The following is a 46,337-nucleotide window of genomic DNA, read 5'->3' as shown; positions in this document are numbered from 1 at the left end:
AAACTCTCCAAAAAGTGTTTGACTTGCTCATTTGTTTATCTGCATATGACAAACATCTGCCAGATAAGATTTAAAACAAAACGTTGACGTTTTTATTGATTTTGTTCAGTTTTCAATGTTCAATTTGTCATTTGCGACTTTAATATCTTAACATTTATAAAATACACTGTCAATTGTTTTTTATAAATGTTTTTTCAATTCGTTGTTCTATGTTGCTGACAACGTTTATAAATATACCATCGTACTTTTCTATATGCAAGTACTTTTTTTCATTTTCTCATTTTTTTTCAAAAACATAAAAACCCCGGCTAATTGGCCGGGGTTACTCATTTAATCTTTATGTCTCATAAGCGGGAATAACAGCACATCACGAATAGACGGAGAATTTGTCAAAAGCATAACGAGACGGTCAATCCCAATACCTAGTCCTCCTGTCGGTGGCATGCCATATTCTAGCGCTTCAATAAAGTCATCATCCATTTCATGCGCTTCATCATTTCCTTGCTCACGCTCTTTTAACTGCGATTCAAAACGTTCACGTTGGTCGATCGGATCATTTAATTCGGTGAAAGCATTGGCATGCTCACGCCCTACAATGAACAGTTCAAAGCGGTCTGTAAAACGTGGATCTTCTGGATTTTTCTTTGCCAAAGGTGATATTTCAACCGGATGACCATAAACAAAGGTAGGTTGAATAAGCTCTTCTTCCACTTTTTGCTCAAAAAATTCATTGATAATATGACCGAATTGCATCGTTTCTTTATATTCAATACCATGTTCTTTTGCAAGCTGACGTGCTTCTTCATCGCTCATTTCACGCCAAAAGTCTACACCTGTGTATTCTTTTACAGCATCGACCATATGAAGTCGTCGCCATTCAGGTTTCAACTCTACTGTATAATCACCATATTCAATTGTTGTTGTACCAATGACATCTTCAGCTACGTGAGCAATGACATTCTCAGTTAACCGCATAATGTCGGTAAAGTCTGCATATGCCTCGTACAATTCAATCATTGTAAATTCCGGATTATGGCGTGTTGATACACCTTCATTACGGAAAACACGACCTATTTCATATACTTTCTCCATCCCACCAACTATTAGACGTTTCAAATGAAGTTCAATGGCGATTCTCATATACAATTCCATGTCTAGTGCATTATGATGTGTGACGAATGGACGGGCGGCTGCACCACCAGCAATAGAATGCATCATCGGTGTTTCCACTTCCAAATAGCCATTATTATCAAGGTAACGACGCATCGATTGGATAATGCGACTGCGGGCGATAAAGGTTTGCTGACTTTCCGGGTTTGTCATTAAGTCCAAATAACGCTGACGGTAACGCTGTTCAATATCTTTTAGTCCATGATGTTTATCTGGAAGAGGTCTGAGTGATTTCGTTAAATACACGTATTCTGTTGCTTTCACAGATAGTTCGCCTACGTTTGTTTTAAATACTTTCCCTTTGATACCGACAATGTCTCCAAGGTCGGTCATTGTAAAGAGATCATACGCTTCTTCTCCAACCGTATCTTTACGAACATAAATTTGAATTTGACCATTCAAATCCTGAACGTGGGCAAATCCCGCTTTCCCTTTCCCGCGTTTTGTCATGATACGTCCAGCAATGACAACTTCCGCTCCTTTTTCTTCCAAATCTTCTTTTGAAATTGAATCAAACTGCGCTGTAATTGCCTCTGATGTATGGGTACGCTCAAAACGGCCTCCAAACGGATCAAGTCCTTTATCTTTTAAAGACTGCAATTTTTCTCTTCTGACCAACAACTGGTCGTTTAATTCTTCACTCATTTTCCCTTTCACTCCTATATTCAATTAAACCGCCTGAATCGACGCTTCCTTTTCTTCCACTTTGTTTACAAATGCTGTTAATAATGTGACGAGATCACTTCTCGTTTCACATATATTGATCTCTTTACGTACCTGTCCGTTTCCACGTATGCCTTTCAAATACCATGCGGCATGTTTGCGCATTTCACGTACAGCAACGTTTTCATTTTTCAAGTCAATTAAACGATCTAAATGAAGAAGACATACATCGATTTTTTCACGTGCTTTCGGTTCATCTGCAAGCAGACCTGTTTCAAGGTATTGCACCGTTCGATAAATCATCCACGGATTTCCAAGTGCAGCGCGGCCGATCATCACCGCATCACATCCTGTTTCATCAAGCATACGTTTTGCATCTTGTGGTGTTTCCACATCGCCATTTCCGATCAATGGGATATTAATTGAGTTTTTCACTTCTTTGATGATGTCCCAGTTCGAATGACCTTCGTACATTTGCACACGTGTACGACCATGAAGCGCCACCGCCTGACCTCCTGCACGCTCAACAGCACGGGCGTTCTCAACCGCATAAATGTGGTCTTCATCCCAACCCATACGCATTTTAACCGTTACAGGCTTGTCAACTGCATCGACAACAGCGGATACCATTTCATAAATTTTATTCGGATCAAGAAGCCATTTTGCTCCTGCATCACACTTCGTAATTTTCGGCACCGGACAACCCATGTTAATATCAATAATGTCTGCATTTGTATTTTTATCAACAAAACTTGCCGCTTGTACGAGCGATTCTCTTTCACCGCCAAAAATTTGAAGGCTAAGTGGTTTTTCGCGCTCATCGATATAAAGCATATTCATCGTTTTCTCATTTTGAAGTACAATTCCTTTATCACTGACCATTTCCGCGCATACCATTCCGGCACCGAATTCTTTTACTGTCAAACGGAAAGCAGAGTTACATACGCCGGCCATTGGGGCGAGCACTACCCTGTTCTTCAGTTCAACCGGTCCAATTTTCAACATAAATAATCACCTTTCTGTTTTCATAAGGACGAAAAAGCATCCGCCGTTTTCCAGATATTTACACCTTCTTTTCCCTGAACATAATGTAAATATTGTTCCAGCGGCATACTTATATCAGGAATTTGGATCGTTGCATCTATTTCTACCAGCGGAATAAGGACGAAAGCACGCTCTTTCATCCGCGGGTGAGGAATAATAAGGTTCTCTGATTTAATATTGTCGTGATTATACAACAAAATGTCAAGGTCTATTGTCCGCGGTCCCCATCTTAAATCCCGCTTTCGGCCAAGCTCATTTTCAATCTCCATACAGACGCCGAGCACCTCAACCGCCGACAATGACGTTCTCGCTTTCAATACGATGTTTAAAAAGGGCGGCTGATCGATAAAACCTACTGGGTCTGTTTCATATATAGACGAGACTACTTCAATGTGCATCTTTTCTTTTTGACAGAGAAGCTTCACGGCTTCCTTCAAGAAGAGTTCACGATCGCCCATATTCGTTCCGAGAGATAAATAGACGAAATGATTCATTATTCACGACCTCTCGTAATTTCAATCGCGACGTAATCATAATGTCCCGCAATCGGAGGATCTGGTTTAATCACTTTTACTGTACATGACTGCACAGTAATAAACTTTTCTAAAAGATCGCTGGCTATTTTTTCAGCCAGCGTTTCCACAAGCTTCACTGGACTGCCTTCCATAACTGCTTTACACGCCTCATAAATCTCCCCATAATTGACTGAATTTGCGAGATCATCTGTTTCGCCTGCTTTTTTAAGCGAAACATCAAGTGTCACATCTGCCCGAAAACGCTGTCCGAGTTTATTTTCTTCAGGAAAAACACCGTGATAGCCGTAAAATTCCATACCTGTCACATAGATTTTATCCATTGTGATGCCCCCTTTCCGACTAGCGCATCCATCATTTTCATCATGCGCGCGATTGGCAATACATCATGAACTCGAACAATATGACACCCTTTTTGAATACCAAAACAGCAAGTTGCACCTGTCCCTTCCATCCGCTCCTCTACTGGTACATTCAACACATAATCAATCATTCGTTTACGTGATGTACCGAGCAACACCGGAAATCCAAGCGCCGCAACACGATCAAGGTTTTGCATCATCTCTATATTTTGCTCCATCGTTTTCGCAAAACCAATGCCAGGGTCAAGGATAATGTGATCATCCGGCACACCAGCTTTTTTCGCAATTGTAATACTTTCATACAGATCATGTAAACAATCCCTCATAAAATCCCCATAATTCATTTCTTCTCGGTTGTGCATTAAAATAATGGGTACTCCTTTTTCAGCAGCGACTGCTGCCATATCCGGATCTCTTTTTGCACCCCAAATATCATTTAAGATTGATGCGCCAGCCTCAACTGCTTTTTCAGCTGTTTTTGCTTTAAACGTATCAATAGAAATTGGAACGTCCACTGAACAATCGATCGCTTCAATAATCGGCTGTACGCGGCTGATTTCATCTTCGGTAGATACCGGTTTATAGCCCGGGCGAGTTGATTCACCACCGATGTCTATAATATGTGCTCCGTCCTTTACCATTTGAAGAGCGTGGTGAACGGCGGCATCATGCTCGTTAAACTGACCGCCATCTGAAAAAGAATCAGGCGTCGCATTTAAAATGCCCATCACGTACGTTTGCTGTTCAAAATCGAGTGTATATTTTCCCGCTTTCATCCTGTACATCTCTCCATTTTCTTTCATTATTCTTTTTATTTTAACATAAAAAAAAAACAGACTGTGCGAATACAGTCTGTTGTTGGTTTAACTTAATCAAATTGGTAAAGCGGTGTGCTAAGGTAGCGTTCGCCGTTTGATGGGAGAATTGCTAATACTTTTTTGCCTTTGCCAAGTTTTTTTGCAACTTGAACAGCAGCAGCAATCGCTGCGCCTGAAGAGATCCCTCCAAGGATGCCTTCTTCCCGTGCAACAAGGCGCGCTGTTTCAAATGCTGTGTCATTGTCAATTTGGATAACTTCATCGTAAACTTTCGTATCAAGAATAGCTGGAATAAAGCCAGCACCGATTCCTTGGATTTTATGAGGACCCGGTTTACCGCCTGAAAGAACCGGTGAATCTGTCGGCTCCACTGCATAAACTTTTGCATTTGGCCATTTTTCTTTAATGACTTGTCCTGCACCTGTAATTGTTCCACCCGTACCGATACCGGATACGAAACCGTCGAGCTGATCAAACTGCTCAGCAATCTCTTTCCCTGTTGTTAGACGGTGAATTTCAGGGTTTGCTTCGTTTTCAAACTGCTGAGGCAAGAAATAGCCATTTGCATCAGCGAGTTCTGTCGCTTTGCGGATCGCTCCGCCCATTCCCTCTGGTCCCGGTGTTAATACAAGCTCTGCACCGTAAGCGCGAAGCAAGTTGCGGCGCTCCATACTCATTGTTTCAGGCATAACAAGGATTGCTTTGTATCCTTTTGCCGCTGCGATCATCGCAAGGCCAATTCCTGTGTTGCCGCTTGTAGGTTCAATTAATGTGCCACCTGGCTGTAAGTTGCCTTTTTTCTCCGCTGCTTCAATCATCGCAAGTGCGATCCGGTCTTTCACACTGCTCCCCGGGTTCATGTATTCAAGTTTCACGTACACTTCTGCACTGTTTTCACCTACTACATTGTTTAATCTTACAACTGGTGTTTGACCGACTAAATCGGCTACTGAATTCGCTACACGTACCATTAATTACTTACCTCCATTTAAATGCCGAGTATTTTTATTGGTTATATAGAATTTATCAACTTTTGATTGAAATGTCAACCATTTTGATATAAGTTCGCGGTTACATAGATAAAAACCTGCCAATTTTAGTTTTATAAAGATCAGGCTTCTTCTTTTAATTGTTCAAGTTCTTCTTTTGAAAATATATATCGTTCGTTACAAAAATGACATTGTGTTTCAGCACCGCCATCTTCTTCAATCATTTCTTGAATTTCCCCTTGACCAAGGCTAACAATTGCATTGCCAAATCGCTCTTTTGAACATGTACATTCAAATTGAACCGGCATTGTTTCCAAAAACTTCACGTTCTCTTCACCGAAAATGTACGTTAAAATCTGCTCCGGCACTAATCCTTTTTCAATGAGCTTAGATATAGGCTCCATATTGGTAATGCGTTCTTCTAAAATGGCAATTGTCGCATCATCTGTATTTGGCATGAGCTGAATAATGAAACCGCCCGCAGCTAGTATCGAGTTATCCGGGTTAACGAGCACACCTACACCAACCGATGATGGTACTTGTTCAGATACGGCAAAATAATATGTAAAGTCCTCCCCTAGCTCACCCGAGACAATAGGTGTTTGACCACTGAAGTTTTCACGAAGGCCAAGATCTTTTACAACTGTCAGCATGCCATCTGTCCCAACAGCACGACGTACATCAAGTTTGCCATTCTCGTTCAAATCAAAGTGAGTTTGCGGATAGGTAATGTAGCCTCGCACATTCCCATTCGCATCGCTATCAACCAGAATTGGACCCGCTGCGCCGCCGCCTTCAATTTTCAATGTGATTTTTTCGTTCCCTTTCATCATTGCACCCATCATAACACCTGCCGTCATGGAACGGCCGAGTGCTGCAGAGGCTGTTGGCCATGAACCGTGTCTTCTTTGTGCTTCCCCAATTGTTTTCGTTGTATCTACTGCATAGGCACGGACCTGTCCGTCAAAAGCCAATGCTTTTATTAAATAGTCACTCAATCTAATCTTCCTTTCATACATTTCTTTTATAAATTAACAAAAGACCTTTTAATGTTAATTCCAGATCGACGACATCAATCTCATCACACTCTTTAGCAATGAGTCCCGCCAGACCTCCCGTTGCAATAACCGTCGGATCGACATTACTTTGGCTCTTCATTCTTCTGACTATACCTTCTACTTGGCCAACATATCCATATAAAATACCAGCCTGCATCGCAGAAACCGTGTTTTTACCGACAATATTATCCGGCCGTGCAATTTCAATACGCGGAAGCTTTGATGCACGCGTATAAAGAGCTTCTGTTGAAATACCTATTCCAGGTGCAATTGCACCGCCCATATAATTGGATTTCTCATCTATATAGCAGTATGTGGACGCTGTCCCAAAATCGACAATAATAAGCGGAGAACCGTATTCATGAATGCCTGCTACTGCATTCACAATTCGATCTGCTCCAACTTCACGTGGATTTTCATATTTAATATTTAAACCAGTTTTCACACCAGGGCCGACAACAAGCGGATGAACGTGAAAATACTTTTTACACATGCGTTCAAGTGCCGCCATAATCGGTGGTACAACAGATGAAATGATCACACCATGAATTTGTTCAAATTGCAAACCGTCATGATGAAATAAGTTTTTAATTATCATACCGTATTCATCTTCTGTTTTATTACGGTTCGTTTCAATACGCCAGTGATACTTTAATGTTTCTCCTTCGTATACACCAAGCACTGTATTTGTATTCCCTACATCCAGTACAAATATCAACGTTCTCACCACACCTGTTCATCTATTTTTTCGTGTTTTATCATATCATACTATTCAAAATGAAAACAAAAGACGCCCGAAAAGAATACTTTCCGGGCGTCTGTCTGTTATGCTTTTGGTTCTTCATCGTTTAAAGGCATTTTAAGATCGTCTCGTACTTCCGGTACATCCACAACGTTTTCCGGCAAATTCGTCGTTTCCGTTGCTGGTGTTCCTTCTGTCGCGTCTGTCTTTTCAAGCACTACTGTATTGTCTTTTAACTTTTCTTCACCGTCAGAATTGTAGTTTCGTTCCGGCAATGTCCCATGATCAGACAAGTGTTTAATTTGTGCTGCATCAAGCGTTTCGATTTCAAGTAGAGTATTTGCAATGAGTTCGAGCTTATCGCGGTTTTCTGTCAAAATCTGTTTCGCACGCGCATAGCACTCTTTAATAATCGTTTGAATTTCCACATCAATTTCGTACGCAATGCGGTCTGAGTAATTTTGTTCGCTATTAAAATCGCGACCTAAAAATACTTGTCCTTGTGATTGGCCAAATTGAAGCGGTCCTAGTTTGTCACTCATTCCGAATTCCGTGACCATGCGGCGGGCTATACCCGTTGCACGTTGGAAATCATTATGAGCGCCTGTTGATACTTCACCAAAAATAATATCTTCTGCTACACGGCCGCCAAGAAGACCGGTAATTTTATCAAGAAGTTCCGGCTTTGTCATGAAATAACGATCTTCTCTCGGGAGCATGACAGCATATCCCCCAGCCTGTCCACGTGGAACAATTGTCACTTTATGAACCATGTCTGCTTCATCTAGCACAAGACCGATGACGGTATGACCCGATTCATGGAACGCGACAATTTTTCGTTCTTTTTTGGAAATGACACGGCTCTTTTTGGCTGGTCCAGCAATGACACGATCTGTTGCTTCATCTACATCAGACATATCGATTTTTTTCTTATCTGTACGGGCAGCCACAAGCGCAGCTTCGTTTAGTAAGTTCTCAAGATCCGCACCAGAGAAACCAGGTGTACGCTGTGCAATCGCACGCAAGTCAACAGATTCATGAAGCGGCTTGTTTCGCGCATGCACACGAAGGACTGCTTCACGGCCTTTTAAATCCGGACGATCAACCGTAATTTGACGGTCAAAACGCCCCGGACGAAGAAGTGCCGGGTCAAGAATATCAGCACGGTTTGTCGCCGCAATCATAATAATTCCCTCGTTCCCACTAAATCCATCCATTTCAACAAGCAACTGGTTGAGCGTTTGCTCACGTTCGTCATGACCACCGCCGAGTCCAGCACCACGCTGGCGTCCAACCGCATCAATCTCATCGATAAAAATGATACACGGTGCGTTTTTCTTCGCATTCTCAAACAAATCACGAACGCGGGAAGCACCAACGCCGACGAACATTTCAACGAAGTCCGAACCACTGATTGAGAAGAATGGCACTCCCGCTTCACCAGCTACCGCTTTCGCAAGCAACGTTTTACCTGTACCAGGAGGTCCTACAAGCAACACTCCTTTTGGTATACGGGCACCGAGCTCAGTAAACTTGCGCGGATCTTTCAAAAATTCAACAACTTCAACAAGTTCTTGTTTTTCCTCATCTGCGCCCGCTACATCGTCAAAGCGAACTTTTTTCTTTTCATCGTTGTAAAGGCGCGCTTTACTTTTGCCGAAGTTCATCACACGGCCGCCACCGCCGCCCTGCGCCTGGTTCAACAAGAAGAAGAAGAAAATAAAAATAATGAGGAATGGGATGATCGTTGTGAAAAACTGTACCCATCCACTTGTTTCTTTTGCTGGAAGAATATTCACTTCCGCATTTTGAGATGCGTCATTTATTTGATTCAGCATCGTATCATTACCCGTTACATATGTAACGAACATTTCATTTTCCTTAGCACCTTTTAACGCTCCGCGTATTTCATATACCCCACGCTCCGGCTGCATAGTAAAGGTTTCAACATCATCTTGCTTCAGATACGTCAAAAATTCATTATATGTGACATTATTCGTTGGTGCGTTATTGTTATTGAAATAGCTAACAACACCAATGATGACAAGAAAAACGAGTAAATAAAATATGGTGTAGCGAAAAATTCTGTTCATCCCTTACCTCCTCCCAAAAAAGCTGACTATATGCAATATTATCATATAGAAAGTTAGAGTTACAACTATTTGAACCTTCTTTTAGCCTGTTTAATCCGCTTACTTATTCACCTTTAGCCGCCATATAAATAATCGGTTTTAAGACACCGATATATGGAAGATTACGATAGCGCTCTGCATAATCTAGACCATAGCCAACTACGAATTCGTTAGGAACAGTAAATCCTATCATATCCGCCTTGATTTTTGCTTTCCGGCCAGTTGGTTTATCTAGAAGAGTAACAATTTTCACCGATTTTGCTTTCCGATAATGAAATAACTCTGTCAGATAGCTTAACGTCAGACCGCTATCAATAATATCTTCAATAATTAACACATCGCGCCCTTCTACAGATGTATCTAAATCCTTAACAATTTTCACTTCACCAGATGACACCGTTGATTCCCCGTAACTTGAGACATCCATAAAATCAACTTCAAGATGCGTATCCACACGTTTAATAAGGTCAGACATAAAGGGCATAGCACCTTTTAATACGCATACAAACAATGGATAACTGTTTGTATACTCTTTTGTCAACTGTGCGCCAAGCTGTTTTACTTTCGCCTGTATTTCTTCTTCCGAAATAAGCACTTTCTCAATATCGTTACTTAACAATAGATGTTCCTCCCAAAAATCGATTCATTCCTCTCCATAAATTAACAGAAACGGCCCGGATTGCTCATGAATGGATTTGCGGACACCCGGTACCCAGAGCAGTGTTCCATCTGCATCCGTCACAACCGGAAGAGCATCCCGGTATGCTAAAGGGATCTTTTCGTCAATAAATAAACGGGCTAGCTTTTTCGAACCACTCATTCCTTTTAACTGAATTTTGTCGCCTTTTTGGCGCGTTCGAATGCAGATTGGCCATCGTATGTGATCCGAATCCAATTTAAAACATGCTAATTCAGCTGAACATTCCCCTTCTGTTTGAACTATAAATGTACCTCCAGATGGCCACTGTACCACGTCCCCTGGATAAAGAAAAAGCGGTTCATTCTTTTTTTCAGACTCCCCCGTTTCAAATGAAAATAAACAATCGTCTCCAATTTTCTGAACAGTAAGACTAGATGGAAGGTTTAATTTCCCCGATGGAGCAGATGATTGAAGCAGTTGTAAAGTGTGCTGAATATGTAGAAATGAAAACGCTGTTTTTCCATGATAGAGATAGTTTAATATTAGATGAATTGCCCTTCTTTGTAAAGGCATAGGCACTGTTTTGAACGGATCAGTTTTTAGAGATACATGCCGATGTTTCCACATTGTCATATTCTCGATTTCTTGCCAGGCAAGTGCTGTTAAATATTCTTCATCTTCTCTCCTCTCTTCGCTGAAACGTTGCACATGAAAGGGTGCTTTCTTATTTTCTTTTTTAATGAACGGCAGTAAGTCATGCCGGAACCGGTTGCGTGTGTAATCGTTTTTTTCATTACTTGGGTCATCACGGTATTGAATGTTATTGGATACGCAATAAGTAAGAATGTTTTCTTTTGTTACCGTCAGAAAGGGACGGATAATAGATCCCCCTGCAAATGATCGTTCAGATGGGATGCCTGTATATGTGTGGGATCCTCTGGTCAACTGCATAAAAACCGTTTCGATTTGATCATCCGCATGATGAGCTGTCGCCAGTTTAGCCGCGCCGTATTCTTTCATCACTTGCTCAAAAAAAGAATAGCGGACATTCCTGGCAGCTTCTTGAATACCTGCTCCTGTTTTAATTGACTCAGCGCTTGCATCTACCTGCCCCGCTTTAAACAAAATATTTCGTTCCTGACAAAATGACTCTACAAACAGCAGATCTTCATATGATTCGTTTCCACGTAGCATATGGTCCACATGAATAGCACTAATCGAAATAGACATTTCCTTTTGATTCTCATAGAGAAAATGAAGCAGCGCCATTGAATCGGATCCACCTGAAACAGCAGCGACTATATGGTCCCCTGGCTGAATGAGTTTATGTGTATGAATAAATGTTTTTACCTGTTTTTCAAAAGACTGCATAACTTCCGCTCCGCTTCTCATCGTTTCTTTTAGTGTAACAAAAACACCATGAGGATGAATGTAAAAAAAACCAATACTACAGGCCATTTTTTTGATTTACTCTTCTTTCTTCTTGTTCTCAGCTTCATCGTTTTTTTACCTGATAAACAAATAAGCAGCTCTTTTTTCATCGTCTTCGCACAGTTATAATGACCACTAATCGCCTGCTGCAATATAGGCGCAGCCAGTTGAAGTACCGGTGATGATTCAATAATAGCTATTAAGCGTTCAATTTGTCCGTCAGCCTCTTGCACTTCTTTTTTATGCACCAGTGTAATCGTCAAAACAGAAGCAGCGAATAGATCATACGCAGGTTCCGCTTCTCTCGTCCCTGAATGCCAAGAAGCCCGGTCGTAAAGAGTCGTATACTCTTTTACAGAACGCCCTTGTTTTGTGATCCCCCCCATATCCACAGCTCGGATCATATGGGTAGGACCAGAAACAATTAAGTTTTCTGGCTTTAAATCACCCATAATTTTGCCTGAATTATGAAGCGGCTCCAAAAAATCAAGTAATCGAAGCAGCAGAATAAAACTCCATTCTTCTTTTTTATTTCTCATAAATGTATGCAGCATTAGCCCGTCAATATACTCCATAATGTAAAATGGATAAATGACACCGTTTTTTTCAACATCGTCTGCTTCAATAAAAAAAGGGCCGGGAGATGCACCCCTGACCCGTTCAAGTGATTTCAGTGTATTCGTTTCAGAGGCAACAGCCGCAGAATCGGCAAATTTTAACGCAGCCTGTCCAATCGTACCTGTTACAAGGTAGACGATTCCATTCTCCCCGCGGCCGATTTCTCTCTCTACCCGCCATTTATGTCCAGTCCATTTGCCTATTAACAACTCTCCCGACATTGCTTCATATCGATTTTTCATCGTACCTCTCCATATCAAGAAATGAAGTAAGGGCCTGTCTGATCGCTGGACCGGTCGGTGTAATACCGCCAGACGCAAGCTGAGGAAATGATTCAGCTAATTTTTTTGCATTGTCTGTCCAGCCAATCCGCTCTTCCGCTGCACTATATTTCCCAGGGAATGTCCACAATGAAAAAGAAGAATGACCGCTTCTCGATTGCATACTAACCGACAAATCATAAAGCGCTTCTTTAACAGCTGGCAGTTTCAGCTTCATGCTAGCACTCATATCTGTCAATACAAGCAACTTTAATTCTGCTTCTTCACTAATGTCTTCCACCTTTTCTGCAATTTTGCCTCTTTTTTCAGGCGGCAGCGACTCAACTCGTGTATCTTCATTTAAAATATCACGCAGTTCCTGATTAATAATGTTATATATTGTACCTGTCATGGCCTGACGCGTCACGTTCACAACGGTTTCTGATAATGATCTAGCTTTGACAATCCGGCTTTCTCCACCACCAGATCTCGCAATAGATTCAATCTCCTCTAGTCCTTCCGCACTTTTGCTGTCATCGACAATCCCAATGACATTGACGGTAATGCCTTGCCGCAAAGCAAACGCAGCCATCGCACCCGGATCTTCTCCTGTGTTTGAGCAACCATCCGTTAATAAAAGAAGCTGTCTGATCGTCCCCATCTTCATGATCGTCTCCGCCTTTCACCTTTTTCTTCATATTCGACGGAAATGAAGAAAATTATACAGCCCGACGTTTCATCGACCGTTTTTTCTTTTTCTCAGACGGTGCAATATCATAAATTGGAATTGCCGCCCACTCTGGTAAATTATGTTCCACGCGTGCGACACATAGCGTCATATCATCTTTTATTTGCCCAGCTTGTGTACGAATGACTTCATCCATTAATAAATCAGCAAACTGCTGAGGATCATTCGTCTCAATGGATTTAATTTTTCGTTTCATCCAGATATCAGCGTTTTCAATAAAATCAGGCCCTTCGAACACTCCATCACTCATCATGATCAGCAAATCTCCCGACTTCAGTTGTTCATGAACAGTATCTACTTCAAACTGTTGTAAAATACCTATTGGCAAATTACCGGCTTCAACCTTTATTATTTGATCACCCCGTTTAATAAAGCTCGGCGATGAACCAACTTTCAAAAAGACCGTCTGTGCATCCTGCAAATCAATAATAGCCAAGTCTAGCGTTGAAAACACTTCGTCATTCGTCCGCAACGACAAAATAGAGTTAATCGATTTCACTGCTACTGTTTCTTCAATGCCGGACTGTAATATCCGTTTCAATAAGCTGATCGTAGCGCTGCTTTCATCGTGTGCTCTATCTCCATTCCCCATCCCGTCACTGATCGCAAGCGCAAATTTCCCTGTCCCTATTTCAATCGCTGAAAATGAATCCCCGGATACAAGTCCGCCTCCTTTTGCAGCATGTGCTAGCCCTGTCACAATGCGAAATGCTTTCGCTGATCGGAATACACTTCTCATTCCAGAACCATCCTCCTGCTCGCGAACAACAATGATATATTCATCGAGTAATTCCGATAAAATAGGTGCAATAATTTTTTCGCTTTCTCCATGTCCTTTTGAATACGGAATTGTCATTTCGATATCGATTGCTCCTTTTTGAACACTGAATACATCGATATCAGTAATTTTCATTCCGAATGATTCAATTGCAGACGTTATTTTTTCCTCCTGTGTACAATGCGCTGCTTCTTCACGCTGCATTTCACCCGCAAAATCACGCATCACTTTTGATACTCCTCCCAACTGATCCGCAACGATTTTCCGGCTATCTCGCATTTGCTGTTTTAACTCTTTATTCGCACGGTAATACGTCAGTTGTGAACGAATCTCTTCTTCTACACGAACTGGTCGGAAACAGCGGCTTTCCAATTCTTTTACAAGCGGAGGTGATAAACTTTCTTTTTCAGTATCTACTTCTTGAAGCACGTTTTTCATCAATTCATATGTTTCATCAAATTGATACACCCAACACTGCTCTTTTTTGAAACAAGTTTGGCATGTTTTTTCCGTAACTCCACTTAAAAACAAATCAAATTCTCTATCTTCACCCTCTAAAGATTGAGTGGGTTGTGAGAAACTATCAGCCAGGGCATCAAATAAATCCGAAAACTGTTCCATTCGATCTGAAGTCACATCCCGTACTTTTCGTAAATATCGCTGCTGTTCTATCGAGTGCTCTGTCGTTCCCGGAATTAATTTAGACACATGGTCTGTCCATGCTTTCGGTGTCATAAATAAAAGCAATGCAGCCGCAGCCGATTCATATAAAGTCGTCATATTCATGATATCGCCCTCACCGTAAAAGCCGGCCAGTACGGTGGCTGCTATTAAGCCTGCCACTGCGCCGCCCCGTTTCCATTCTTTGAATAATCCTCCCAGCAGTCCAGCAAACGCTAGAATGCTCATTTCATGAAAATCGCTAACACCTGCTAAACTTAAAATCAATCCGCTTACAACACCAGCAGCCGAGCCAAATGCAGCACCTGATAAAAACGAAATAGCGGTTACGAGATAACGAGCCGCTATATGATCTGCCTCAAGTCCGCCAATGGACCAACCGACCATTCCTGTCGCGGCCGAGGCGAAGACAATAAGCAACCCAATCCATTCTTCCGTTTTTAGTGTACGAATTCGCCCTGATAAGGATAAAAACGGCAAGCATTGCATAAAGATAAGTGTCAGCACAAAAGCAAGTGATGCTTCCACAGCAGCGAGCACAAGATCGTATGCGGGTACAAACTCCGGACCGTTCACTGTATATGCGAAAATACTTTTCACTGCAAGAATTGTAAAGAAAACAAAAAACGGAACAGGCGCTGTTTCCCCTTTATGAAGCGTCCTGAATAATCGGTGTAAAAGTAAAAAACTAAACAACACGGCAAAGGTGCTTGCTGCATTCAGTGGTGAAACTGTAAATGCTCCTGCGAGAACAGCGACACACACACGCGGTGCCATCTCTTTTTTCATAACAAATACTGCTGCAAAAAAAGAAAGCGCAAAAGGCGACAATTGTGAAAGTAATAAAGCCCGTCCAAATAAAAAGCCTGCCGGAAATAGTATCCAGCCTCGATCAAGTAATAAAAAGGCGGCCTTTCCTGCATATCCGTTGCCCCACTCCCGGCCCAGAACTGCTTTCCCCATCATCCCATACTCCGCTCTTTGCAATACAGCCCACTCTCCTTTTTACTCATTTCCTTAAATTGAAGTATAAAAGAAAGCGCCTTCAAATTTTGTCAAACGAAGGAATCATTGCCAATAAATCGTTCGACAAATTAACTAAGATAAAGTGAAACTTCATTCAGTGGGGGTCTTCATCCCCCACTGAATGAAACAGGAACTCAAGTAAAGAGCACCGCGTCCTGCGGCAATACTTGAGTGACCGGCTTCAGCCGGTCCGAACCAATCGGGCTTTTACGGACAGTCGATCCCCCGCCTATACCCTTCTTTTCTTTTCAAAGTCTTGAAGCGAGGGACTTACTGCCCGTTAATGCGGGGTAAAAGAAAAAATTAGTATTGACATTTCATTCCCGCGCCGTTATTATTGATTCTGTGCTATAAAAGAAAGCACATTTTTGGCGGTGTAGCTCAGCTGGCTAGAGCGTACGGTTCATACCCGTGAGGTCGGGGGTTCGATCCCCTTCGCCGCTATTTTGAACTGCATAGTTTGCCTATTTAAGGTTGACAGACATAAGATGTACTGACTGCATGGCCTTCTTCAACCATGCAGTCAAAATCCCTTATGCCTCAAGCCCTTGGCATACGTAGTTAGACATTTCAATACTCTTTCTTATTATCAAGGCCCCTTGGTCAAGCGGTTAAGACACCGCCCTTTCACGGCGGTAACACGGGTTCGAATCCCGTAGGGGTCATACTAACAAAATCAGCAAGCTTAACTTGCTGATTTTTTTTGTTCCCGACATTCTTCCACTATCATCTTCTTGCATCAGCATATTCCCTACCAACATCCCTTCATTACTATTTTTTATTTTTTGAAAAAATCGTATCCGAGCCCTGGATTTTCACTTAACATAATCATTGGCCCTTGAAATGGAGACATTTGGGTATCATTACTTTCCAGCCATAGTGGAGCATCCAAGTCAATTTTCAAAATATTAGGATGAGCACAGGCCAAGTGAGCCGCAGCTAAAACACCCGGCCCGCTTTCCATCATGCTGCCGATCATACATGGAATCCGTCCCGCTTCTGCAATACTGGCAATTTGCAGTGCTCGCACAATACCACCTGCTTTCATCAACTTAATGTTTAACCAGTCAACCGCCTTTATTTGCACTAATTTCAATGCCTGTTCAGGAGAAAAAATACTTTCATCTGCCATAATCGGTGTATGCACATGATCGCTCACATATTTTAACGAATCAATATCGTCTGCTAAAACAGGTTGTTCGATTATACTAATGTTTAATCGTGCGTCTTCCCACCCTTTAATAATGTTAACAGCTTCTTTTTTATTCCATCCTTGATTGGCATCTACTCTAATTTGGATAGATGGCCCTACCGCTTCACGTATTGCTTTAATTCGTTCAAAATCTTTCTGTCCATCCAGTCCCACTTTTATTTTTAACGATTTAAACCCTTGCTCAACACTCTCCACTGCATCGCGGACCATCGTATTCACCTGATTAATGCTGATTGTCATATCATTTTCAAGTATATTTGTTTTCCCTCCCAGCAGTTGATAGAGCGGGAGACGCAAAAACTTTGAATAGGCATCAAACAAAGCAATCTCAATGCCTGCTTTTGCGCTCGTGTTTCCTATACATGTCTTCTGGATCGTTCGTGAAAGACTAAATATGTTTAAAATGCTCTGATCGATCACCACGGGAGCCAGTGTATTTTTGATCGTTGATTTTATACTTTCAATGGACTCGCCTGTTATAACAGCGGAAGGTGAAGCCGTTCCAATTCCCTCTGTTCCATCCTTTAATTTAAGACGAACGACTGCCACTTCAATGGAAACAACCTTCCTTAATGCTGTTATAAATGGTTTTTTTAGCTTTAACCGTTTTATTTCCACCTCAACATGACTTATTTTCAAACTAATTCTCCTTTCTTGACATTCTATTCGTGCGTATTTTAAATAAATAAAAAGAATCCAGCTGCAAGAGAATATCAATTCTCACCTAGCTGGATTCTTTCCTACATAGAAAACGATCTCGAGTATCGGTATTCGAGACCGCTTAATAAAATACGTGCAATTATATTGTATCAACAGGGAGCAGCGTTAACCGCGTCTTCCGCCTCTTCCACCTCGGCGTGAGTCTGTTTGACGCTTTAATGTTGTCATACGTTCTTCGCTGTCTTTCAAGAAACGGGCCACTTTCGATTCAAAGTTCTCGACAGGCGGCTGTCCTCCACCTCGTGGTCCCCCTTTTTGACGGAAATCACCCTGGCGTTGTGGACGCGGACGATATTGCGTTTGCGGTGGTGGATTATCCTTCGCTTTGCGAATCGACAAGCCAATTTTACCGTCTTTCTCAACATTCAATACTTTTACTTCCACTTCATCGCCGACAGTCAAGTGATCATTAATATCTTTGACATAATTATCCGCCACTTCACTAATATGAACGAGACCCGTCGAACCTTCCGGCAATTGTACAAACGCACCAAACTTTGTAATGCCGGTCACTTTACCCTGTAACTTGCTGCCCACTTCGATTGACATAAAAAAATTGTTCCTCCTTAAAATTGTTCGAGCTTTATTTATTATTATAGTACGTAAAAAAAGCGTGTCAATAAGACACTGCCTTCTTTATTCTTCCTCTCTCTGCTCTTTTTGATCCGTTTCTGGAATATTAAAGATAATTTCCCCTTTGTCAGACCAAAAATATTCTTTCCGCGCAAGTTCCGCAATATACTCATCATCCTTCAATCGTTCAAGCTCTTCTTCCGAATGTTTTTGCTGCTGTTCCAGCTTGATCAGCTGCTGCTCCGCTTTCACCAGCTTTTCCCCACTCGTCTCAAGACTGGCAGATTGGGATATGATTGCTGATAACATGGTACCAAGAATAATAAGCCCTACCACCCCAAAAGCTGCTAATCGGCGCATGAGTTTTCGTTTATGCTGCATTTTAAAAATTGCTTTTTTTTCCTGAGACAATATAAAGGCATTTTTCAATAATAATACTTTTTCTTTGTTCAGTCCGCGCATTGCAGTTCCTCCACCATTTATTTTTTTGAACGGCCTATTGCCGAAAATGGTCGTAATAATAATGTCTTTATCATCCATAATAATAGAGAATGGATCATTCTGGCAAGGAAAACCACAGTTTTCATAATGATAAGGACCGGATTGATGAAAAAAATGTGTATAATTGTTTTAATAATATTTCTTATGAGCCGACACAGAAAAAAAACAGCATGCATCAAAGGAAGAAAAAAGCGCCTTACGGACAGAAAATAGAGCAGAACGCCAACAAATAGAAACAAAAAGAACGGAAGCCTTACTTGTCCGTCATTTACATAATATAAAGAGATAAACAATCCGATCGCATAAATACTCCAAAATAGACCATCACTTAATATAAGCAGAACAGTCTTTTTTTTATTCTTACATCTGATCCGCCGGTAAACATCAAGCAGCATACCGAAGCATATGCCCATCACAGCCATCAAGAGTGCTGTTTCAATTTGTGTACCGAGATTCATTTTGACCGTTTAAAAAATGATTTCCCCGCACTTCCATCTACATATAGAAAGGCCGTGATCCGCCCTTCAATCGCTGCCTTTTTATTGACGGTATCAAAATGTTTCATTCTCAGCCCGCTGCCGCGTACTTTCAGCTTGCCCATTACCGTCTGCAGTAAAAATTCTGAACTATCGAAGCGCTCCACTTGCTGAACACCTGTTAATTCTACTGTTTTCCGCCCTGTTATATTCACTGTGTGTTCCTGCTTTATTTCCATATTGGTCATCTCCTTTTTATAATCTCTATCTGAGATAATATGCGAAAGGCTTGAAGATTATGAAAAAAGCATCCACTCTTTTTAGAGTGAATGCTTTCCCGCTTACTCAGACAGTTGTTCTTCTTTTAACACATCGTACATACCTGCTGCTTCTTCCTTTTTCGTTGTATCCAGCAATTTCTCAACACGGACCGTCATAATGCGGCGGCCCAGACGAATTGCCAGTTCATCGCCAACTTTTACATTAGAGCTTGCTTTTCCTGCTACGCCGTTAATGGAAATACGCCCTTGATCTGCTACTTCTTTTGCGAGTGTGCGACGTTTAATAATACGTGATACCTTTAAAAATTTGTCCAGTCTCATCTATCTCTCTCCTCTTTTTTTGCTTCATCCCAAAATGAATCGAGCTCATCTAGTGTAAAGTCTGTAAATGGGCGGCCGCTTTCTATTACACGGTCTTCTATATAGCTGAAGCGGCGCCGAAATTTGATGTTTATCCCTGCGAGTGCTTCTTCTGGATGAATGTCATAAAAACGCGCAACATTAATGAATGAAAAGAGGACATCACCGAATTCTTCACGAAGATGAGCCGCGTCACCCGTCTCTGTTTCAACGAGAAATTCGGTCCATTCTTCTTTCACTTTTTCGATTGCTCCAGATGCCTCGCTCCAATCAAATCCGACTTTCGCTGCTTCTTTTTGAATGTCGTATGCTTCGAGTAATGCCGGCAGACCTTTTGGGATTCCATCGAGCAAACGAGCCCGCTTATACCCTTTCTCAGCTGCTTTGATTTCCTGCCAATTCGCTTTCACATCATCTGCGGTTTCAGCCCGCTTATCCCCAAACACATGCGGGTGACGTCGAATCATTTTGGAAGAAGTCGATTCAATTATATCTTCAATGGTAAACATGCCTTCATCCTCGCCAATTTGCGCATGAAGGAGCACTTGCAACAAAACGTCACCAAGTTCGCCTATCATTGCATCATCGTCTTTGTCATCAATCGCTTCAAATAATTCATATGCTTCTTCTATTAAATATTTTTTTAACGATGAATGCGTCTGTTTCAAATCCCATGGACAGCCCCCATCTGGTGCGCGTAAACGGGCGATGATCTCTCTTAGCACAGAAAACTCTCGATATGTATCTTCTTCTTTTTGAACAGGCGGCACGTACACACTCGTTAAATTATTAACCTCCATATTGCGATCAAGCTCGTAAAGGGGCATCTTTTTTAGCACTTCCTGTTCGCTGCCCGCTGCCGTTATCACTGTCACTTCATGGTCATCCGGATATTTTTCCATCAATGTCAATTTCACATCAGATGCTACAAATGAATCGTACACTTGGGCAATGATCACGTGACCAAAAATATGAATATCGTCGCGATTCAATGCAGTACCATCAAGCAGTTGAAAGCCATCAGCCGGATCGATTTCAATGCTGGCAAAAAGCGCATCTAGAAAGCTTTGTCCGCCTGCAATCACCACATCTACTTCACCTGACCGTTTTCGCTCAAGCAATAGTTGTACAGTCTTCTCTGCTGCCATTGGATGTCCGGGTACGGCATATAAAACAGGCTCGTCTTTCGATGCTTCAAGCAACAGCTCGACAATTTCCTCATATACATCTTCAAACCGGTCATGACGTTCATAAACCGTATCAAAACTTTTAAACTGTACACCTTCTTGCTGCAATACGGAAACGACTGGATGATCCATCGTTCGAAGCCAGACCGTATTTGATTTTTTTAAAAGCCTATACACACCAAGGGGCATTTGATCAAGATCAGCAGCTCCGAGTCCTACAATCGTTATCTTTTTCTTCATTACACGTCACATCCTCTTATTGCGCTTCGCCTTCCAGTCAATGATTTTTGATCCGAAAGGCAGCAGCCGCAGTTCATCTTCATTCAATACGTTCCATTTTACCATGAAAGCAAAAAACAGACAGGCTCCAAGCATTGCCCCGCTGACCGCTGTCACCCCGCTTACAAGACGCCCCGCTCCCTCCGGCAAAAGAAAATAAATACATATGTATACAATAACCGCCATGAAAAATGAAATCATCATGGTTTTAAGTATAAATACACCGGTAAATAACGGCCGCTTTTCATGTTTTCTCAACACGACAGTTAAAAATAATACACCCGCAAGCAGTGCACCTGTTGTGGCGAACGAAGCACCGTATAACCCATATATCGGAATAAAAAGCGCATTTGCTGTCCATTTAAAAGCAAGTGTGATCACAGCACTAGCTGCCGGAACCCAGTCCTGTCCCTGTCCCTGGAAAATAGCATTCATCGTCGACATGATGGAATAAAAAAAAATCGATATCCCGAATACTGCCAGTACGCCAGAACCTTCAGTCGTTTCAAACAACATTTTATTCAGCGGAATCATTACTGCGGCTAAACCACTTGATGCTGCAAGGCCGAGTGCAAAGCTAATCCGGAGTGCTGTCTGGCTGTACACTAAAGCAGCGTGGACCTCTTTTTCTTTTATCGCTTTTGTAATAAGCGGAACGACTGTTAACGAAATTGACACTGCCGCAACGACACCGAGCTGAAGTAAAGGCTGGCCCCGATCATATATACCCTTCCCTTCTTTCGCCATATCAGCTGGAATTCCTGATAAAACAAGCCCATTATAAATTTGAAACGAATCAGCCAGCTGTAATAAAACTAGCGTTAATGCGGATAAACAAATCGCGCTGCCTTTCGTTATGATTATTTTGGCAATTTGAACATCGAATTGAAAAGGAATCAAAACCTTTTTCTCCGTTTTATACAGAAATAACGCAATGACGGACGCGATCATACCGAACAGCGAACCGGCGACTGCACCGAGACCGGCCTCATACAGCGTCCTTCCCGAATAAACAGCATAAAAAGAAAATAACAAAATACAGAGAATACGAGTCGACTGTTCAACCATTTGCGACATAGCAGTCGGCATCATGTCACCCCCTCCTTGAAAAGTACCGCGGCAAACAGTTATATACGGCATCGCCAAAAAGAAGAAGGCACTCAGCTGAATAAGCGGTGTCAGCTGTGCATCTCCCATTGTTATTGCTATCCGGCTTGCAGAAAAAAATAAAATTAAAAAAGACAATATACCCATTATACTAATTGTAAAAAATGCGGTACGGATCAACTGTTGTTTTGATCCTTTCTCTGCCCCTGCAACAAGCCTTGAAAGAACAATCGGAAAGCCTGAGACAGCAAGGCCCGTAGCAATTCCATAGAAAGGATATACTTGCTGATAAATATAAAAACCGGTGTTGCCGACAATATTTTGAAAGGGCACACGGTATACCGCACTTAATATTTTTACAAATAATGCAGCTACCGTTAACAACACTGCTCCTTTTATAAACGATTTTTCTTTTTTCATGTGACCACCTCTGTCACTACTTTACTCATTTTCAATATGTTTGCAAAGAAAAACCCGGCTCCTCAGCCGGGAGTCCGGGTTAACGCTCCATTTGTTTGCCAAAAAAAGCAGCGGCGACAAATGCCGCTTTTTGTTCTGTCTCTCCTGCTGACCGTTCTTCTGAAAATAAGACGACCGCACCGATTGTATCACCAGATGCAATAATCGGTGCAATAAAATATGATGCAACCTGTATCATACGACCGTCCACAAATTCTACTTCACGCCCGTCATTGCTTTCAACGGAACGGCGCTCTTGAATGACTGTTTCAACAATCGGTCCAATTTTCCGTTCAATGAAGTCTTTCTTTTTTACACCGGCAGCCGAAATGACGGTATCTCGGTCGCAAATTAAAATTGCATAATTTAAACTGTCAAATAGCGAGTCTGCATACTCCTGCGAAAAATCGCCTAGCTCTGTAAACGGTGAATATTTTTTTAAGATAACTTCGCCATCCCGATCAACAAAAATTTCGAGCGGATCTCCTTCTCGAATGCGAAGAGTGCGACGTATTTCTTTCGGAATGACCACGCGGCCCAGATCATCAATTCTACGAACAATACCTGTTGCTTTCATGTTAGCTGCCTCTCTTTCACCATCAAAATATCGAAACATTTTGCTATGGTGTTAGTATCTTTCAATAGAGACATTCTATACATGTTGTTGCGGCTGTTTTTTTGCTTTCTCAAGTTGGCTGATTAATATGAGTGCTGCATCGAACCAGCCTTGTTCTGGTGCTTGTTTAACATCAATCGTTATTTTCAGTTTTTGCTCATCCATTCCAAGTCCACACATGCGGCCGAACTTGTTGCAGATAGAAAATACTTTCGTACCATCGATTTCTTTCGTTCCTTGTTCGCTCATCAAAATGGTGACCGTCTCTTTCGACTGCTTCATTGACTCAAGCTTCGTCTTCGCCGCATGTATTTTCATTTCAGCCACTTTAAACAAATCAGCTGTTTCAGACGGATAATCACCAAAGCGATCGGTCATTTCTTCTTTTAATTCTGCAATTTCATCAAATGAATCCACTGAGCGGAACCGCTTATACATATCAATTTTTTGCGCGCTGTCCACAATATATGAATCCGGAATGTACGCATCGATCGACACATCTACTTCAAATGATGGCACCTTATTTTCTGTATCACCACCGCGTTTCTGTTCCACTGCTTCTTTCAACATTTGTGAATATAAATCGAATCCGACCGAATCAATGTAGCCATGTTGTTGAGCACCTAGCAAGTTCCCGGCACCCCGAATCGATAAATCACGCATCGCAATTTTAAAACCCGACCCGAGTTCCGTAAATTCTTTAATCGCTTGAAGTCGTTTTTCCGCTGGTTCAGACAGCACCTTGTCTTTCCTATACGTGAAATAAGAATATGCGACACGGTTTGAACGGCCGACACGTCCACGTATTTGGTACAGCTGCGACAGCCCCATTCGGTCAGCATCCTGCACGATCAGTGTGTTAACGTTCGGTATATCCACACCTGTTTCAATAATCGTCGTCGTAACCAAAATGTCTGTCTCTCCTTCTAGAAAAGCAAGAATGACCGTTTCAAGTTCTCTTTCCGTCATCTGTCCGTGCGCATACGAAACACGCGCATCTGGTACGAGCGTGGAAATTTCATCTGCACGCCGCTCAATATCTTCAACCCGATTGTATAAATAAAACACCTGACCACCACGGGCTATTTCACGCTCTGCCGCTTCACGCACAAGACCAAGGTTATGTTCAACGACATATGTCTGCACTGGAAAACGATTTTCCGGCGGCGTTTCAATGACCGACAAGTCGCGCACACCGAGCATTGACATGTGAAGTGTCCGCGGAATAGGTGTAGCAGTCAATGTCAAGACATCGACATTCGTTTTCAGCTGCTTAATTTTTTCTTTATGCGTCACACCAAATCGCTGCTCTTCATCAACTACTAGCAAACCAAGATCATGATACTGCACATCTTTCGATAAAAGACGGTGTGTACCGATAACAATATCTACCGTACCTGCTTTCAATCCCTTTAACGTTTCTGTCTGTTGTTTACGTGTCCGAAACCGGCTAAGCAGCCCCACTTTCACTGGAAAGTCTTGAAGACGTTCTTTTAACGTTTCATAATGTTGCTGGGCGAGTATTGTAGTCGGCACTAAAATAGCTACTTGTTTTCCATCCGCTGTTGCTTTAAATGCTGCACGGATCGCCACTTCCGTTTTGCCATATCCAACATCTCCACATAAAAGACGGTCCATTGGCTGCTCCCGCTCCATGTCACGTTTTATTTCTTGAATAGAACGAAGCTGATCTTCCGTTTCTTCATATGGAAAAGCCGCTTCAAATTCACGTTGCATATCGCCATCCGGTGAAAATGCGTATCCTCTCGCCGCTTCCCTCTCCGCATATAACTTTAATAAGTCATCAGCAATATCTTGCACAGACGACTCAACTTTCTTTTTCACTCTTTTCCATTCATTTCCACCAAGTTTATATATCTTCGGCTCTTTGCCTTCTGAACCAACATATTTTTGAACAAGTTCAATTTGATCGACCGGCACAAATAGCTCATCAGTTCCCTGGTATTTAATCTTCAAATAATCTTTATGAACGCCATTAATTTCAAGGGTTTCAATACCAAGATATTTCCCGATCCCGTGATTAACGTGAACAACATAATCTCCCGTCTTCAGTTCAGAATAGCTTTTAATCCGCTCTGCATTCGACAGCTTCTGACGTCGCTTGCTTTTCGATGACTTTTTATTAAATAACTCCTGTTCCGTTATAACAGCTAGTTTTAAAAGCGGGAATTCAAACCCGGAAGTAAGCGCACCAGGACCTATTTGAATAACCCCTTCAATGATATCATTCTGATCTTTTAACTTTGTTGCTTCCATGCCGTAATCGTCAAGCGTAGCTTTTATTTTTTCAACTCGTTCGACTGTTTCGCCTAAAAACAAAACCGTTGTGCTGGATTTTTTCCATCGGTCTATTTCACCTTCAAGCACATTCATCTGACCATGAAAGTTTTGCATTGGCCGTGCGGAGAAATTAACGATATTTTCTGGTTTTCCTCCTGCCGTTTGGCGCATAAAAAGCGATAAGTAAACTAACGGTTGTCTTATTGATTGCATAGCTACCTGCAGCGAATGCGCAAGCTTTAACCCATGCACCGCTTTTCCTTCTTCAATAAGCCCTGTATACCACTCTGCTTCTTCTTTCTCAAGTGACTCACTTATTTCTTGAATGCGGCTCATTTCGTCAAAAAAAACAACGCCGCCTTCTGGCAAATAAGAAGTGACAACAGCCGTTTCTTCGTATAGAAGAGATGTGTATTTCCCAAGCTCATTGATACGGACGCCTTCTTTTAGTTTTTCAATATCTGCACCAATAGAGACGGTCAGTTGCTTTTTCACGTCTGGGCTGCCTATTTTCTTCACTGTATCTGTGAGTGACTGTTCTAGCCGTCCGGCAAGTGCCACCAGCTCTTCTTTCGATGCTGGCATTTCCCCTGCTGGTCCGATTAAAACAGATGCCATGCTATCAATTGAGCGCTGCGTATCCGGTGCAAATGTCCGAATCGAGTCAATTTCCGTATCGAAGAGCTCAATACGGACCGGATGCTCTGATGTAAGTGGATAAATATCAACGATTCCTCCGCGAATACTGAACTCACCTGGTGTATAGACCATATCTGCACGCTCATAGCCCATTTGTACAAGCCCTTGCTTAAGCAATTCTAGATCAATATCCTCGCCGATTGTAAACGTTTTTTGAAGCCGCTTCCATACTTCTTTTGACGGGATGAGTTTTTTCAAGCCTGCTGTAGGAACAATGTAAATACCTGTACCACGCAGTACAAGATGATTGAGCATTTCAATACGCTGTGCACGCAATTCAGGGCTTGCAATGCTAATTTCAGCAGCAATTAATTCATTGGCTGCATATAAGTATACATTTTCTTCTGGTATGAATTGTGTTAAGTCATCATATAGCTTTTGTGCCTGAAGCATATTATAGGTAACAATCATAACCGGCTTTTGCAGCTTTCGATAAGCAGCGGCTGCAAAAACAGCCCGCAGTGAGCCGGACAGCCCCGCAGCCAGCTGTTCTTTCATACCCGCTTCCATTCCATTTACAATTGATACCGCTTCTTCATTTTTTAAAAATAAATCAAGTAAATGATTCATTACCCAACCCCCCTTTTTTCCAAAACAGAAAAACGCTTTGGAGCATACGCCCAAAGCTTTTTAACGCAATGCATCATTGATTGAATTCATTCATCACATCAATAAATGTTTTGTCGATTGCACTTTCACAGGCAGCTGCACTTTTTTTGACTGCCGATTCCATGACAGTTCGTTCTTCTTCACTAAACTTGCCAAGTACATAATCAACGGTTTTGATTGGACCATCTGGACGGCCGATGCCTACACGCACACGCTTAAATTGATCCGTACCTAGGTGTGCAATTGTCGATTTGATCCCGTTATGACCACCAGCGCTTCCTTTTTGACGGAGCCGTATTTTTCCCTGTGGCAAGTCCAGATCATCATATACAACAATGATATCCTCTTTATCGATATCATAATAGCGCATCACTTCACCAATGCATTCTCCCGATAAATTCATATATGTTAATGGTTTTAATAAAATGACTTTTTCTGTTCCTTTTCTTGCGATCGCATACACACCTTTATATTTTGCTTCTGAGAGCTCGACTCCAAACTGGTCAGCTAACTCATCAATGATATCAAAGCCGATATTATGACGTGTCCCTGCATATTTCGTGCCTGGATTGCCAAGGCCCACGATTAATTTCATATTTATTTGCACCTCATTTTCACAGTTATATTCAGTATACATGACTAAACATAAAAAAAACAGGCAGAGCTGCTTTTATCGCAGGCTGCCTGTATATTACACTTACATATTAATTTTCTTTTTCTTCACCAATAACGGGAACATCTGCATTAGCAGTATCTTCATCTTCTTCCGACCTTTGTGGGGGAAGAATCGAAACAATTGTTTCGTCATCCTCGTTTTCGATCATGAAATCAAATTGATCGCGAATATCACCAACTGAAATGGAGTCACCTATTCCTAATTCCGAAATATTGACTGTTACATGTTCAGGGAATTCCGATACTTTGGCTGTGACATTCAATTCGAATAATGGCTGCTGAACGATGCCGCCTTCTTTTGCACCGATTGCTTCACCTTCAACGTCAACACGCACCTGTGATGTAATTTCGGATGATTTATCTATCGCAAGGAAATCGGCATGGATGATATGTCCTTTCAGTGAATCTTGTTGATACTCCTGCAAAATCACGTCATATTTTTCATCATCTACTTTTAGCGATATCATTCCATTTCGTCCAACTTCACGGATCACTTTAATAAATTGAGGTTCTTCCACTGATACTGCTTCAGATTCTACACCTTTACCGTATATGACAGCTGGAAATGAGCCCTTTGTACGAATTTCTGTTAATGCAGCCTTCGTAAAGCCCTCACGTTTTTTAGCTTCCAATGCATTACTCATATTGAATAGTCACCTTTCTAATTTTAAGTTACTCGTTTTGTTTTATTTGTACATAATTGTATATTCCCTAAACAAACGCTTTGTAAACCTAATTAAGACAAAAAAGAATCAGCTCTTTAAAAAGAACTGATTCTCCATTTTTATTAATCAAATAATGTACTGACTGATTGCTCTTCATGAACGCGGATAATCGCTTCACCAATAAGGGGTGCAACAGACAATTCAACAACTTTATCTGTCTTCTTTTCGGGTGCAAGCGCAATTGAATTCGTCACGACAAGCTCTTTAATGATGGAATTTCCTATACGCTCCAGTGCAGGACCCGATAAAACAGGATGCGTACAACATGCATATACTTCTTTTGCTCCACTTTCAGTAATTGCCTTCGCTGCAAGTGTTATCGTACCAGCTGTATCAATAATATCGTCGATTAAAATGGCAATTTTCCCATCTACATTGCCTACAATGTTCATCACTTCAGATACATTCGGGCGCGGACGACGTTTATCGATGATCGCAATTGGTGCTTTTAAACGATCTGCCAATTTGCGGGCACGCGTTACCCCCCCATGATCCGGAGATACAATAACGAGATTCTCTTTATCGAACCCTTTTCCCTTGAAATATTCACCTAAAATTGGCACGCCTAGTAAGTGATCAATTGGTACATCAAAAAATCCTTGAATTTGCGGTGCGTGGAGATCCAGTGTAATTAAACGAGTTGTTCCTGCCGTTTCCAGTAAATTTGCAACGAGTTTCGCTGTAATCGGTTCACGGGCACGGGCTTTACGATCCTGGCGAGCGTACCCATAATATGGTATTACTACATTGATTGTTTTGGCCGAAGCACGTTTCAACGCATCAATCATAATGAGCAATTCCATTAAATGTTCATTTACCGGTCCACTAGTTGACTGCACGATGTATACATCACAGCCGCGTATGCTTTCTTCGATGTTAATTTGAACTTCGCCGTCGCTAAAACGTGTAACTGAACACTTACCGAGTTCCACACCGATAAAGTCCACAATTTCTTGGGCTAATCCTGGATTGGAATTCAACGAAAAGATTTTTAAATTTGGATCTAAATACTGGTTGCTCATGATGACCTCCACTGTCATTTTAATCGTTTTTTGAAAAGATTTTTTGAACGTAGTTTTCTTTATTTACTTGACGCGAACGTGCAATCGCAAGCGCTTCTTCCGGTACTTCGTTTGTGATCGTCGAACCTGCTGCCACATAAGCACCTTTCTTCACCGTGACCGGAGCGACAAGATTCGAGTTGCAGCCGATGAACACACCATCTTCAATTTTCGTGAGAAATTTATTTTCCCCATCATAGTTCACTGTAATAGATCCACAGCCAATGTTTACATCGCTGCCAATCTCTGCATCACCAATATAGCTTAAATGTGATGCCTTGCTTCCTTTTCCAAATACAGCCTTTTTAATTTCGACAAAGTTGCCGATCTTCACTTCATCGTGAATGAAAGATTCCGGACGTATATGAGCAAATGGACCAATATTGACATTTGCTCCAATTTCACTGTTAAACGTTACAGACTGCCGAATTACTGTACGGTCCCCAATAGCACAGTCACTCACTTCTGTATTCGGGCCGATTACGCAGTCTCCGCCGATGGATGTCTTACCAGAAAGAATTGTACCGGGATAAATAACCGTATCCGTCCCAATTTCAACGTCTGGTCCAATATATGTGTTAAGCGGGTCAATAATTGATACGCCGGCACGCATATGATGCTCGTTAATTCGGGAACGCATAATCCGCTCTGCTTCACTGAGTGCGACGCGATCATTGACGCCAAGTGTTTCATTGAAGCTGTCTGTTTGGTAAGCAGATACAATTTCACCTGCCGCTTTTAAAATTTCAATAACATCCGGCAAATAATATTCACCTTGCACATTTTCATTTGATACATTTTTGAGCGCCTCAAACAGCGCTTTGTTATCAAAACAGTACGTACCTGTATTAATTTCTTTAATGGATCGTTCTTCACCTGTTGCATCTTTATGTTCAACAATGCGGCTCACAGAATTGTCTGTACCACGAATGATACGGCCATAACCATCTGGTTTTTCTGCAATCGCTGTTAAAATGGTTGCTTTAGCTCCTGTTTCCGCATGATGGTTAACAAGCGCCTCCATCGTTGATGTTTGAATAAGCGGTGTATCGCCGCAGACAACGAGTGTACAGCCTTCTTTGCCTGACAGCATCGGCTCTGCTTGAATGACCGCATGAGCCGTCCCAAGCTGCTCTTCCTGCAGCGCATAAGCAGAACGTTCACCAAGCTGCGCCTTTACTTTGTCCGCCCCATGGCCGACAATTGTGACAATCTGTTCTGTATGTAAACCTGAAATTTGATCAATAACGTGTTCTACCATCGGCTTTCCACAGACAGGATGCAGCACTTTATACAATTTAGATTTCATGCGCGTTCCCTGTCCCGCAGCCAAAATGACGGCGTAAATATTTGTCATAAAAGGCCTCCTAACCTGTTTATCCCTATTGAATATATCTTAAAAAAGCGTTTATTTCAATAATGGGGGGAAATTGACACATTATTGACAACGCATATAGTGAAACTTCATTCAGGAAAGTTTGACGGCTTTTTAATCTTCCATAAAAAGCAAAAAAAGAGCTCTACACAAAAAGTAGGCTCTTGATGTATAAAACTCTGACGGTAGCTATAGGGACATCCAAGCGATGAATGTCTAAACGCGTAACGAACCTGCTCCCGCTTCTTCAAGTTCGACAAGTTCTGTTTCGCTATATTCATCAATGCGATGATACGCTGAGAGGACTGTGTCTTGGATTTTCCCGCGCGTACTAGAATTAATGGGATGCGCAATGTCACGGAATTCTCCATCCGGTGTCCGCTTGCTTGGCATTGCAACAAACAAGCCATTGTTCCCATCAATAACACGAATATCATGAATCACGAATTCTTCATCAAATGTAATGGACGCAATTGCTCTCATTCGGCCGTCCGTTTGTACGCGCCGCAATCTTACATCTGTTATTTCCACGCATATTCACCACCTCTACCCATATTAAAAAATGTATAAACTAATTATTCAATAATAATTTAAATATTCCTTCTTTTTCCCCTGAAAAAATTTTCATAAAAAAAAACCGGCACAAGGCCGGTTTACGCTTCTATAAGAGCAATGACTTCAATCTCTACTTTTACATCCTTTGGAAGACGCGCAACTTCTACACATGAACGAGCCGGTTTATGAGCCGAGAAATACTCTCCATATACTTCATTAACCGCTCCAAACTCTTCCATATCGGATAAAAAGACTGTTACTTTCACAACAGACTCAAGAGAAGCACCTGCTTCCTCGAGTACCGCTTTTAAATTTTTAAACACTTGATGTGTCTGTTCTTCAATTGAACCATCTACGAGTGTTCCTTCCGCTGTTAACGGAATCTGGCCGGAACTATAGAACAAATTGTTTACGATAATCCCCTGTGAGTATGGGCCAATTGCTGCAGGTGCTTTTTTTGTGTTAATAATTTTCATTTTGATTCCTCCTGTAAAAATTCAATACCTTTTGAAAAGTAATTTCCTTCGACAACAGAGATCGCTGCTTCTTTTTCATTTACATCTTTCAGCTTCACAAGCGAAATGTAGTCGTTGATCAACCGATCCGAATACTCTGCTTCAACAAGAACGGCAATACCAGCAACAGATGCATTAAATTCAGCAAGCAGACTGATCATTCCATTAATCGTTCCGCCGCCTTTCATAAAATCATCGACGAGCAGCACTTTGGATCCTTCTTTTAAACTGCGCTTTGACAAAACCATTGCCTGAATGCGCTTCGTTGATCCCGATACATAATTAATGCTCACAGTCGGCCCTTCTGTTACTTTACTGTCTCGGCGTACAACGACAACCGGTACATTTAAATGAGCCGCAATCGCGTGTGCAATCGGAATTCCTTTTGTAGCGACCGTCATAACCGCATCAATCTTTTCATCGGCGTAAGCCGAAGCAAGCAGCTTGCCTACCTGATTCATAATGCCTGGGTGCCCAAGTAAATCCATGATGTATAAATAACCGCCTGGTAGTAGTCGATCCGGATTTTTCAATTGACGGCATAAATCATTAATAAATACCTTCGCATCCTGATTATTCACTCTTGAATAAAACTTCACACCGCCCGCTGCACCCGGCACCGTCTTCAACGTACCAATACCGCATTTTTCGAATGTCTCTTTTATAATCGCCAAGTCTTCACTGATCGATGACTTAGCCGATCCAAACCGTTCCGCAAAAAGCGTCAACGAAACAAGCTGATGTGGATTCTCCAGTAAATAATGCGTCATGTAAATAATGCGTTCACTTCGACGAAACTTCATCGTTATATTTAAACCTCCTGGGGAGTAAAACCGAATATTTTATATATAATATATCTTAATATACGGTTTTAATCAACAGAATTCCCATCTCCTAACATCCGAACCGCGTACACTTGATCACAAAATCCGCGAAGACAATTATACACGCGATGCATACGTGAGTCATGACGTACTAGCCCGAAGACTGTTGGCCCGCTGCCGCTCATTAACACTGTATCCGCACCGAACCGAATCATTTGCTCTTTAATAAGCGCGACTTCCGGATGTGCATTTAATGTGACTGATTCTAAAACATTGCCGACATTTGCACACATTTTATCATAATCATTTTCACGAATGGCTTCGATCATGGCATTTGTATTCGGACGATTCATACGGCCTAGTTTCAAGCTTTTATATACTTCACCTGTTGAAACACCAATCGTCGGTTTAGCTAGAATGACCCAGCAGTTCGGCGGCGTAGGCAATCGGTTAATTTTCTCACCCCTTCCTGTTGCAAGTGCCGTACCGCCATACACACAAAAGGACACGTCTGAACCAATTTCCGCTCCAATTTCAGCCAATTCATCAAGCGACAGTCCAAGACCCCACAGTGCATTTAATCCTTTCAACGCAGCTGCCGCATCACTGCTTCCACCAGCTAGTCCCGCTGCAACCGGAATAATCTTATCGATTTGAATAGCTATCCCTTGTTTAATGTTATACCGCTGTTTCAAAATTTTAGCGGCCTGATAAGCAAGGTTCCGGCTATCATCTGGAACGAAGCGATTATGGGAAATAATTCGAATCTCATCTTTCTCAAGACTTTCAAGCTCAAGCCGATCAGCAAGATCAACTGTCGTCATAATCATTTCTACTTCATGGTAACCATCTGGCCTTTTGTGAAGTACATCGAGCGTTAAATTAATTTTCGCCGGTGCTTTAATCATTAATTTCATTTTAGTCCACCTACTTTATACACAATAAATTATTTCTTATTTTATCACAAAGAAAAAGAGCCGGCTCAAAAGATTCAAATGGAATCTTTTGAGCCGGCTCCCCGGTGTTTTGCTTTATTAAAAAAGCAAGCTTGATTTATACTGCATTGCCTGCTGCTGCATCTTCAAATGTCAGTTCAACGGTTTCAGTGAGCACATCTGCATAGCTGTAAGAAACGCGTTCAAATGAATTTTCATCCTGATCAAGTTCTACGACAAATACAGCAGGGTACGTTTCCGCTAAAATACCGGAACGCTCAATAGTCTTACGTCGACCACCATTCGCTTTAAGCAATAATCTTTTACCCAAATGACAATCAAGCGACTTTTTAATATCGGATAATGTTTTCGGCATTTGCTTCCACCTCACTTCACTCATGTTGAGTATAACACAATCTTTTTTTTTAGTCAAATAAATTTATAATTTTATCAGCGTCTCTTATTGTTGTCAATATTTTTTGTTCAAAAAACACCGTTTTTTTTCGTCACGGTTATTATTTCCCCACTTTCAAAAAAAAAACCGCCCTTTTTTCAAGAGTGGTTTATATGTGTTATATATCTTCATTCAAAAGAGCATCAGAAAGCATACCGAATTCAGCTAGTGATAGCGTCTCTCCTCTTCTAGATGGATCAATTCCTGCTTTTTTCAGTGCAGCGATAATGTGTTCCTTTTTCTCTTTTCCATTTGGCAGCCCGTTTACAAGATTATTTAAAATCGTTTTGCGGCGCTGAGCAAACGATGTGCGAGTGACAGTAAAGAAAAAATCTTCATTTTGAACGCGTACTGCTGGTTCGTCACGGACTAGCAGTTTGATAATCGCTGAATCAACATTTGGCGGCGGTGTGAAGACTGTTTTCGGTACAATGAATGCCAATTCCGCTTCTGTATAATATTGCACAGCAATGGACAGTGAGCCATATTCTTTCGTTGATGGCTTCGCTGAAATGCGGGCCCCCACTTCTTTTTGAAGCATCACGACAAAACCGTTTACCGGAACTTTATCTTCAAGCAGCTTCATAATAATTGGTGTTGTTACATAATAAGGCAAGTTCGCGACGACCATGAGACGATCATATCCCCCAAACTCCTTTTCAACAACTGTTTTTACATCGGCTTTCAATATATCTTCATGAATGATTTTTACATTGTCATAGGGCGATAATGTTTCATCTAAAATCGGCAAGAGCCTCTGGTCAATTTCAAAAGCAACAACTTTTCCAGCTGTACGGGCTAAATGTTCCGTCAATGCGCCAATTCCCGGTCCAATTTCAATGACACCTGTTTCTTTTGTTAGACCAGCCGTTTCAGTAATACGCTGTAAAATATTTGAATCAATTAAAAAGTTTTGACCGAGACTTTTTTTAAATGAAAATCCGTGCCTAGAGAGAATATCTTTCGTCCTTGAAGGTGTAGCTATGTCTTTCATCGTGTTTCCTCCTCCATTACTTCTTTCAACGCAGCAATGAACTGTTCGCGTGTCACTTGAAACATAATGAGCCGTTTGTGCAGCTGTTTTCCATTCGCGTAGCCTATTTTTAATTTTATGCCGAGCTTTTCTCGTCGTGCTTTCGCTCGATCACCACCTATGAGCCCCGCATCCACAAGGTCCTCCATCGTCATCTGTTCCTTCGCATTATTTTCCATATATTGTGCATCACAAAGCGCTTTACGGATCGATTCGATCGACGCGTGCTCAACGCCGACACCTCGACCAAGCTTTTCGATCGCTTCTTCTTTTGGCAAAAAAGCATGCCGGCAGCCTGGCACTTGCTCTGATATCATATTGCGGATGCGATGCCCCGGATAGTCAGGATCGGTGAAAATAATCACCCCCCGCGTTGCCTGAGCGTGTCTCACTTGTTCTACGACACGTTCATCAACAGCAGATCCTCTCGTTTCAATCGTATCAGCATCAACTGCCAGTTTTATTTTCACTGTATCATCTTTACCCTCAACAACGATAATTTCTTTTATTTTCATTTTTTCCTCCGAACGAAAAAGCAGAGGCTGTAAAGCCTCCTGCTTAATCAATTTGAAACAGTGTTTGCGCATTTTTCATCGTAGCTTCTGCCACTTCTTCATAAGAACATTCTTTCAATGCCGCAATTTCTTCCGCCACAAACTTCACGTACGCCGGCTCATTTCGTTTGCCTCGGTATGGATGTGGTGCTAAATATGGACAGTCCGTTTCAATCAATAACTTATCTAATGGAACAGCGACCGCTACTTCTTTCGGCTTTTTTGCATTTTTAAACGTGACAGGACCACCGAGTGAAATGTAGAAGTTCATTTTTATGCACTCAAGTGCTGTTTCTGCACTACCGCTGAAACAATGCATAATGCCGCCCACTTCTTCTGCGCCTTCTTCTTTTAATATATCGACAATATCCTGTGTCGCTTCTCGATTGTGAATAACAATTGGCAGCTTCACTTTTTTAGCCAATTGAATTTGACGTCTAAAAACATTTTTTTGAATGTCTTTCGGCGATTTGTCCCAGTGATAATCAAGACCCGTTTCACCGATAGCAACAACTTTTGGATGAAGAGCAAGATCTTCAATCCACGCAAGATCTGCATCACACATATCGATCGCATCAACTGGATGCCACCCAATTGCTGCGTACAGCCAGTCGTATCGTTCAATGAGACCCATCGCGCGGTCAATCGTTAAACGGTCAAAGCCAACAACGACCATTCGGCTAACACCGGCTTTCTGAGCCCGTACAACGACTTCTTCTATATCCTCTTGATATTGATCCGCATTTAAATGAACGTGTGTATCAAAAAGCATCTTATCACCTGTTTTTATTTTTGTTTCACGTGAAACAATTTATTTTACTTTATCCCGTATTAACGGGCAGTAAGACTCCCCGCTTCAAGATTTTGAAAAGAAAAAAGGATAAGCAGGGGATCAACTTCCCGTAAAAGCCCGATTGGTTCGGGCCGGCTGAAGCGGGTCACTCACGTATTGCCGCAGGACGCGGCGCTCTTTACTTGAGTTCCTGTTTAATTCAGTGGGGATGTCGGGGAACGCAGACTAAGATCGTCACGTCCTGTGACAACGTCTGCATGATTCACATCCTGTAAACCTAAACCCCACTGAATGAAGTTTCACTTTATCTTCGCTCCATTTGGTAAGTTTTCTGGTACTTCAGTAAGTGTTAAAATCCCATCTTTAGAACCCGCTAGAATCATGCCCTGCGATAACTCACCTCGCAATTTGACTGGCTTCAAGTTTGCTACAACAACGACTTTCCTTCCCACAAGTTCTTCCGGTTTATAGTACTGTGCAATGCCTGAAACCACTTGTCGTTTTTCAAACCCTAGGTCAAGCTGCAGCTTTAATAGTTTATCCGCTTTTTTTACTGGAGCCGCTTCAATAACAGTCGCGGCACGGAGATCCACTTTCATAAAGTCATCAATGCTAATCTCTTCTGAAATCGGCGCGTACTCTTCCAATGGTTTCTCTTCTTCGACATGTGTTGGAGGACCTTGCATCTTCTCTTTAATAAAGTTGATTTCTTCTTCCATATCAAGACGCGGGAAAATCGGATCGCCTTTTTTTACAACTTGAACGCCTTCTGGAATTGCTCCGAATGCTTCTAAGCTTTCCCATTTTTGCAATGATGATTCATTCAGCTGTAACTGTTCAAAGATTTTGTTCGGTGTGCTCGTCAAAAAAGGCGTTAAAAGAACCGCTACTCGGCGCAATGATTCCGCTAGATGGTACATGACCGTACCGAGTTCCGCCTTTTTTTCTTCTTTCGCCAGTACCCATGGCTGCGTTTCATCAATATATTTATTTGTCCGGCTTACAAGCTGCCAGAGCGATGTTAACGCCACCGAAAACTCCATGCTTTCCATCGCTTCTTCATATTCCCGTACTGCTTTTTCATTTATGTCCACAAGGGCTTGTTCAAATTCACCGTCAGAACCTTTGTAAGCCGGGATAACGCCGTCAAAATACTTATTAATCATGGCCACAGTCCGGTTCAATAAATTGCCCAGGTCATTTGCCAGGTCATAGTTAATTCGTTCTACAAACCCTTCCGGCGTAAACACACCGTCAGAACCGAACGGTACTTCGCGGAGAAGATAATAGCGTAGCGCATCAAGACCGTAGCGGTCAATTAACGTCACTGGGTCAACCACGTTGCCTTTTGACTTCGACATTTTACCATCTTTCATTAATAACCAGCCGTGTGCAAATACTTTTTTCGGTAGAGGCAAATCAAGAGCCATCAACATAATGGGCCAGTATATTGTATGAAAACGAACAATTTCTTTTCCAACAAGATGCACATCCGCGGGCCAGTATTGATTAAATTTTTGGGTGTTATCTGTTCCATAACCGAGCGCAGTAATATAATTCGACAAAGCATCAATCCATACGTATACAACATGTTTTGAATTTCCTGGTACTTGTACACCCCAATCAAATGTTGTCCGTGAAACCGCTAGATCTTCAAGTCCCGGCTTAATAAAGTTGTTGATCATTTCATTTTTACGGGATTCTGGCTGAATAAATGTTGGGTTTTCTTCATAATATTTCAGAAGACGGTCCGCATATTTACTCATACGAAAGAAATACGACTCTTCACGAACTTTTTCTACCGGGTGGCCACTATCCGGACTTTTCCCGCCAATTACTTCACCATTTTCATTTACTTCTTTATCGACAAGCTGCGTTTCTGTATAAAAAGTTTCATCTGGTACGGAATACCAGCCTTCATATTCACCAAGGTAAATATCGCCTTGATCCAGAAGCTGTTTAAAGATTTTTTCTACGACGTCTTTATGACGTTTTTCTGTCGTCCGGATAAAATCATCATTAGAAATATGCATCGTTTCCCACAACTTCTGAATACCGGCAACAATCTCGTCCACGTATTGCTGTGGCGTGATTCCTTTTTCATCTGCTTTTTCTTGAATTTTTTGACCATGTTCGTCCGTTCCGGTTAAGTACATAACATCAAAACCGCGCAGCCGTTTATATCGTGCTATCGCATCGCCTGCTACGGTTGTATATGCATGACCAATATGCAAATTACCGCTCGGATAATAAATAGGTGTTGTTAAATAAAACGATTTTTTATGATCGCTCAATGGATTCCCTCCTTATTACTCTTTCTTCTTATAGATAAAAGCTTCCGGCCACCTGCCGGAAGCTTTTACATCATTTCTTTTATTTTCCCCCATCCACGAATAAATGTAAATATGCACGCTTTCTTTTCTCTAATTTCCGTCGTTAAACACCTGATAAAATTCGACAAATTTCGACGCTATGTACAAACTTTTTGTAAAAAAAGTTATTTTTCTGAAAATATTGATAAATCAATGTTTTCTGTACTTACAGTTAATTGAAGAATTACATTTTATTTGTTGACGTTTATGGGAAGTGTTGGTATGATTACGTTACAGGATGAAAATTTTGTCGAAAAATGACGAATGCATTTACGCAACATCTTTTAATACAACCACAAATGGAGAGGAGAATATTTTTCAAATGAAATCAACAGGTATTGTACGTAAAGTAGACGAGCTAGGACGGGTGGTTATTCCAATTGAATTGCGCCGTACCCTTGGCATTGCAGAAAAAGATGCACTTGAAATTTACGTAGATGATGATAAAATCATCCTTAAAAAATATAAACCAAGCATGACTTGTCAAGTAACAGGTGAAGTTTCCGACGATAACATCAAACTTGCCGGCGGAAAATTAATCCTTAGCCATGAAGGTGCCGAACTCTTGATCAAAGAAATTCAAGAAGCTTTTGAAAACGGTAAATAATATCAAAATCCCGATGGTGATTACTCGCCATTGGGATTTTTCTTCGTGTGATAGGCGGCATATACGTCACGTTTCGGTAATCCTCTATCTTTAGCTGCCTGTTTTACTGCTTCTTTTGGTATCATATTTCTTTTGGTAACATACTGTTCAACATGTGCTTCCACAGTCATTTCACTCCACCATTCAGAATTAGGCTGCTCTACCAGTTCTTCAGTACTTCCTTCAATCACAAGGCAAAATTCACCCATAATCTTAGAATCGTTTGCCCATTCTGCTGCTTCGCCAACTGTCCCTCGTAAAAACTCTTCAAACTTCTTCGTTAGCTCCCGGCAAAGTACAATCCGACGACCTGCACCGAAAAAGGCTTCCATTAAATTAAGTGTTTCTTTTAACCGATGCGGCGATTCATACAAAATAAACGTATCGCGGAATAAGGCCAGTTTTTCAAGCTCTTTCTTTTTTTCTTTTTTCCCTCGGCTTAAAAACCCATAAAAATAAAATGGCTGTGGCGCAATGCCTGATGCAATGAGCGCCGTGACAGCTGCATTCGCACCTGGAAGTGGAACGACATTCAATCCTTCTCCTATCGCTGCCAGAACAAGCTCATAACCCGGATCCGATATACATGGCGTGCCCGCATCGCTGACAAGTGCTACTGTTTCGCCTAATTGAATGCGGTCAATCAATTTACGTCCAGATGCTTCACTGCTATGTTCGTGGTAGCTGATGATAGGTGTAGCAATGTCAAAGTAATTACACAACTTTTTCGTATTGCGTGTATCTTCCGCAGCAATGACGTCTGCTTCTTTCATAATACGGAGCGCCCTCACAGTCATATCTTCCAGATTGCCAATTGGCACCGGCACAAGATATAAAATACCTTCTATTTCCTCATTTAAAAAACTTTTTTGTGCTTTCAACGGCCACACCTCTTTTCAGCAAATAATCGTTTTTTTTCATGCGAGAAAGTTGCTTAAATGCATATTCTACCCGCATTGCTTCTTGCTTTGTGTCGTACATCTCACTATGGATAAGCATAACCGGCAGACGAGCTCTCGTATACTTTGCCCCTTTACCGGCATTGTGAACACTCATTCTTTTTTTCAAATCATTTGTATACCCCGCATAAAGCGAACCGTCATGGCACTTAACGACGTAAAAATGGTGACTCATCGCCATATAACAGTGTCCTCACTTCCTCAGTATACTCACCCTTTTCATCGTACACATAAAGAGGCATTAAAATTTTCAAATCCGGTGCACCATCTTTTATGCCTTCAACGAGGACCGTGTTTGCTTCTTTTCCACTCTTCGGATAAACGAAACGAAGCCGCTTCGGTTCTACACGGTACTTCCTCATTAGCGTCAAAATGTCCAAGAGCCTGCCTGGGCGATGTACAAACGCTGCTTTTCCGCCCTGTTTTAACAACCTTGATGATGAACGAATGCAATCTTCAAGGGTACACTTAATTTCATGACGGGCAATGGCAACATATTCATTCATGTTTAATTCTCCGTCAGAAGGTGTTAAAAAATAAGGAGGATTACACGTAATAAGTGTATGTTTCTCCATCCCAAGCAGCTCCGGTGCATTCTTTAAATCACCATTTACTATCTTAATTTGATCATTCAATTTATTGTACTGCACACTGCGGACAGCCATATCACAGAGCCGTTCCTGTATTTCGACACCTGTAATCGGTGCACTTGTTTTTGCAGACATTAGCAGCGGAATCACACCATTTCCAGAACATAGATCAATAATTGAACCACGTGTTTTTGGAACGGAGGCAAATCGGGCCAACAGCACTGCATCAAGCGAAAATGAAAACACGGTCGGGCTTTGAATAATTCGCAGCTCTTCCGCCAACAAATAATCGAGCCGCTCATCTTCCTTTAATTCTGGCATACCTATCACCCCTCTCGCACAAAAGAGCCTTCCTTTAAAAAGGAAGGCAAAAAATCGTCATTATTTTTTATTTAAAAATGATAAACAGAACAGGCAGTCTTCGTCTTTACGAGGGCTTCCAAAATGCACACTGCAAATGTGGAACCCTTCCTGATAAAGACGAGCAAGATTATCGTAGCCTTCACCAATGTCAGCTCCTCGCGCCTGAACATTTTCTGCCCCTGATGCTTTTTTTTCATAACCACGTTCTAATTCTTCAAGCCTGCGGCGCAAATGATCATTTTCAATCGTTAACGAGTTATTTTCTTCCAATATTTCAGCGAGCTGCACTCTTACTTCACCCAGCTGTTGATAAAGCTCACCAATTTGTAATTCCATATGACTAACGGAATCAAAGATCGCCTTTTTATCTAATTTTTCCACCGCATCAGTCACCTGCTTTCACAGAAACGGCTCCTTCTTTTCCGAGTTCATCAGATGAGAACTCAAGCGTCCGTTCTAATTCCGGTATGTGCACCTGCACGAGCCGCTCTAAAATATTCAAACCCGTTACTTTTCCGTAACCACTCGGCGTCTGCACTTTTTGGCCGACATCTGGTAATTCACGGCGTGCCGCTTCATATTCATCATTTTCATATTTCAAACAGCACATAAGACGGCCGCACAGTCCAGAGATTTTAGCAGGATTCAATGACAAGTTTTGATCTTTTGCCATTTTAATGGATACAGGCTCAAAATCACCAAGAAACGTCGAACAGCAAAGCATTCGACCACAGGGGCCAATGCCGCCAAGCATTTTTGCTTCATCCCGGACACCTATTTGGCGAAGTTCGATCCGTGTTCTAAAAATGGATGCCAAATCTTTCACTAGCTCGCGAAAATCAACTCGCCCGTCCGCCGTAAAATAAAAAATCACTTTGTTGCGATCAAATGTATATTCCACGTCAACAAGCTTCATATCTAGCTTGTGCTCGACAATTTTATCCATACATGTCGTAAATGCAGTAGTTGCTGCTTCACTATTTTCTTGAACAGCAAGACGATCTTTTTGATCTGCCGTCCGAATTACCTTTTTAAGAGGCAAGACGACATCACTTTCATCAACATCTTTCGGTCCGACGACGACATGACCGTATTCAACACCTCTTGCAGTTTCAACGATAACGTGATCTTCTTTCTGAATATCGAGTTCCCCTGGATCAAAATAATATATTTTACCCGCTTGTTTAAAGCGTATACCTACTACATTACACAAAGGCATGTCCTCCCTGTACCTTTAACAAAAGCTGTTCCATAAGCAGCTGCTGGTTCATGTTATTGTTGATTCTGCGCTTCGCTTCCAAAATAAAACTAAGACGATCGACAAGCGCTTCAGCTGTTAAAAGCAATGCATCCTGTCTAAAGGAAACGGCATAATCAGGAAATGCAAGGCTATATTCTTCTCCTGTCATTATGGAAAGTAGATCCCTATGAATGAGAACAAAAAGATCAAGGCCAAGATTGATCTGTTCTTTCTCTTTAAAATGCGAATGAAAGTCCTCCGATAGCTGAACAAGAATTGCTAGCCCCCCAACTCTTAGGCCTTCGTATAATTTTAACACTATTGAACGTGCCTGTGCAAACCACTCATCCTGTGACAACGCACGTGCTTCGTCAAGATGATTCGTTATTTTGGATACAAGTGATGCCATTGAAAGCGGTATTTCATCCTGGATAAGACGTTCTTTTAACTGGATATCATCAATTGGCCGAAACGATAACTGCTGGCATCTCGATATAATCGTTGGCAGCATCCGGCTGCTCTGCTCCGTTATTAAAAAAGCGACCGTATTTGAAGACGGCTCTTCCAAAAATTTGAGCAGACTGTTGGCAGCACTTGCTGTCATTTTATCAGCGTGATTAACAATATATACTTTTCGGCTTGATTCAACGCCCGTTTTTGTAAATTCCTGCTGTAAATAATAAATTTGCTCTTTTTTGATCGACAGCCCGTTCGGTTCAATCACATGAATATCCGGATGGTTGCCATGATTAATACGACGGCAATTCACACATCGTTCACATGGCCTTAATTCTTTTTCCGGCTCCAAGCAAAATAAACTTTTTGCAAATAAAAGTGCCGCTTCTTTTTTTCCCGTACCCGGATCGCCTTCAAACAAATACGCATGTGCTACCCGATCTTTCAAAATACTATTTTCAATCATTCGCATGACAGTTGGCTGACGCGCCGCTGTCTCTTCCCACAGTTTAGACACGTAATCCACACCCTTTTAAAATTGATGAAATTGCTCAACGGGAAGCACAAACACCGTCGCCCCGCCAACTGGTACTTCTATCGGATAAGGCACATACGCATCTACATTACCGCCAAGCGGTGAAAGTGGGGGTACCACCTGATCGCGCGACTGACAATTTTGTTTTACAATATGAAGTGCTTCCTCAAGACGTTCATCCTCTATTCCAATCATAAATGTCGTGTTTCCTGCTTTTAAAAAACCCCCTGTAGACGCAAGCTTTGTCGCACGAAATTGATGTTCAATCAGTGCATGAGACAGTTTATTGCTGTCTTGATCCTGTACAATCGCCATAATTAACTTCATCCCATATCCCCCTAATAGGATTTCTTTCATTATATCAAAAGCATCAAAGCAACACTTTTTTAATTTTTGCGAGTGCCGCTTGAAAAACAAATTCTTCCTCTTTCTCTGCATCAATTACTACAATCCGTCCAGCATCTCGCTCTGCCAGCATTAAATATCCTTCCCGCACCTTCTTGTGGAAAGAAAGCCCTTCTAAATCAAGACGATTCACTTCCCGCCCATCATGTTGATGGATTCTCGCAAGACCCACTTCCGGACTCACATCAAATAATAGCGTCAACTTTGGCATCATCCCATCTGTCGCAAACGCATTAATCGACGCTACTTCGTTCATACCAAGTCCTCTTGCGTGTCCTTGGTAAGCAAGTGAGCTGTCAATAAAGCGGTCACAAAGCACAATTGCTCCACGTTCAATTGCCGGTATCACTTTTTCAACGAGATGCTGACGGCGTGCTGCTGCATATAAAAGCGCCTCCGTTCGTGCATCCATTGCTGTATTTTCTTTATTTAAAATAACGGACCGAATTTGCTCCGCAATCGCAATTCCCCCTGGCTCACGTGTTTGAACAACATCCTTGCCTCTGTTTTTCAGTTCCTGAACAATTCGGTTTAATACTGTCGTTTTTCCTGCTCCTTCAGGTCCTTCTATCGAAATAAATATTCCTTTTTTCATTGTTTATACCTCCCCGCAAAAAACGGCAACCCGTCCTTCTTTTAAGCCGCTTCCGCCATGAAAACGACTCCCGTGTATTAGCATCCATTCAAGTGATTCTATATGTTCATTCAAAATTCGTTCTCCTTCCATGATCAATGGAATGCCTGGCGGATATGGAATAATCATTTCTCCGGCAATCTGACCTAATGCTTCATGAAATGGAACGAATTCTTTCTTATATTTATTATGCTCATTATACGGCAATGCGAGTGTCGACACATCCTTTGTTTTTTTCACTTCTGGAAAACGCTCTCTCACTATTCCTTTTTTCAAATGAAAATAATCCAGTTTTTTTAAAGCATCCGCTTCAAATGTCATCTGTCCTTCTTTTAAAAGCGGAAAAACAAGTAATACTTGAAAAGGATCAGCCATCTCTGGATATACTCCTGCCTGTTCAAACAGTATCTGCAATTCATATCCAGAAAGGCCCTCTGCCCGTACGAGAAGTTTGTATGGATCATCTGGTTTGAAGCACAAACATCCTCTAGACTCCAGCACTTTTTTTACTCTGTCTACTACCTGCATCGAGTAATGATGATCAATCTCTTTATAAGCAGCCGTGTATGCTCTCGCTGCATCAAGTGACGCCATAATTAGATACGAAGGGCTGCTGGACTGGATCGCATGCAAATAAAATATCACTTTTTCCCGGTCTATATGACTTGATTGAATATGAAAATACGATCCCATCGTCATCGCTGGCAACATTTTATGGGCTGACTGTACTACAATATCGGCTCCCCAATAAAGTGCACTTTCCGGAATACCTTCATAAGGCAATACAAAATGAGCCCCATGCGCCTCATCTACAAGTATGATTGATTCGTTCTCTTTCGCAATCATAGCCAACGTTTTAAATTCATCTGCCATCCCATAGTAAGAAGGGTACGTAAAAATTACGGCTTTAACGTTCCTGTACTGACGATACGCTTTTTTTAATGTCTCAGTCGAAAACAAAACAACGGTTTTAGAGTTTTCATCATATTCAGGTGCCAAAAAAACAGGCACTGCTTTTGCCATTTTCAGTGCATTCAACACAGACTTATGGCAGTTTCGCTGAACAAATACACGATCTCCTTCCGAAAGAGAACCAAGAATCATCGCAAGATTGCCAACCGTGCTTCCATTTATAAGAAATTTACTTTCATTTGTTTGATAAAAATCACTTAATAATTTCTCTGCGTCTTGAATACAGCCTTCAGGAGCATGAAGGTCATCTAGTCCACTTAACTCTGTTACATCGTACGACAGGTCCAAAAAAGATGAAAGCTGTCCATTTTTATGCCCTGGAACATGAAAAGAAACAGGACTCTGCTTCTTATGCTGTTTTAATGCTTCGATCAGAGGCATTCTTGTTTGATCCATACGCATTTTATCTCGTCCTTTCATTTTTTATATAGAAAAAGGAGATGACATAAAGTCATCTCCTTTTATACTGTAACGTGCCAGGCGGCGTCCTGCTCTCACAGGGGGACACCCCCAACTTACACCGGCGCTGAATAGGGTAACTGCCGTGTTCGGGATGGGAACGGGTGTGACCTCTTCGCTAATGCCACCTGAC

47 protein-coding genes, 2 tRNA genes and 1 rRNA gene are annotated in these 46,337 nt (G+C 41.7%); 3 read left to right on the top strand and 47 right to left on the bottom strand.

Features of this window, described 5'->3' with window-relative positions; genetic code table 11:
• Window positions 1-330: 330 nt before the first annotated feature.
• The 14 genes from lysS to spoIIE form a co-directional block, all read right to left on the bottom strand.
• The gene (lysS, locus tag BLL40_RS13720) at window positions 331-1,815 is read right to left on the bottom strand and encodes a lysine--tRNA ligase (RefSeq protein WP_073712440.1); all 1,485 of its coding nucleotides are present in this window, start codon (window positions 1,813-1,815) and stop codon (window positions 331-333) included.
• A gap of 24 nt (window positions 1,816-1,839) precedes the next feature.
• Window positions 1,840-2,838, bottom strand: coding sequence for a tRNA dihydrouridine synthase DusB (dusB, locus tag BLL40_RS13715; RefSeq protein WP_073712439.1), 999 nt, complete (start codon window positions 2,836-2,838; stop codon window positions 1,840-1,842).
• A gap of 20 nt (window positions 2,839-2,858) precedes the next feature.
• Window positions 2,859-3,371 carry a 2-amino-4-hydroxy-6-hydroxymethyldihydropteridine diphosphokinase gene (folK, locus tag BLL40_RS13710; RefSeq protein WP_073712438.1) on the bottom strand — a complete coding sequence of 171 codons (513 nt, stop codon included), beginning with the start codon at window positions 3,369-3,371 and terminating at the stop codon, window positions 2,859-2,861.
• Window positions 3,371-3,733: a dihydroneopterin aldolase gene (folB, locus tag BLL40_RS13705; RefSeq protein ID WP_073712437.1), complete on the bottom strand. Its 363-nt coding sequence runs from the start codon at window positions 3,731-3,733 to the stop codon at window positions 3,371-3,373. Before folB ends, folK begins: the two co-directional genes overlap by 1 nt.
• Window positions 3,715-4,548, bottom strand: coding sequence for a dihydropteroate synthase (folP, locus tag BLL40_RS13700; RefSeq protein ID WP_073712436.1), 834 nt, complete (start codon window positions 4,546-4,548; stop codon window positions 3,715-3,717). Before folP ends, folB begins: the two co-directional genes overlap by 19 nt.
• Window positions 4,549-4,640: 92 nt before the next feature.
• Window positions 4,641-5,561 carry a cysteine synthase A gene (cysK, locus tag BLL40_RS13695; RefSeq protein WP_073712435.1) on the bottom strand — a complete coding sequence of 307 codons (921 nt, stop codon included), beginning with the start codon at window positions 5,559-5,561 and terminating at the stop codon, window positions 4,641-4,643.
• Window positions 5,562-5,701: 140 nt separating this feature from the next.
• On the bottom strand, window positions 5,702-6,577 hold the full coding sequence (gene hslO / locus BLL40_RS13690; RefSeq protein ID WP_073712434.1) for an Hsp33 family molecular chaperone HslO: 876 nt from the start codon (window positions 6,575-6,577) through the stop codon (window positions 5,702-5,704).
• 13 nt (window positions 6,578-6,590) lie between these two features.
• Window positions 6,591-7,355 (bottom strand): type III pantothenate kinase, encoded by a 765-nt coding sequence (locus BLL40_RS13685; RefSeq protein WP_073712433.1) that lies wholly within the window; start codon window positions 7,353-7,355, stop codon window positions 6,591-6,593.
• Between the two features lie 107 nt (window positions 7,356-7,462).
• Window positions 7,463-9,472: an ATP-dependent zinc metalloprotease FtsH gene (gene ftsH / locus BLL40_RS13680; protein ID WP_073712432.1), complete on the bottom strand. Its 2,010-nt coding sequence runs from the start codon at window positions 9,470-9,472 to the stop codon at window positions 7,463-7,465.
• 103 nt (window positions 9,473-9,575) lie between these two features.
• Window positions 9,576-10,130: a hypoxanthine phosphoribosyltransferase gene (gene hpt, locus BLL40_RS13675; protein ID WP_073712431.1), complete on the bottom strand. Its 555-nt coding sequence runs from the start codon at window positions 10,128-10,130 to the stop codon at window positions 9,576-9,578.
• Between the two features lie 24 nt (window positions 10,131-10,154).
• On the bottom strand, window positions 10,155-11,522 hold the full coding sequence (gene tilS / locus BLL40_RS13670; RefSeq protein ID WP_073712443.1) for a tRNA lysidine(34) synthetase TilS: 1,368 nt from the start codon (window positions 11,520-11,522) through the stop codon (window positions 10,155-10,157).
• A gap of 29 nt (window positions 11,523-11,551) precedes the next feature.
• Window positions 11,552-12,442, bottom strand: a complete 891-nt coding sequence (locus BLL40_RS13665; RefSeq protein WP_073712430.1) for a protein kinase domain-containing protein — start codon at window positions 12,440-12,442, stop codon at window positions 11,552-11,554.
• Window positions 12,426-13,127 carry a vWA domain-containing protein gene (locus BLL40_RS13660; protein WP_073712429.1) on the bottom strand — a complete coding sequence of 234 codons (702 nt, stop codon included), beginning with the start codon at window positions 13,125-13,127 and terminating at the stop codon, window positions 12,426-12,428. Before BLL40_RS13660 ends, BLL40_RS13665 begins: the two co-directional genes overlap by 17 nt.
• Before the next feature lie 52 nt (window positions 13,128-13,179).
• On the bottom strand, window positions 13,180-15,654 hold the full coding sequence (gene spoIIE, locus BLL40_RS13655; RefSeq protein ID WP_073712428.1) for a stage II sporulation protein E: 2,475 nt from the start codon (window positions 15,652-15,654) through the stop codon (window positions 13,180-13,182).
• Window positions 15,655-16,063: 409 nt separating this feature from the next.
• Between spoIIE and BLL40_RS13650 the strand changes: the two genes are divergently transcribed.
• Window positions 16,064-16,137, top strand: a tRNA-Met gene (locus BLL40_RS13650).
• A gap of 149 nt (window positions 16,138-16,286) precedes the next feature.
• Window positions 16,287-16,358: transfer RNA gene (locus BLL40_RS13645), tRNA-Glu, on the top strand.
• Between the two features lie 113 nt (window positions 16,359-16,471).
• Here BLL40_RS13645 and BLL40_RS13640 read toward each other — a convergent pair.
• The 23 genes from BLL40_RS13640 to metG form a co-directional block, all read right to left on the bottom strand.
• The gene (locus BLL40_RS13640) at window positions 16,472-17,545 is read right to left on the bottom strand and encodes a dipeptide epimerase (RefSeq protein WP_073712427.1); all 1,074 of its coding nucleotides are present in this window, start codon (window positions 17,543-17,545) and stop codon (window positions 16,472-16,474) included.
• Window positions 17,546-17,731: 186 nt separating this feature from the next.
• A complete protein-coding gene (locus BLL40_RS13635) occupies window positions 17,732-18,175 on the bottom strand; it encodes a S1 domain-containing RNA-binding protein (RefSeq protein ID WP_018395109.1) in 444 nt (147 codons plus the stop codon).
• Window positions 18,176-18,262: 87 nt separating this feature from the next.
• The gene (locus BLL40_RS13630; RefSeq protein ID WP_073712426.1) at window positions 18,263-18,661 is read right to left on the bottom strand and encodes an FtsB family cell division protein; all 399 of its coding nucleotides are present in this window, start codon (window positions 18,659-18,661) and stop codon (window positions 18,263-18,265) included.
• A gap of 17 nt (window positions 18,662-18,678) precedes the next feature.
• Complete coding sequence (gene yabQ, locus BLL40_RS18245; RefSeq protein ID WP_073712425.1) at window positions 18,679-19,158, bottom strand: spore cortex biosynthesis protein YabQ; 480 nt, start codon at window positions 19,156-19,158, stop codon at window positions 18,679-18,681.
• Complete coding sequence (locus BLL40_RS13620) at window positions 19,155-19,415, bottom strand: YabP/YqfC family sporulation protein (protein WP_245797953.1); 261 nt, start codon at window positions 19,413-19,415, stop codon at window positions 19,155-19,157. The genes yabQ and BLL40_RS13620 overlap by 4 nt, the downstream gene beginning before the upstream one ends.
• Window positions 19,416-19,517: 102 nt before the next feature.
• Window positions 19,518-19,778, bottom strand: a complete 261-nt coding sequence (locus BLL40_RS13615; RefSeq protein WP_018395105.1) for an RNA-binding S4 domain-containing protein — start codon at window positions 19,776-19,778, stop codon at window positions 19,518-19,520.
• The gene (yabN, locus tag BLL40_RS13610; protein WP_073712423.1) at window positions 19,775-21,244 is read right to left on the bottom strand and encodes a bifunctional methyltransferase/pyrophosphohydrolase YabN; all 1,470 of its coding nucleotides are present in this window, start codon (window positions 21,242-21,244) and stop codon (window positions 19,775-19,777) included. The genes BLL40_RS13615 and yabN overlap by 4 nt, the downstream gene beginning before the upstream one ends.
• Before the next feature lie 6 nt (window positions 21,245-21,250).
• A complete protein-coding gene (locus BLL40_RS13605) occupies window positions 21,251-22,810 on the bottom strand; it encodes a putative polysaccharide biosynthesis protein (RefSeq protein WP_073712422.1) in 1,560 nt (519 codons plus the stop codon).
• Between the two features lie 79 nt (window positions 22,811-22,889).
• Window positions 22,890-23,426: a stage V sporulation protein T gene (gene spoVT, locus BLL40_RS13600; protein ID WP_073712421.1), complete on the bottom strand. Its 537-nt coding sequence runs from the start codon at window positions 23,424-23,426 to the stop codon at window positions 22,890-22,892.
• Between the two features lie 75 nt (window positions 23,427-23,501).
• Window positions 23,502-27,035 (bottom strand): transcription-repair coupling factor, encoded by a 3,534-nt coding sequence (mfd, locus tag BLL40_RS13595; RefSeq protein WP_073712420.1) that lies wholly within the window; start codon window positions 27,033-27,035, stop codon window positions 23,502-23,504.
• 73 nt (window positions 27,036-27,108) lie between these two features.
• Window positions 27,109-27,669 carry an aminoacyl-tRNA hydrolase gene (pth, locus tag BLL40_RS13590; RefSeq protein ID WP_073712419.1) on the bottom strand — a complete coding sequence of 187 codons (561 nt, stop codon included), beginning with the start codon at window positions 27,667-27,669 and terminating at the stop codon, window positions 27,109-27,111.
• A 109-nt stretch (window positions 27,670-27,778) separates the two neighbouring features.
• Window positions 27,779-28,393, bottom strand: coding sequence for a 50S ribosomal protein L25/general stress protein Ctc (locus BLL40_RS13585; protein WP_073712418.1), 615 nt, complete (start codon window positions 28,391-28,393; stop codon window positions 27,779-27,781).
• A 143-nt stretch (window positions 28,394-28,536) separates the two neighbouring features.
• Window positions 28,537-29,496 carry a ribose-phosphate diphosphokinase gene (locus BLL40_RS13580; protein WP_073712417.1) on the bottom strand — a complete coding sequence of 320 codons (960 nt, stop codon included), beginning with the start codon at window positions 29,494-29,496 and terminating at the stop codon, window positions 28,537-28,539.
• 19 nt (window positions 29,497-29,515) lie between these two features.
• A complete protein-coding gene (gene glmU / locus BLL40_RS13575) occupies window positions 29,516-30,892 on the bottom strand; it encodes a bifunctional UDP-N-acetylglucosamine diphosphorylase/glucosamine-1-phosphate N-acetyltransferase GlmU (RefSeq protein WP_073712416.1) in 1,377 nt (458 codons plus the stop codon).
• A gap of 234 nt (window positions 30,893-31,126) precedes the next feature.
• Window positions 31,127-31,441 (bottom strand): septation regulator SpoVG, encoded by a 315-nt coding sequence (gene spoVG, locus BLL40_RS13570; protein ID WP_073712415.1) that lies wholly within the window; start codon window positions 31,439-31,441, stop codon window positions 31,127-31,129.
• A gap of 122 nt (window positions 31,442-31,563) precedes the next feature.
• Window positions 31,564-31,941 carry a RidA family protein gene (locus tag BLL40_RS13565; protein WP_073712414.1) on the bottom strand — a complete coding sequence of 126 codons (378 nt, stop codon included), beginning with the start codon at window positions 31,939-31,941 and terminating at the stop codon, window positions 31,564-31,566.
• Window positions 31,938-32,783 (bottom strand): pur operon repressor, encoded by an 846-nt coding sequence (gene purR, locus BLL40_RS13560; protein WP_073712413.1) that lies wholly within the window; start codon window positions 32,781-32,783, stop codon window positions 31,938-31,940. Before purR ends, BLL40_RS13565 begins: the two co-directional genes overlap by 4 nt.
• Window positions 32,784-32,851: 68 nt before the next feature.
• Window positions 32,852-33,721: a 4-(cytidine 5'-diphospho)-2-C-methyl-D-erythritol kinase gene (ispE, locus tag BLL40_RS13555; protein WP_073712412.1), complete on the bottom strand. Its 870-nt coding sequence runs from the start codon at window positions 33,719-33,721 to the stop codon at window positions 32,852-32,854.
• Window positions 33,722-33,857: 136 nt separating this feature from the next.
• Entirely contained in the window at window positions 33,858-34,115 is a 258-nt protein-coding gene (gene veg / locus BLL40_RS13550; RefSeq protein WP_073712411.1) for a biofilm formation stimulator Veg, read from the bottom strand.
• A gap of 196 nt (window positions 34,116-34,311) precedes the next feature.
• On the bottom strand, window positions 34,312-35,187 hold the full coding sequence (gene rsmA, locus BLL40_RS13545) for a 16S rRNA (adenine(1518)-N(6)/adenine(1519)-N(6))-dimethyltransferase RsmA (protein ID WP_073712410.1): 876 nt from the start codon (window positions 35,185-35,187) through the stop codon (window positions 34,312-34,314).
• A complete protein-coding gene (gene rnmV, locus BLL40_RS13540) occupies window positions 35,184-35,741 on the bottom strand; it encodes a ribonuclease M5 (protein ID WP_073712409.1) in 558 nt (185 codons plus the stop codon). Before rnmV ends, rsmA begins: the two co-directional genes overlap by 4 nt.
• A gap of 43 nt (window positions 35,742-35,784) precedes the next feature.
• Window positions 35,785-36,552 (bottom strand): TatD family hydrolase, encoded by a 768-nt coding sequence (locus BLL40_RS13535; protein ID WP_073712408.1) that lies wholly within the window; start codon window positions 36,550-36,552, stop codon window positions 35,785-35,787.
• A gap of 320 nt (window positions 36,553-36,872) precedes the next feature.
• On the bottom strand, window positions 36,873-38,867 hold the full coding sequence (metG, locus tag BLL40_RS13530) for a methionine--tRNA ligase (RefSeq protein WP_073712407.1): 1,995 nt from the start codon (window positions 38,865-38,867) through the stop codon (window positions 36,873-36,875).
• Window positions 38,868-39,267: 400 nt separating this feature from the next.
• Between metG and BLL40_RS13525 the strand changes: the two genes are divergently transcribed.
• A complete protein-coding gene (locus BLL40_RS13525; protein ID WP_073712442.1) occupies window positions 39,268-39,552 on the top strand; it encodes a transition state genes transcriptional regulator AbrB in 285 nt (94 codons plus the stop codon).
• A gap of 20 nt (window positions 39,553-39,572) precedes the next feature.
• Here the strand turns inward: BLL40_RS13525 and rsmI are convergent, their stop codons facing one another.
• The 10 genes from rsmI to rrf form a co-directional block, all read right to left on the bottom strand.
• On the bottom strand, window positions 39,573-40,472 hold the full coding sequence (gene rsmI, locus BLL40_RS13520) for a 16S rRNA (cytidine(1402)-2'-O)-methyltransferase (RefSeq protein ID WP_073712406.1): 900 nt from the start codon (window positions 40,470-40,472) through the stop codon (window positions 39,573-39,575).
• Window positions 40,444-40,731: a GIY-YIG nuclease family protein gene (locus BLL40_RS13515; RefSeq protein WP_073712405.1), complete on the bottom strand. Its 288-nt coding sequence runs from the start codon at window positions 40,729-40,731 to the stop codon at window positions 40,444-40,446. Before BLL40_RS13515 ends, rsmI begins: the two co-directional genes overlap by 29 nt.
• Complete coding sequence (locus BLL40_RS13510) at window positions 40,700-41,461, bottom strand: tRNA1(Val) (adenine(37)-N6)-methyltransferase (protein WP_073712404.1); 762 nt, start codon at window positions 41,459-41,461, stop codon at window positions 40,700-40,702. Before BLL40_RS13510 ends, BLL40_RS13515 begins: the two co-directional genes overlap by 32 nt.
• A 60-nt stretch (window positions 41,462-41,521) precedes the next feature.
• Complete coding sequence (gene yabA / locus BLL40_RS13505; protein WP_095532855.1) at window positions 41,522-41,839, bottom strand: DNA replication initiation control protein YabA; 318 nt, start codon at window positions 41,837-41,839, stop codon at window positions 41,522-41,524.
• 49 nt (window positions 41,840-41,888) lie between these two features.
• Window positions 41,889-42,716: a PSP1 domain-containing protein gene (locus tag BLL40_RS13500; RefSeq protein ID WP_073712402.1), complete on the bottom strand. Its 828-nt coding sequence runs from the start codon at window positions 42,714-42,716 to the stop codon at window positions 41,889-41,891.
• Window positions 42,709-43,716, bottom strand: a complete 1,008-nt coding sequence (holB, locus tag BLL40_RS13495; protein ID WP_073712401.1) for a DNA polymerase III subunit delta' — start codon at window positions 43,714-43,716, stop codon at window positions 42,709-42,711. Before holB ends, BLL40_RS13500 begins: the two co-directional genes overlap by 8 nt.
• 15 nt (window positions 43,717-43,731) lie before the next feature.
• Window positions 43,732-44,061, bottom strand: coding sequence for a cyclic-di-AMP receptor (locus BLL40_RS13490; RefSeq protein WP_073712400.1), 330 nt, complete (start codon window positions 44,059-44,061; stop codon window positions 43,732-43,734).
• Window positions 44,062-44,104: 43 nt separating this feature from the next.
• The gene (gene tmk / locus BLL40_RS13485; protein WP_073712399.1) at window positions 44,105-44,734 is read right to left on the bottom strand and encodes a dTMP kinase; all 630 of its coding nucleotides are present in this window, start codon (window positions 44,732-44,734) and stop codon (window positions 44,105-44,107) included.
• 3 nt (window positions 44,735-44,737) lie between these two features.
• A complete protein-coding gene (locus tag BLL40_RS13480) occupies window positions 44,738-46,147 on the bottom strand; it encodes an aminotransferase class I/II-fold pyridoxal phosphate-dependent enzyme (RefSeq protein WP_342743124.1) in 1,410 nt (469 codons plus the stop codon).
• A 73-nt stretch (window positions 46,148-46,220) separates the two neighbouring features.
• Window positions 46,221-46,336, bottom strand: a 5S ribosomal RNA gene (gene rrf, locus BLL40_RS13475).
• Between the last annotated feature and the right edge of the window lies 1 nt (window position 46,337).

This window comes from Domibacillus mangrovi, assembly GCF_001906925.1.
Taxonomy (GTDB): domain Bacteria; phylum Bacillota; class Bacilli; order Bacillales; family Domibacillaceae; genus Domibacillus; species Domibacillus mangrovi.
Note: the sequence above shows the minus strand (reverse complement) of the source record. Positions and strands in the feature narration are given on the sequence as shown.

Bases quoted from the DNA above. Each gene is read 5' to 3' on its own strand.
- folB (WP_073712437.1), bottom strand. From the start codon at position 3,733: ATGGATAAAATCTATGTGACAGGTATGGAATTTTACGGCTATCACGGT.
- glmU (WP_073712416.1), bottom strand. From the start codon at position 30,892: ATGACAAATATTTACGCCGTCATTTTGGCTGCGGGACAGGGAACGCGC.
- ispE (WP_073712412.1), bottom strand. From the start codon at position 33,721: ATGAAATTAATGATTAAAGCACCGGCGAAAATTAATTTAACGCTCGAT.
- yabN (WP_073712423.1), bottom strand. From the start codon at position 21,244: ATGAAGAAAAAGATAACGATTGTAGGACTCGGAGCTGCTGATCTTGAT.
- BLL40_RS13490 (WP_073712400.1), bottom strand. From the start codon at position 44,061: ATGAAGTTAATTATGGCGATTGTACAGGATCAAGACAGCAATAAACTG.
- BLL40_RS13480 (WP_342743124.1), bottom strand. From the start codon at position 46,147: ATGCGTATGGATCAAACAAGAATGCCTCTGATCGAAGCATTAAAACAG.
- mfd (WP_073712420.1), bottom strand. From the start codon at position 27,035: ATGAATCATTTACTTGATTTATTTTTAAAAAATGAAGAAGCGGTATCA.
- BLL40_RS13515 (WP_073712405.1), bottom strand. From the start codon at position 40,731: ATGGCGATGAGTCACCATTTTTACGTCGTTAAGTGCCATGACGGTTCG.
- BLL40_RS13605 (WP_073712422.1), bottom strand. From the start codon at position 22,810: ATGAAAAAAGAAAAATCGTTTATAAAAGGAGCAGTGTTGTTAACGGTA.
- folK (WP_073712438.1), bottom strand. From the start codon at position 3,371: ATGAATCATTTCGTCTATTTATCTCTCGGAACGAATATGGGCGATCGT.
- dusB (WP_073712439.1), bottom strand. From the start codon at position 2,838: ATGTTGAAAATTGGACCGGTTGAACTGAAGAACAGGGTAGTGCTCGCC.
- BLL40_RS13510 (WP_073712404.1), bottom strand. From the start codon at position 41,461: ATGCCAGAATTAAAGGAAGATGAGCGGCTCGATTATTTGTTGGCGGAA.
- yabA (WP_095532855.1), bottom strand. From the start codon at position 41,839: ATGGAATTACAAATTGGTGAGCTTTATCAACAGCTGGGTGAAGTAAGA.
- BLL40_RS13525 (WP_073712442.1), top strand. From the start codon at position 39,268: ATGAAATCAACAGGTATTGTACGTAAAGTAGACGAGCTAGGACGGGTG.
- rnmV (WP_073712409.1), bottom strand. From the start codon at position 35,741: ATGAAAATAAAAGAAATTATCGTTGTTGAGGGTAAAGATGATACAGTG.
- lysS (WP_073712440.1), bottom strand. From the start codon at position 1,815: ATGAGTGAAGAATTAAACGACCAGTTGTTGGTCAGAAGAGAAAAATTG.
- spoVT (WP_073712421.1), bottom strand. From the start codon at position 23,426: ATGAAAGCAACAGGTATTGTTCGTAGAATTGATGATCTGGGCCGCGTG.
- yabQ (WP_073712425.1), bottom strand. From the start codon at position 19,158: ATGAATCTCGGTACACAAATTGAAACAGCACTCTTGATGGCTGTGATG.
- BLL40_RS13585 (WP_073712418.1), bottom strand. From the start codon at position 28,393: ATGAGTAATGCATTGGAAGCTAAAAAACGTGAGGGCTTTACGAAGGCT.
- BLL40_RS13580 (WP_073712417.1), bottom strand. From the start codon at position 29,496: ATGAGCAACCAGTATTTAGATCCAAATTTAAAAATCTTTTCGTTGAAT.
- BLL40_RS13620 (WP_245797953.1), bottom strand. From the start codon at position 19,415: ATGGAAATAAAGCAGGAACACACAGTGAATATAACAGGGCGGAAAACA.
- BLL40_RS13635 (WP_018395109.1), bottom strand. From the start codon at position 18,175: ATGTCAATCGAAGTGGGCAGCAAGTTACAGGGTAAAGTGACCGGCATT.
- ftsH (WP_073712432.1), bottom strand. From the start codon at position 9,472: ATGAACAGAATTTTTCGCTACACCATATTTTATTTACTCGTTTTTCTT.
- rsmA (WP_073712410.1), bottom strand. From the start codon at position 35,187: ATGAAAGACATAGCTACACCTTCAAGGACGAAAGATATTCTCTCTAGG.
- purR (WP_073712413.1), bottom strand. From the start codon at position 32,783: ATGAAGTTTCGTCGAAGTGAACGCATTATTTACATGACGCATTATTTA.
- veg (WP_073712411.1), bottom strand. From the start codon at position 34,115: ATGCCGAAAACATTATCCGATATTAAAAAGTCGCTTGATTGTCATTTG.
- tilS (WP_073712443.1), bottom strand. From the start codon at position 11,522: ATGCAGTCTTTTGAAAAACAGGTAAAAACATTTATTCATACACATAAA.
- pth (WP_073712419.1), bottom strand. From the start codon at position 27,669: ATGAAATTAATCGTGGGCCTTGGCAATCCAGGCACGAAATATGCAGGG.
- tmk (WP_073712399.1), bottom strand. From the start codon at position 44,734: ATGAAAAAAGGAATATTTATTTCGATAGAAGGACCTGAAGGAGCAGGA.
- BLL40_RS13660 (WP_073712429.1), bottom strand. From the start codon at position 13,127: ATGAAGATGGGGACGATCAGACAGCTTCTTTTATTAACGGATGGTTGC.
- cysK (WP_073712435.1), bottom strand. From the start codon at position 5,561: ATGGTACGTGTAGCGAATTCAGTAGCCGATTTAGTCGGTCAAACACCA.
- BLL40_RS13630 (WP_073712426.1), bottom strand. From the start codon at position 18,661: ATGCGCGGACTGAACAAAGAAAAAGTATTATTATTGAAAAATGCCTTT.
- BLL40_RS13565 (WP_073712414.1), bottom strand. From the start codon at position 31,941: ATGAAAATTATTAACACAAAAAAAGCACCTGCAGCAATTGGCCCATAC.
- BLL40_RS13615 (WP_018395105.1), bottom strand. From the start codon at position 19,778: ATGAGACTGGACAAATTTTTAAAGGTATCACGTATTATTAAACGTCGC.
- folP (WP_073712436.1), bottom strand. From the start codon at position 4,548: ATGAAAGCGGGAAAATATACACTCGATTTTGAACAGCAAACGTACGTG.
- BLL40_RS13535 (WP_073712408.1), bottom strand. From the start codon at position 36,552: ATGCTTTTTGATACACACGTTCATTTAAATGCGGATCAATATCAAGAG.
- BLL40_RS13665 (WP_073712430.1), bottom strand. From the start codon at position 12,442: ATGAAAAATCGATATGAAGCAATGTCGGGAGAGTTGTTAATAGGCAAA.